Source organism: Acidovorax sp. M14 (genome assembly GCF_049331375.1).
Classification (GTDB): domain Bacteria; phylum Pseudomonadota; class Gammaproteobacteria; order Burkholderiales; family Burkholderiaceae_C; genus Acidovorax.
This window is the reverse complement of record NZ_CP186263.1, coordinates 282,536-338,147: the sequence shown is the minus strand read 5'-3', so window position 1 is coordinate 338,147 and position 55,612 is coordinate 282,536. Positions and strand designations below refer to the sequence as shown.

Here is a 55,612-nt window from a genome sequence, read left to right as displayed (position 1 = left end):
CTCCCTATGGCACTGACCCCCCAGGACATCGGCCGCATTGCCAACTTGGCGCGGCTTGAGCTGACACCTTCCGAAAGTGAGCGCATGCTCACCCAGCTCAACGGCTTCTTTGACATCGTGGAACAGATGCGGGCTGTGGATACTTCGGGCGTCACGCCCCTGGCCCACCCCGTGGCCGCCATCCAGGACGTGCAGCTGCGCCTGCGCGACGACGTAGCCAGCGAGCCCAACCAGCGCGAAGCCAACCAACAAAGCGCCCCCGCCGTCGAACGAGGCCTGTTCCTCGTGCCCAAAGTGATCGAGTAAGAACCCCGCCGCATGACTTCCACCGCATTGCATGACCTGGGCGTGGCCCAGCTGGCCACCGAACTGCGCGAGCGCCGCGTCTCGGCCGTCGAGGCCGCCCAGCATTTCCTCGCCCGCGCACAAGCCCACCAGAACCTGGGCGCCTACGTGGCCGTAAACCCTGACATCACCCTGGCCCAGGCCCGCGCCCAGGATGCCGCCATTGTCGCAGGCACGGCAGGCCCCCTGGCGGGCGTGCCGATTGCGCACAAGGACATCTTCGTCACCAAGGGCTTCCCCAGCACCGCCGGCTCCAAGATGCTCGCGGGCTACCAGTCGCCGTTTGACGCCACCGTGGTCACCAGGCTGGCCGATGCGGGCGCCGTGACGCTGGGCAAGCTCAACTGCGACGAGTTCGCCATGGGCTCGGCCAACGAAAACTCGGCCGTCGCCCCCGTGGGCTTTGATGCCCCGGCCCCCGTGCGCAACCCCTGGGCCACCGACCGCATTCCGGGCGGCTCGTCCGGCGGCAGCGCAGTGGCCGTGGCTGCGCGCCTGGCCCCGGCCGTCACCGGCACGGACACGGGCGGCTCCATCCGCCAGCCCGCCTCGTTCTGCGGCATCACCGGCATCAAGCCCACCTATGGCCGCGCCAGCCGCTACGGCATGATTGCTTTCGCCTCCAGCCTCGACCAGGCGGGCCCCATGGCCCGCTCGGCCGAAGACTGCGCGCTGCTGCTGTCCGCCATGTGCGGCCCCGACCCGGACCGCGACTCCACCAGTCTGGACGTGCCGGCCGAAAACTTCAGCGCCAAGCTCAATGACAGCATCGACGGCCTGCGCATCGGCATCCCCGCCGAGTTCTTTGGCGAAGGCCTGGCACCCGATGTGCGTGCCGCCGTGGATGGCGCACTCAAGGAATACGAAAAGCTCGGCGCCAAGCTCGTGCCCATCAGCCTGCCGCGCACGCAGCTGTCCATCCCGGTCTACTACATCATTGCCCCGGCCGAGGCGTCGTCCAACCTCTCCCGCTTTGACGGTGTGAAGTTCGGCCACCGCGCGAAGGACTACACCGACCTGGTAGACATGTACAAGAAGACCCGCGCCGAAGGCTTTGGCGATGAGGTCAAGCGCCGCATCATGATCGGCGCCTATGTGCTGAGCCACGGCTACTACGACGCCTACTACCTGCAGGCGCAGAAGATCCGCCGCATGATCGCCGACGACTTCCAGAACGCGTTCAAGGAGTGCGACATCATCGCCGGCCCCGTGGCACCCACCGTGGCCTGGAAGCTGGGCGACCACGGCAACGACCCGCTGGCCGACTACCTGGCCGACATCTTCACGCTGCCCGGCTCGCTGGCCGGCCTGCCCGGCATGAGCGTGCCCTGTGGTTTTAGCGATGGCGGCATGCAAGGCTCAGGAGCGGAAGTCGGCAAGCCGCTTCCGGTGGGCCTGCAGCTGATTGGCAACTACTTCCAGGAAGCCCGCCTTCTGAATGCTGCGCACCGCCTGCAGCAAGCCACCGACTTCCACCTCCGCCGTCCGGAGGGCTTCTGACATGACCGCCAAACTGATCCATGGCTACGAAGTCGTCATCGGCTTCGAAACCCACACCCAGCTCGCCACCCAGAGCAAGATCTTCAGCCGCGCCGCCACCGCCTTTGGCGCCGAGCCCAACACCCAGGCCTGCGCCGTGGACCTGGCCCTGCCCGGTACCCTGCCCGTGATGAACCGCGAGGCCGTGGCCTGCGCTATCAAATTAGGACTGGCCCTCGGCTCCCACATTGCGCCCGTGAGCATTTTCGCGCGCAAGAACTACTTCTACCCTGACCTGCCCAAGGGCTACCAGATCAGCCAGTTCGAGATCCCAGTGGTGCAGGGCGGCGAGGTGTCGTTCTTCCTGGGTGACGAAAAGAAAACCGTGCGTCTGGTACGCGCCCACCTGGAAGAAGACGCCGGCAAGTCGCTGCACGAAGACTTCATCGGCCAGTCGGGCATCGACCTGAACCGTGCCGGCACGCCCCTGCTGGAGATCGTGACCGAGCCCGATATCCGCAGCAGCGAAGAAGCCGTGGCCTATGCCAAGGAACTGCACAAGATCGTGACCTGGATCGGCATCTGCGACGGCAACATGCAGGAAGGCAGCTTCCGCTGCGACGCCAACGTGTCGGTGCGCAAGCCCGGCCAGCCGCTGGGCACCCGCCGCGAGATCAAGAACCTGAACTCGTTCAAGTTCATGCAGCAGGCCATCGACTATGAGATCCGCTGGCAGATCGAGCAGATCGAAGACGGCCACGCCATCCAGCAGGCCACCGTGCTGTTCGACCCTGACACGGGCGAAACGCGTGCGATGCGCACCAAGGAAGATGCTGCGGACTACCGCTACTTCCCCGATCCCGATCTGCCTCCGCTCCACATTTCAGAGCAGTGGGTGCTGGAAGAACGGGCGCAGATGGCTGAATTGCCCCGCACCATGGCGGCACGTTTTGTGGCGGACTATGGCCTGCCCGAGTACGACGCCACCACGCTCACGCAGAGCAAGGCGATGGCAGCGTACTTTGAGGCGGCGGCCAAGGCCTGCGGCCAGCCCAAGTTGGCCAGCAACTGGATCATGGGCGAGGTGTCGCGCCGCCTGAACATGGCGGAGACCGGTATCGAGCAGGCTCCTGTGACTGCAGCGCAGCTGGCCACATTGATCGGCCGCATTGCCGACGGCACCATCTCCAACAACGCCGCCAAGCAGGTGTTTGATGCGCTGTGGACCGGGGAGTCGAACGACGTGGACGCCGTCATCGAATCCAAGGGGCTCAAGCAGATGAACGACTCCGGCGCGCTGGAGAAGATCATCGACGAGGTGATTGCCGCCAACCCCGACAACGTGGCGCAGTTCCGTGCGGGCAAGGACAAGGCGTTCAACGCACTGGTCGGCCAGATCATGAAAGCCAGCAAGGGCAAGGCCAACCCGACGCAGGTCAACGAGCTGCTGCGCGCCAAGCTGGCGGGCTGACGCACGCCGATCGGCGGCAACACCAACAACAAAGGGCCGCGAGGCCCTTTGTTGTTTGGATCTACTGGTGAACGGCGCAGGCGACGGGAGCGCTCTCAGCGCATGGCCCTATCGCGTGGCGGCGGGTGCAGCGGCATCGCTGGCGGGCGTTGCGCCCGGCAGGGGCATGCGCTGCGCCTCCCACAGCTTGCGGAGTTGGGCCAGCTCCACGTCAAACCGCTGGTGCACGCGGCGCTTTTCCTGGTCTTGCCCGGCAATGAACCGCTGCTGCTCGGCAATGCTCTCTTCGTTCTCGGCAATCTTGCGGCGCAGCGACATCGGCGCCTTGCTGGGGTCCTTCTTGTAGAACTCCATCTCGACGTCAAAGGCCTTGCGCTGCTGTGTCAGCTCGACCAGGCGCTTTTCGGCAGTGGCGGTCACATCGTCCACCAGTTGGATGGCCGCAGCGCGCTCCACATCGTGTGCTGCCTTGTCCGGGTAACGGGCGGTCAGTGCGCGTTCGCGGCGGCGCTCCTCCAGCTCGCGGGCACGGGCTTCGGCCTCCTTGCGGCGCTGGGCCTCTTGCGCGGCGCGCTCCTGCTCGGTCAGCGAAGGGCCAATTTGCCGCCGCACAATGCCCGAGGGCCCGAGTTCGCGCTGCTCGCGGTCCAGGCATTCAGCAATCGGACGGTCGGCCGTCAGGCGCCGGCCATTGCGGTCCACGCACGTGTAGATGCCACCCGACGGACTGGGGGCTTGCGCCCACGCCAAATCAGCGCCCAGGGTGGCCAACAGAACCCCGCCCACGATCCACGCCGATTTGCTCAATCCGTCTACCCCTCGTTGACGCCGTATCGCTGGCGGTAGGCCAGCACCTTTTCGTGATGGGAACGCATCCCCTCTTCCCCGTTTTGCTCCAGGAAGAGCAATAAGTCTGCCAGCCGTGCAATGGCACACACCTGCATGCCCAGCTGGTTGCGCACGTACTGCACCGCGCTGTGGTCCACGTCCTGGCCATTCTCGGTGGCTTTTTCCTGGCGGTCCAGCGCAATGGCCACGGCATGGGGCGTGGCGCCTGCCGCCTTGATGATGGCGATGGACTCCCGGGCGGCGGTGCCGGCCGACATCACATCGTCCACGATGAGTACCCGGCCCTTGAGGGGCGCGCCCACCAGGGTGCCGCCTTCGCCATGGTCCTTGGCCTCCTTGCGGTTGTAGGCAAAGGGCACGTTGCGCCCCAGGCGCGCCAGCTCCACGGCCACGGTGGCAGCCAGCGGAATGCCCTTGTAGGCGGGCCCAAACACCATGTCGAATTCGATGCCGCTGGCCAGCAGGGCTTTTGCATAGAATTCCGCGAGCCGGCCAATCTTGCGGCCATCGTCAAACAGTCCGGCGTTGAAAAAATAGGGGCTCAGGCGCCCGGCTTTGGTCTTGAATTCGCCAAACCGCAGCACGCCCGACTCCACCGCAAAACGCACGAAATCCTGCGCCAGCTGGCCCTGTTCGGGGGTTTGCACGCCAACATCCACCATGGGGAAATCCTTGTTCAAGTTAACCAGCCTCAATCTCAATGGCATCCGCTCGGCCACCAGCAAAGGCGTGGAAAGCTGGATGGCAGCCACGCGGCCGGATTGTATTTGCGTGCAGGAAGTGAAGGCCCAGGCGGCCGACATGGCCAACCGGTTCGAGCGCCTCGCGGACCTGCAGGGGCACTTTCACTTTGCCCAGAAAAAGGGCTATTCGGGCGTGGGCATCTACACGCGGCACGAGCCATCGGATGTAGTCGTTGGCTATGGGTCTACCGAGTTCGATGCAGAAGGCCGATATGTCGAGCTGCGTTTTGACACGCCCGCCCGCAAGCTGTCGATCATCAGTGCGTACTTTCCGAGCGGCTCGTCCGGCGAAGAGCGCCAGCAGGCCAAATTCCGCTTTCTGGCCGAATTCCACCCCCACCTCATGCGCCTGAAGGCCGAGCGCGACTTCATCCTGTGCGGCGACATCAACATTGCGCACCAGCAAATCGACCTCAAAAACTGGCGCAGCAACCAGAAGAACAGTGGTTTTTTGCCCGAAGAACGCGCCTGGATGACAAAGTTGTTGCACACAACTGATGAAGGCGGCGGCATCATAGACGTTTACCGTCAGTTACAACCTACCGCCACCGACACCGCCTACACCTGGTGGAGCAACCGCGGGCAGGCCTATGCCAACAACGTGGGTTGGCGGCTGGACTACCACCTGGCCACCCCTGCGATCGCGGCGCTGGCGCGCGCTGAACATATTTACAAGGGCGAAAAGTTCTCGGACCACGCACCCATCACGGTGGATTACGCACTGACCCTATAAGCCCCGCCCCAGCCCCTTTGCCCCGATGACCGACGCCAGCACCTCCGCCCCGCCTCCCGCCCACAGTTTCCGCCCCCAAAGCGCCGAGGCGCTGTGGCGCCAGATCTCCACCCCCCACCCCACGGTGGGCAAGGCGCGGCACCTGGGCGAGGCGCTGGTGCACGCGGGGCTGCTGTCCACACCGGACCTTGCAGAGGGCCTGCAGGCGCAGCAGGAGGAGCGCGGCAACGGCGTGCAGCGGCCCATCGGCCAGATACTGGTGGACCGGGGAGCGCTCACCCAAGACCAGCTGCGCAGCGTGATTGCCACCTGGCTGGGCGAATACACCGTGCACCCCGGCGACATCACACCCGAAGCGTCGGCCCTGGCCCTCATCCCCCGCGCCGTGGCGGAGCGGGAATCCGTGCTGCCCCTGATCGCGCGCGATGACGCCCTGGTGCTGCTGATGGCCGACCCCTGGGACCGGGTGCTGATCGACGAGATCCGCTTTCTGACCCAACGGCGTCTGATTCCGCTGCGGGCATCGCCCGGCACGCTGATGCCCGCCATCCACAAGGCCTACCGCACCCGCCCTGCCGACGCGGGCGGAGCGGCAGCCGGCGCACGTGCCACCTCGCAGGAGCTGCTGACCAACCTGGCCACCGCGTCGCCGGACGCCGATACCGAGCAGGCCGACGTGATCAGCGAGTCGGACAACACCCTGGTGCGGCTCATCAACTCGGTGATCGACGAGGCCATCAGCCACCGGGCGTCGGACATCCACATCGAGACCGAACCCGCCCCGCACAACGTGCGCGTGCGCCTGCGCATCGACGGCGACCTGGTGCCCTACCTGGAGCTGCCCGCGCGCTATCGCTTCGCGATGGTGGCGCGCATCAAGATCATGGCCAGCATGGACATCTCGGAGCACCGCAAACCGCAGGACGGCAAGATCGACTTTGCGCGTTTTGGTGGCCCGCCGGTGGAGCTGCGCGTGGTCACCGTGCCCACCTCGCGCGGGCTGGAGGACGTGGTGCTGCGCCTACTGGCGGGTGCCAAGCCGCTGCCGCTGGAGAACATCGGCCTGAGCCAGCCCAACCTGCTGGCGCTGCGCGCGGTGGTGCAAAAAAGCTATGGCCTGGTGCTGGTGTGTGGCCCCACGGGCTGCGGCAAGACGACCACGCTGCACTCGGTGGTGCGCGACATCAACACCGCAGGCCGCAAGATCTGGACGGCCGAAGACCCCATCGAGATCACCCAGGAGGGCCTGCGCCAGGTGCAGGTGAACCCGCGCATCGGCTGGACCTTTGCCGCCGCCATGCGCACCTTTTTACGCGCCGACCCGGACGTGATCATGATCGGCGAGATGCGCGATGAAGAGACGGCGCGCATCGCCATCGAGGCCTCGCTCACTGGGCACCTGGTGCTGTCCACCCTGCACACCAACTCCGCGCCCGAAAGCATTGCGCGCCTGCTCGAAATTGGCCTGGACCCGTTCAACTTTTCGGACTCATTGCTGGCCATCCTGGCGCAGCGCCTGGTGCGCCGCCTGTGCACCTCTTGTCGCGAGCCGCGCGTGGCCGACGACGAGATGCTGACGGGCCTGGCGTCGCAGTACCTGGACAGTGGCACCCACAACACCGCCGAAGCGCGCCAGGCGCAGATCGGGCGCTGGCGCCAGCAGTACGGCGGTGCCCAGGGCGAGCTACGGATGTGGCGCCCCGTAGGCTGCGCCAAATGTGAAGGCCACGGCTATCACGGCCGTCTGGGCATCCACGAGCTGATGATGAGTGACGAAACCATTCGCCAGCACATCCGCCACCGGGCCCCGGCCTCGGACATCCGGCACTCCGCCCTCACCGCCGGCATGCTCACCCTGCGCCAGGACGGCATCGAAAAGGTGTTGCAGGGCCTGACCGACATGAGCGAAGTGGTTGCGGCCACCAACCTGTAGCCCCGACAGCGGCATGTTGGCCGCCAACCCACCGGCAAATACCGTCAACAATTGTCAAAACTACCCATCTTGCGGCAATTTTCCATTGGACGGCGGCCGGTTTTCCTGCTTTCACGGGCATAGTCAAGCCGTACCAGCCGCCGTACCTGGAGCCATTCCGGGCCCTGCCGTGCTGGTGGGATGTGAAAGTGGTGACGATGTTGTTCCGATTTCTGGCTCTCCTGCGGGCCCGCACAGGCACTGCCCTGGTGACCCTACTGGGCCCGTTGAGCCTGTGCCTGCCGCTGTGGGCCCACCCCGCTCCGGTGTGCCCCGCCCCCCAGGGCCGCAGCGTTCTGCGACTGCAGCCTGCGGGCGACGGCCCGGCACAGGCCTGCGACCTGCAGGCCCTGGAGCGGCTGCCAGCGCGCGACATCACCACCGCCTTGCCCCCTGCGCTGGGCCTGGCGGGCGAACACCGCTGGACCGGTGTGCCGCTGCGCCACCTGGTCGAGCAGCTTGGCGGTAGCGAGCGCAGCCGCATCGTGCTGACGGCCCTGAACGACTATGCCGTCGAGATCCACTGGAGCGACCTGCTCCGCTACAACCCCGTGCTGGCCTACCGGCGCGACGGCCAGCGCATGGGCATCCGCGACAAGGGGCCGCTGATCCTGATCTACCCGTTCGATGCCCATCCTGCCCTGCAGCAAGGGCAGGACTACGTCAACCGCACCATCTGGCAGGTCCATGCCGTCTCCGTCCGCTAAGCCGCAGGCGCCCACCACCGGCAGCCCGCGCACGGCCTACCGGCTGCTCGCCCTGGTGGTGGCCATGGCCCTGGGTACGTCGGTGGCCCTGTGGTGGACGCTGCGCCAGGCACAGGACCTTGCGCAGCCCCACCAGCAAAACGACCTCTGGTACATCGCCAGCGTGCACAACGAGCTGGCGCGGGTGAGCCTGCTGGCACGCCAGCTGCGGGCCCGCGAGGCCAGCGCGCAAGACCTGATCGACCGGCTGGACGTGCTCTACAGCACGCTGGACACCACGGGCCGTGGACCGCATGTGAGCACCCAGCTGCGCGATGCGCTGCCGGACACCGCACAAGGCCTGGACAACTTGCGCACCCAGGTCGAGCGCTGGTCGGCACTGGCCAGCGCGAACACGAACACCAAGCCCCACGAATCCGGCAGCACCGCAGCGCGGCGCACAAACCCGACCGCCGCACCACCCCAAGCGCTGCGCGTGGCCGAGGACATCACCCGCCAGTCCGACGCATTGCTGGAGCGCCTGCGCCAGGCGGTGGCCACCGTGCACCTGTTCAGCACCCAGCAGACAGACCAGGCGCGCCGGCAGCTGCACCAGCGCTTCATCGTGCTCAGCGTGGTGCTCAGCGCCCTGCTGGTGGGCACCACGCTGCTGATTGCGCGGCTGGTGCAGGACGCACGCGCCGCCGCCGCCGCATCGCGGCAACTGGCGCAGACCAACCGGGAGCTGGAAGACCGCGTGGCCCGCCGCACACGCAAGCTCGAAGAAAGCCGTGCGCTGCTGGGCTTCATCCTGGACACCAGCCCCAGCGATGTGCTGCTGGCCGAGGTCGAGAGCGGCCGCGTGCATTTCATCAACCACCGGCTGACCGAGCGGCTGGGCCTCCCGGCCGCGCCCCAGACCCTGTTCCTGCCCGACCTGCTGCACGACCCTGATACCCGCCAGCGCTTTATGCAGACGCTGGACCAGTACGGCCAGGTCGATGCCATGGAGGCCCAGATCGGCACCCATGCTCCGCGCTGGAGCTCGCTGTCGGCACGCCTCATCGATGTCGAGGGCCGGCTGGCCCACCTGCTGTGGGGCTTTGACATCAGCACCCACAAGGCCCTGGAGGCCCAGCTGCGCGAGCTGGCCACACGCGATGCACTCAGCGGGCTGCTGAACCGCCGAGCGTTCATGGAGCGCAGCACGGCCTTGTTCGACCACTGCCGCCGCCACGGGCAACCGTGCACCGTGCTGATGATCGACATCGACCATTTCAAGCGCATCAACGACCAGCATGGGCACCAGATGGGCGACACCGCCATCCGCGCCTGCGCAGACGCCATCGGCCAGGCCCTGCGCGAGGCAGACCTGCTCGGCCGCCTGGGGGCGAGGAATTTGCCGCGCTCCTGCCCCACGCCAGTGCCGACAGCGCCCGCCAGGTGGCCGAGCGCATCCGGGGCGCCATCGCGCAGCTGGGGCTGGTGTCGCCATCCGGGCATCCGGTCACGTTCACCATCTCCATCGGCATGGCTGCCAGCGAGCGCCACCACACGGGCATCGAGCCGCTGCTGGCCGATGCCGACGCGGCGCTGTACCGCGCCAAGGCCACCGGCCGCAACCGGGTGCTGGCCCACGAGGCCGCACTTCCCGCCCATTGATCTCCACCCACGACACAACGGCCATGAGCCTTCGCCTTTTGATAGTGGATGACAGCCGCATGTCCCGCCTGATCCTGCAGGGTCTGGTGCTGCAGGCCCACCCCGACTGGACCATCGTGCACGCCAGCAGCGGCGAAGAAGCCCTGCAGCAGGTGCGCGAGAGCCCTGTGGACCTGGTTTCCATGGACTTCAACATGCACGGCATGAACGGCCTGGAAGCCGCCCTGGCGCTGCGCCAGCTGCTGCCCCAGGTGCCCATTGCCATCCTCACGGCCAATGTGCAGACTGCGGTGCAGGAGCGCATCGAAGAAGCCGGCATGGTGTTCATCGCCAAGCCCATCACCGCGCAAGCCGCCCAACAGCTCGCCGCCCTCGCAGGAGCCTGACATGCCCATTCAGCTAGACGCCGAACAGATCGATGCCCTGAGCGAGATCTTCAACATCGGCGTGGGCAAGGCCGCTGCCGCCATGGGCAGCCTGCTGCGCGACGAGGTGCTGCTGTCGGTGCCGCATGTGAGCGTGTTCACCGTGAGCGAGGCCGCGCAGCAGCTGGGCACCCAGGGCCAGCCTATGTATGGCGTGCGCCAGCCGTTTCGCGGCGTGCTCAATGGCGATGCCTTGCTGATCTTTCCGGGGCATCGCAGCCTGGAGATCGTGCGCATCGTCGCCGGGCAGAACGTGCCGCGCGAAGACCTGAGCGCCATCGAACAGGATGCGCTGACCGAGGTGGGCAATGTGATGCTCAATGCCTGCATCGCCGCCTTGTCCGACCTGCTGGGCCACGAGTTCGAGCTGAGCCCGCCACGGTTCGACATGGGCGACAGCCGCACCATCCTGGGCACCCGCATCCAGAACCACCTGGTGGTGTTCCTGCACATCCGCTTTGAGCTGCTCAGCAGCCAGATCGAGGGCTTCGTGGTGTTCGTGCTCAACACCACGTCGCTGGAAGGCCTGCGCACCGCCGTGAACCGGCTGCTGGGCCGGCCTGTGGACGCCGACTGAGGCCCGAAGCGGCCAAGCGGCCGCCAATGGGAGCCGCGCGCTGCACAGGCCCTGTGCGAAACTCGCGGCTGTTGCCTTCCGGCCCTGCCGCCACCCCGCCAGCCCGCTGTCACCCTGTGGGGGATAGCGGCACTGGCGTGACGGGCGCTGGGCTTACTGCCTCCATCCCATGCTCCGCTACCTCACCGTCCCAGTCACTCCTTTTCAGCAGAACGCCTCCATCGTCTGGTGCGACGCCACCCGGCAGGCCGCCGTGATCGACCCGGGGGGCGACCTGGACACCTTGCTGGCCGCAGTGGAAGAACACGGGCTGACGCTGTCGCAGATCTGGCTCACCCACGCGCACATCGACCACGCCGGCGGCACGGGCGAGCTGGCCCAGCGCCTGTCGCTGCCCATCGTCGGACCCCACCCTGGCGACCAGTTCTGGATCGACGGGCTGCCGCAGCAAAGCGCGATGTTCGGCTTTCCGCCCGCGCAGCACTTCACCCCCACACGCTGGCTGCAAGACGGCGACACGGTGCAGATTGGCAACGAGACCTTGAACGTGCGCCACTGCCCTGGCCACACGCCCGGCCACGTGGTGTTCCACGCGCCGCAGATCGACCGCGCGTTTGTGGGCGACGTGCTGTTTGCAGGTAGCATCGGCCGAACGGATTTCCCCCAGGGCAACCACCAGCAGCTCATCGACAGCATCACGCAGCGGCTGTGGCCCATGGGCAACCAGACGGTGTTCATCCCCGGCCACGGACCGGAGAGCACCTTCGGGCGCGAACGGCAAAGCAATCCCTACGTGGGCGGGACCTGAGCGTTGATCGCCAATGCTCCTGTATTCATAGCACCTCAGGCATATTGCACTAGCGCATCTGGCTGATTGGGCTTGAAATGGGTTGCAGGAGGCCGTCGCAGGCCTCTGGGGCGTGCTCCGCGCCGCTGGGGGCGCAGCGGCGATCAGGCCCCGGGATACCGGCCAGTTCGCCGCACCTCCGACACCGCCGGGGGGCTACGATGGTGTGGTTTGCCACCCCTGCGGGCCGCCCATACCCCTGTGCCATGACCCCATCCAACGCATCGCGCCCCCCGCTTGAACCCCAGCGCGGCTCCAGCCTCGCGGGCAAGGCTTACTGGGCGATGGTGCAGCGGGTGGCGCTGACCGCTGCCACCATCGACGCGGGCTACATCCTGCTGTTTCTCTGGCTGGGCTCGATGCCGCTGGCGGCCATCAATGTGCTGAGCATTGCCATGTACCTGGGCGCCTACCGGCTCATCCAGAAGCGCTACAACACCGCCGCGCTGGCCCTGATCTGGCTGGAGGTGATCGGGCACTCGGCCCTGGGTTCGCTGCTCATTGGCTGGGAGAGCGGCTTTCACTACTACCTGCTGATGTTCATCCCCGCCATCGTGATCGCCAACACGCGCGGCTATGCCACGCCCATGGTGCTGGCCCTGCTGGCCTACTACCTGGGCCTGCACATGCTGAGCGACGCCGTGGGGCCGCTAGACCCGCTGCCCGCGCGCAGCGTGAAGATCGTGAACTGGGTGCACATCTGCGTGGTGTTTGCCATGTCGGCAGCGCTGTCGGCGTTCTACCGCCGCACCATCCTGATCGCCGAGGCGCGCCTGCGCAAGCAGGCCACGCGCGACCCGCTGACCGGCCTGGCCAACCGCAGCCACTTTGACGCACAGGCCACCGAGGCGCTGGAGCGCAGCCAGCGCAGCGGCGCGCCCGTGACGCTGCTGCTGTGCGACGTGGACCACTTCAAGCGCGTGAACGACCAGTACGGCCACGCCGTGGGCGACCAGGTGCTGGTGGCCATGGGCCAGGTGCTGGCCGACAACCTGCGCGAGGGCGATGTGCTGGCGCGCTGGGGCGGCGAAGAGTTTCTGGCACTAATGCCCGCCAGTCCGCTGGACGCCGCCAGCGCCACGGCCGAGCGCATCCGTGCCGCTGTGGCCCAGGCACCGCTGCCCGTCGGCCCTGAGCCATTGGCCCTGACGCTGTCGTTTGGCGTGGCCCAGGTGCACGGGCCGGACGACCTGCAGGCCGCCATCGCCCGCGCAGACCAGGCGCTGTATGCCGCCAAACACGCGGGGCGCAACCGGGTGCAGCTGGCGGGTGAAAACGCCACCGACGCAGTGGCGGCCAGCGCTTAGGGCAACGCTGAATAAGTCCCCGCAGTGGCGCGCACCCTGATTTGGGATGGGATGCAAGGCGCAAACCACAGCGATAGCCGTAGCTATCGCGAGGATTTGCAACGCGGCAGACCGCCCAAAGCAGGGGTGCGCGGTGCGCGAGGGACTTGTTCAGCGTTGCCTTAGATACGCTGGCTCGGCGGTTCAACCGTTGCGGCGCGCGGCCTCGTACAGGCCCTGTACCTTGGGCACGTTCAGCTCCAGCTCGCGGATGCGCGCAGGGCCTGAAGGGTGGGTGGACAAAAATGCCAGCCCGCCTTGCTTGCTGCCGCTGGCGTTGCCCATCTTCTGCCACAGGCTCACGGCGGCCGATGGCTGGTAGCCCGCGCGCGCGGCCAGCTCCAGCCCCACCAGGTCGGCCTCGCTTTCGTCCGAGCGGCTGAACTGCAGCGTGAGCAACTGCCCGCCCAAGCCCGCTGCCGCCTGCCCCAGGTCGCCCAGCCCCAGCAGCTGCGAGCCCAGGCGCAGAGCCAGGTTGGTGCCCTGCGTCTTGGCGATGCGCTCGCGCGCATGTTCACGCAGCGCGTGGGCCATCTCGTGGCCCATGACCATCGCAGTCTCGTCGTCGGTGAGCTTGAGCTGGTCGAGGATGCCGGTGTAGAACGCAATCTTGCCGCCGGGCATGCAAAACGCATTGATCTGCGAGCTGCCAATCAGGTTGACCTCCCACCGCCACTGGCGGGCGCGGTCGTTCCAGGGCGTGGCGTACGGGATCAGCCGCTTGGCGATGGCATGCAGGCGCTGTAGCTGGGGGTGGCTGTCGGGCGCCAGCGCGCGCTTGGCACGGGCCTGCTCCAGCATTTGGCGGTACTGCTGCGCGGCAGACTGCTCCAGCGTCTCGGCGGGCACCAGCTTGCGCAGGCTGGAGGACGAGCCCACGTCCACCTGCGCCATCACCGGCGTGGCCGCTGCGGCACCCGCCGCCAGCAGGAACGCGCGGCGTGCGGACCAGGGGGACGACTGCGCGACGGAGGGAGCGGGGCAGAAAAGACACATACAAGGCAAATCCAGAAGGAATAATGAGCAGCGCTGGCACACAACACACCAGAGCCTGCCGCGCAGATGGAGGCTGACAGGATGGCTACAAGGGTGCGTCGGCGATGATAGACAAAACCCCCGCTCGCCCATGTCAGACACCTCCACATCTTCCACCCCCAACCTCGCTCCCGCTACCGCCCCGGACAAGCCCCCGCGTACCCCCTGGCTGCAAACCCTGCGCGTGTACCTGGAGCCCGCCAGCCTGCGCATGCTCACGCTGGGCTTCTCGGCCGGGCTGCCGCTGCTGCTGGTGCTGGGCACGCTGAGCTTTCGCCTGCGCGAGGCGGGCATCGACCGCAGCACCATCGGCTACCTGAGCTGGGTGGGCCTGGCCTACGGCTTCAAGTGGGTGTGGGCGCCGCTGGTGGACCGCATGCCCATCCCGGTGCTCACACGGCTGCTGGGGCGGCGGCGCAGCTGGCTGCTGCTGGCACAGCTGGTGGTGGTGGCGGGCCTGGTGGGTATGGCCCTGGCTGACCCGCGCCTGACTCTGGGGCCCATCGTGTGGTGCGCCCTGGCCGTGGCATTTGGGTCGGCCACGCAGGACATCGCGCTCGATGCCTTCCGCATCGAATCCGCCGACGCCAACCACCAGGCCGCGCTGGCGGCGTCGTACCAGACGGGTTACCGCTTGGCGATGATCTGGGCCGGAGCTGGCGTGCTGTGGATTGCCGCACGCTCCGAGGTCGCGCCCGCTGTTGGCCAGATCCTCGCGCAAGGTGCCGCCACGTACCAGAACGGCGCCTGGCAGGCCGCGTACCTGGCCATGGCCGCGTCGATGGTGGTGGGCATTGTCACCGTGCTGTTCTCGCGCGAGCCCGCGCCCGTGGCGCTGCCTCCCGCCAAGAACGCTGCCGAGTGGATCCAGGGCGCGCTGGTGGCCCCGTTTGTCGACTTCCTGCGCCGCTATGGCTGGCATGCGGCGCTGATCCTGGCGCTGATTGCCGTCTACCGCATCAGCGATGTGGTGATGGGCATCATGGCCAACCCGTTCTACGTGGACATGGGCTACACCAAGGACGAAGTGGCCGCCGTGACCAAGATCTACGGTGTGATCATGACTCTCGCTGGCGCCTTCGTGGGCGGCGTGTTGTCCATGCGGTTTGGCGTGATGCGCATCCTGATGCTGGGCGCCATCCTTAGCGCGGCCAGCAACCTGCTGTTCGCCTGGCTGGCCGGCCACGGGCACGACGTGACGGCGTTGATCGCCGTGGTCTCGGCCGACAACCTGGCCAGCGGCATCGCCTCGGCCGCGTTCATTGCCTACCTGTCGAGCCTGACCAACGTGAGCTACTCAGCCACGCAGTACGCGCTGTTCAGCTCCATGATGCTGCTGCTGCCGAAGTTTGTGGCGGGCTTCTCGGGCGACTATGTGGATGCGTTTGGCTACGCCCAGTTCTTCACCTCCACGGCGCTGCTGGGGCTGCCGGTGCTGGTGCTGGTGTGGCTGGCATCGCGCATCCAGAAGGTCGGTGGCGCCTGATTCATATGCCCAGACAGCTACTCAATCAATAGCAAATCCTGAAGCCTCTCGCCACCCGGTTTACCGGAACTTTACGGGGGCTTCAACACGGGGAGACGGCTCTACCGGACCATGAAGACCGTTTCAAAGCCTCGCTACTACACTGCCCCCATGAGCTCCCAACTGCTGATGATCGAAGACGACGCCCGCCTTGCGCAGATGGTGGGCGAGTACCTGGGCCAGTCGGGCCTGCAGGTCACGCACCGCGCCGATGGCAAAAGTGGCCTGGCGCAGCTGCAGGGCCCTGATGCGGGCCCACTGCCCGACCTGGTGATCCTGGATTTGATGCTGCCCGACATGGATGGACTAGAAGTGTGCCGCCGCATCCGCTCGCTGCAAGGCAACGCGGCGCAGGTGCCGGTGCTCATGCTCACCGCCAAGGGCGACCCCATGGACCGCATCATCGGGCTGGAGCTTGGCGCTGATGACTACCTGCCCAAGCCCTTTGAGCCCCGCGAGCTGCTGGCCCGTATCCGCGCCATCCTGCGCCGGCGCACGGACGGCGGCGGTGCGGCCGCTGCCACCCAGGTGCTGCGCTTTGGCACGCTGGAGATTGACCGCGACGCGCGCACCGTGACTGTGGCGGGGCAGGCAGCGGACCTCACCTCGTACCAGTTCGACCTGCTGGTGGCATTGGCCGAGCGCGCGGGCCGGGTGCTCACCCGCGACCAGATCATGGAGGCGGTGCGCGGCCGCGAGCTGGAGGCGTTTGACCGCAGCATCGACGTGCACATGGGCCGTATTCGAGCGGCCATCGAGCAAGACGCCAAGAACCCGCGCCGCATCCTCACGGTGCGCGGCGTGGGCTATGTGTTTGCCAAACAGCAGGATTGATCGCTGACGCAGGCACCCGCTGCCTGCGCTGCCGCCCCACGCACCACGCATGTCCCTGTCCAACCCCTTCTCCCGCCGCCTTTATCTGCGCATCTGGCTCGCCGTGGTCGGCGGCATGGCGGTGCTGACGCTCACCGTGGGCTGGGCCTGGCGCATCGCCGAGGAGCAAAAGGCCCAGAACAACCAGCCGTTTGTGCCGCCCTCGCGCGAGATGGCGGTGCGCGACCCGTCGGGCAACCTGGTGCTGCGCGGTATGGCCACACGCCAGCCGTCCGAGCCGGGCGAGGTGGTGGAATTCCACATCGAGGCAGAAAACGGCCAGATCTTCACCCTGCAGATGGCGCCGCGCCAGCCGCGCATGGGCCGCAACGGCGGCCGACCCGGTGGCCCCGGCCAGGACGAGGCCGCGTTCTGGACCCGGCCGCCCTTCGGCTTCTTGTGGCTGCTGGGCATCGTGGGCCTGGCAGTGGCGGTGGGGGTGTACCCCATCATCCGCCGCCTCACGCAGCGGCTGGAGGCCTTGCAGCGCAGCGTGAAGAAGTTTGGCGAGGGCGACCTGTCGGTGCGCGTGCCCGAGCAAGGCCAGGACGAGGTGGCCGACCTCGCACGGCAGTTCAACGCAGCGGCCGAGCGGGTGGAAACCCTGGTCAAGTCGCACAAGTCGCTGCTGGCCAATGCCTCGCACGAGCTGCGCTCGCCCCTGACCCGCATCCGCATGGGGCTGGAGCTGATGGGCGGCCAGCAGCCCTCGCCTGCGTTCCGCGAAGAGATCCTGCGCAACATCGCCGAGTTGGACCAGCTGGTGGACGAGATCCTGCTGGCCAGCCGCCTGGATGCGCGCGAGGCCGACGTGGGCACGGTGGAACTGGTGGACCTGATTGGCCTGGCCGCCGAGGAATGCGCGCGCGTGGACGCAGACCTGGATGTGAGCGCCAGCCCCGACTCGCTGGAAGTGCGTGGCGTGGCCAAGCTGCTGCGCCGGGCCATCCGCAACCTGCTGGAGAACGCACGCCGCTACAGCACGGGCGAGATCACGGTGGTGGTGCACCGCCGCCAGGGCCGCGCCGAGGTGCATGTGTGCGACCACGGCCCGGGCGTGCCGCCCAGCCAGCGCGAGCGCATCTTCGAGCCCTTCTACCGCCTGCCGGGCGCCAGCGAGCGCGCGGGCGGTGTGGGCCTGGGACTGGCGCTGGTGCGGTCGATTGCCGGGCGCCATAACGGCACCGTGCATTGCCAAGACCGGGCTGACGGCGACAGCGGCGCGTGTTTTGTGCTGGCGCTGCCGCTGGCACCGTCCACGCACTGATCGAGACGGGAACCGGCGTGCGAATCAGCGCGCCGCCGAGCGGGGCGCCAGGGGCCAGCGCCAGGCCATGGCGGCGAAGAGCACCGCCCCCACTCCAAGTGCTGCGGCCGCCACGGCCAGCCCGTAGACAAAGCCCTGCCCCTGCGTGGCCGCGTGGTGCAGCATCCACGCCACCATGGGCGGGCCCACGATTTGACCGATGCCGTAGGCCGCAGTGAGCAGCCCCGGAAAACTGTCGCCCGCCGCAGGCCACACCCGCCGCGCCTCCTGCAGCGCATAGAAGGTGATGGCCGTGAAAGGCAAGCCCAGCAGCAGGCTGCCCAGCGCAAACCCCACAGGCCCCGGCCACACCAGGCTCAGCGCGATGGCCCCGGCCTGCACCACGTAGGCCGCCATCAGCAGCCAGCGCCGGTCCCACGCGGCTGGGGTGCGGGTGGACAACGCTGCGCCCAGCGCCACCCCGGCACCAAACAGCGGCCAGAACAGGTCGGGCCAGGGCGATCCGGCAGGCAGCGCCGCACGCGCAATCACCGGCAAAAACGTGGCGGTGACGATGTACCCCAGCCCCGCAAGCCCATAGGCGAGTGTGAGCCCTGCGCGCGCCCAGAATCCGTGGCCGGGGGTGGAGCCGTCCACCACCAGGCCGGATGCCGCGGCCGACCCGGGCATCGCCACACCCCGCAGCACGGGCCAGATGGCGGTGCACAGCCCCACACTCAGCAGCCCGAACACCGCCCAGCCCGCTGCGGCGGGCCACTGCAGCGCCACCATGGCACTGGCCGACAGGCCGGTGAGCACGATGCCCAGCCCCGGGCCACAAAAGATCAACCCGCCCAGCGCGGGTTGGCCCAGCGCCACCAGCCGCAGCATGCACCACACCGAGACGTTCAAGAACACCAGCGCACTGGCCACCCCGGCCGCAAACCGCAGCGCGGGCCAGGTGCCCGGCAGCGGCAGCGCCATGCCCAAGGTGAGCAGCACCGTGGCCGCGAGCCCCCAGCGCGCCAGCCGCGCCGCATGCCACCGCTGCCGCGCACGGGGCGCTACCCAGGGCAGCGCCATGCAGGCCAGCGCCCCGATCAGGTACCCGAGGTAGTTGGCTGTGGCCAGCCAGCTGCCGCCGGCCAGCGTGACCACGCCGTCGTGCAGCATCATGGGCAGCAGCGGCGTGAAGGCAAACCGGCCCACGCCCATCGCCACGGCCAACGCGGCCATGCCCGCCAGCGCTACGGACAGGGGGCGGTCTTGGGGGGCGGTGCGCGGTTCCATGCGGGCGGTTTCCAGTCTATGATTCTGTTTTGAGATTTATTTTTTACTAATCATCTCATAACAAGAATCATGATGGATTTTGCAGCCCTCGAAATTTTCCGGGCCGTGGCGCAGGAAGGCAGCGTCACCCGCGCGGCCGAGCGGCTGGGCCGCGTCCAGTCCAACGTGACCACGCGCGTGCAACAGCTGGAAGAGCAACTGGGCGCCACGCTGTTCCTGCGCGAGGGCAAACGCATGGTGCTGACGCCTGCCGGGGAGGCGCTGCGCGGCTATGCCGACCGCCTGCTGGCGCTGGCCGAAGAGGCGCGCCAGTCGGTGCACCCCGGCCAGCCCGGCGGCCGGTTGCGCCTGGGCGCCATGGAAAGCACGGCCGCCGCACGCCTGCCGCAGCCGCTGGCCCGGCTGCATGCGCAATGGCCGGGGCTGGTGCTGGAACTGTCCACCGCCCCCTCGCGCCAGTTGGTGGAGCAGGTGCTGGCCCACACCATCGACTGCGCACTGGTGGCCTGGCCGCCGCCGGGCATCGACGCCGAGGCGCCGGTGGAGCGCACCGCCGTGTTTGCCGAGGCCCTGCTGCTGGCCCTGCCCGCCGACCACCCGCCCGTGCACACGCCCCAGGACCTGCAGCTGGACACCCTGGCCGCCTTCAGCCCCGGCTGCACCTACCGCCGCATGGGCGAGGCCTTCCTGCAGCAAAAGGACGGCAGCCCGCCGCGCGTGCTGGAGCTGGCCTCATACCACGCCATCCTGGCCTGCGTGGCTGCCGGGCGCTGCGCGGGGGTGGTGCCCCAGGCCGTGATCGACCTGATGCGCGAACCGCCTGCCCTGCGCCTGGTGCCCCTGGCCACCTGCGATACGGTGCTGGTGCGCCGGCGCGGTTACCAGTCGCCCGCGCTGGACGCGCTACACGCCGCACTGACCACCAGCGAAGCGCCCCGTCCCACTGCATACAACTGACCCCCTTTCCACAGATCGCACAAGGAGCCCCATGCCCGCCGCCTTCACCACCCACCTGGGCCTTGCGCTGCCCATCATCCAGGGCCCGATGACCGGGTCGGACACGCCCGCACTGGCCGCCGCCGTGTCCGAGGCCGGTGGCCTGGGCATGCTGGGCTGCGGCATGCGCTCGCCCGCCGCCATGGCCGAGGCCGCCGCCGAAGTGCGCCGCCGCACCGACCGGCCCTTTGGCATGAACCTGTTTGTGCAGGCTACGCCCACGCCCGACGACGCCACGGTGCAGGCCGCGCTGCAGCGCCTAGCGCCGCTCTATGCCGAGTTCGGCCTGGTGCCCGAGCGGCCCGCCCAGTGGTGCGAAGACTTTGCCGCGCAGTTCGACGCCCTCGTCGCTGCACGCCCGGCGGTGGCGAGCTTCACCTTCGGCATCCTCACGGCGGCGCAGGTGGCCAGGCTGCAGGCGGTGGGCAGCTACGTGATCGGCACCGCCACCACGCTGGCCGAGGCGCAGGCCTGGGCCGCCGTGGGCGCGGATGCGGTTTGCGCATCGGGCATGGAAGCCGGGGGACACCGGGGCACGTTCCTCACGCCCACCCAGCCCGGCGCCACCGGCGCGGCGCCGTCATTGGCCGACTTTGCGGCCAGCATGGTGGGCACGCTGCCGCTGGTGGCGCAATGCGTGCAGGCCTTGTCCATCCCGGTGATTGCTGCGGGCGGCATCATGGACGGGCGCGGCATTGCGGGCGCCCTGGCGCTGGGCGCCCAGGCGGTACAGATGGGCACGGCATTCCTCACCTGCCCCGAGTCGGCCATTGGCACCGCTTACCGCGAGGCCCTGACACGCGCCCAGGCCACCGACACGCGCACCACCCGCATCTTCTCGGGCCGGCCGGCGCGCGGCATCGTCAACCGCATGATGCAAGCCCTGCAATCCGACGAAGCGACCGTGCCGCCCTACCCCGTGCAGAACGCGCTGACCGGCGCGCTGCGCCGCGCGGCCGCCCAGGCGGGCCAGGCCGACTGCCTGTCGCTGTGGGCAGGCCAGGGGGTGGCCCAGGTGCGGCCCATGCCAGCGGCGCAGCTGGTGGCGTTGTTGGCCCAGGAGTGGCAGCAGGCTACCGCGCCGCGTGGCAACTCCACTATCGGCCACCAATAACTATCATTTTTATAGCATCAGGAGCATATTGAACTAGCGCTTGCGGCCAAAAACTCCATAGAAGCCGCGCAGTAGCCTCCCCGATATGAGCAGGGCGCTAAAAACTGGCGCGCTGTAAAGCACGTGCGTAAGCGACCGACCAACACATGTTGACCCATACGTGAGCCAATCCACCGAACTTAAGCCCCACTACCCCTTGTAAGCCATATGCGGATGCAGCTTCAAATGCCGCGCAGGCCTTGGCTGAGATCGACCCGCCACGCGGCGCACCAAGTACTTACCCAGCAGGCCCACAGCATGGGCATTCGACTCCTGCAAGCCTTTCAGACAGCCCCGCAGGACAAGCAGCAACACACGCGACAACCAGCGCTGCATCACCGCCGCCGCATAGGCCCCATGTAAGCAACCAGCGCTTCCATCTTGACCAAGTGATAGCGCCTCGTTCGGCCGACTAGAATCGCCTGACTCGGGCATGCATACGCATGTGCCGACCACTCCCAGAACCCCATGTACGCAGCCGCCTGGCCTCCGCTGGCCAACCGTTGATCACTCGCAGAGACGCAGCCGCTCACGCGGCTGCTCGCTGCATCAAGCCTACCAACAGTCGCCGTTGTGTAGGCAGATGGGTCTCGACCGCCAAAAGTGCGATCGTCCTTGCGTCCACCCGGTCATGACCCCATGGTTCGTTCACGGAGTTCTCATGTCTTTTTTCAATGCGATGGCCGTTCGCGCCATCCCCTGGATTCCCCGCGCCCTGGTGCGCAAGATCTCGCGCCGCTATATCGCAGGCGCAACGCTCGACGAAGCCCTCGCGCGCGTTCGACTCCTCAATACCAACGGCTTTATTGCGACGCTCGATGTGCTCGGCGAGGCTGCCTCGTCGTTGGCACAGGCGCGGCGCGCGACCGACGACAGCCTGCAGGTGCTTGAAGCTGTGCACGCCAGCGGGGTGCGATCGACACTGTCGGTCAAACCGAGTGCCTTTGGTCTCTTGCTCGATGTCGAGCGCTGCCAAGCACTACTCGACGAGGTGCTCTCTACAGCTGGCCGACTCGGTAATGCCGTTTGCCTCGACATGGAGGACGCGACCTGCACGCAGCGCGAGATCGATCTGTTCTTGGCTCTAAAGCTACGTCACCCGCACGTTGAGCTCGCGCTTCAGGCCTACCTACGCCGCACACCTGGCGATCTTGACCGCCTGTTGCCCACTGGCAGCAGCGTGCGGATTTGCAAGGGCATCTACCGCGAGGCGCCAGAGCACCTCGTCGATGGATCGGACGATGATCGCGCGGCAATCAACCCGCATTTCCTCGCTCACGTCGCACGCTGCTTCACGGCTGGCGTTTTCGTTGCAGTCGCGACGCACGATACCGTGCTTATAGACCAAGTGATCGCGCTGGCACGCAAGACCGACACCGACCCATCAGCTTTCGAATTCCAGATGCTGCTGGGTGTTTGCGAGCCGTTGCGCGACTCACTACGCCAGCAGGGGTTTGCGGTGCGCATTTACGTCCCCTTTGGCGCAGCCTGGTACGGCTACAGCACACGGCGCCTGAGGGAGAACCCGCGTATTGCGGGGTACGTCGCACGAGCGCTGCTGGGCCTTTGATCGCAGGCACATAGGCATGGTACGAGCACGCTGCGCCGAAGACCGAAACCACACGCGCCAGCGCCGTCTCGGTGCCCGCTCGCATGCCCAGCGGCTCGGTCGCCAGCCACAGGGCATCCATCCGGATCACTTGAGCAGATCTTGCATCCACATGGCGCACTGCTCGGCTACGGCCAGAGGCCAGGTCACTGAGACGCTGGTGAGGCCACGGTGCAGCTCGATGCGGATGTCTGGTGCAAGGGCAAACACCCCGGGGCGGCAGCGGCACCGGAACAAATGCAGGCGCCTGCAGTGACGGCAGCGGGCCACCAGTTTGACGGCGCCATGTGTGCACGACGTTGGCGTTGATGCCGTGCGACAGGGCAATACTGACCACCGATGCACCCGGCTCGATGCACTGAGCGAGGATCTGCTGCTTGAGTTCGGCGTCGTACCTCCGACGGGTCTTCTTCGTGGCTTCATTCATGGTGTCCATCTAAATCACTTGGTGGACACCATCGTTGCCGCTTAGGCCAATCCCTTCAAGGGTGGGATGGCCGCGCGCTTACGCGCGTGCCACCGTGGAGCTGGCTCTGCCAGGCCACGGGTGGCATCCCCCTCCCGCAGAAGAGGGGGAAGGCGCGAAGCACCTCAGAGAATGCCTCACTGCCGCCAGGGCAGCTCGCGCGCGGGGCCCTGAATCATGGGTGGCTGGGCATTGAGGGTTTCGCCCGCCAGCACCCGCTCGTACATGCGCAGGTAGTTGCGCGCCATGCGCTCGGCGCCAAAGTGCTCCACCACATGCTGGTGGCAGGCGCGCGGGTCAAAGCGGTTGCCCCGCACCGCCTCGGCCAGCACCGACGCCTGGTCTGACAGTACGCCGCAGTGCACGGGCACCAGCTCGGGCAAGGCGCCGTAGGGGGTGGAAAACACGGGGCAGCCGAAGTACAGGCTCTCGATCACCGCCAGCCCGAACGGCTCGTGCCAGCGCACCGGAAAGATCAGCCCGCGCGAGGCGTTGAGCAGGCTGGTCTTCTGCGTGCCGCCCACCATGCCGTGGAAGTGGATCTTGCGCGACAGCGTCCAGCGGAAACCGCGCTTGAAGTTGATGCGGTTGCCGCCCAGCACGTCCAGCTCCACCCCGGCCATCTTGGCCACCTTGATGGCGCCGCGCACGTTCTTCACGCCCCAGGCCGCCTTGCCCAGGAAGTGGTAGTGCGAGCGCGGGCGGTCAAAGTCCACCGGGCCATAACCGGCCCAGTCCAGCCCGTTGTAGACGAACTCGCTGGAGCCATAACGCGCCGCGTGGTCGCGCGACAGGAACACCGTGTTGCGCGGCAGCGGCTTGGGCTTGCGGGCGTTGCCGTGCTCAGTCACCAGGTAGGGCTTGGACAGCTCGGAGCGCGGGTTGAACTGAAAGTGCGTGATGTCCACGTCGGCCGGGATCTGCCCCTCCCAGGGTTCGTCCGGCCGGATGGGCAGCACCTGGCCGAAGTCGCAGGTCGAGCCCTCGGGCACCAGATAGCTCACGCGGTGGCCCTGCTGCACCAACGTCTTGCCCAGGTCCCAGATCACGCGCTCGGTACCGCCGTAGCCGTACACCGGGATGGGGGAGTTGTTGACCAGCAGGATGTGCATGGCAGAGGTCCTTCAGGAAAGGGAGGCGGCTTGCCCGGGCGTTTGCAGCCGCAGGCGCTCGCGGCCTTGCAGGATGGCCAGCACCAGCATGCCCATGAACAGGTAGAACATGGTGCCGCTGTTGTGCCCCAAAAACACCTGTGTGGTGCCAAAGCCCATATACGACACGGGCAGCAGCACGCCGATCATGCGCAGGCACAGTCCTTCAGCATCGAGCACGCCCGCAGCCCCCGGGAACACGCGGCGCCGCGTGGGCCAGAACAGCACCAGCGGCACCCCATAAAAAATCAGCAAGACCACCACGCCCGGGATGCCGCGCTTGGCAAAGATGTCCAGCAACTCGTTGTGGGCGTGGCTGAACTGCAAAACAATCGGATGCGCCTCGCCCGCAGCCACCCGCCGCTGTTTCTCGGCCTCGTACCCGTAACGGCCCCAGCCGGTCCAGGGGCGATCCAGGCCCATGCGCCAGGCCAGGCCCCAGTGCGCCAGACGCTGGCCGACCGAACTGGCCGCGTCGCCCCGCGACTCGTACTGCGTGATCTCCTGCCGCGCCTCATCCACGCGCAGGCGCACCTCGTTGGCCTTGAAGGCCATCAGGCCCACCGCCCCCAACACAACCAGCACGGCACCGACGATGGCCCTGCGGGGTTGGCCGGTGCGCCCCTGTAGCCAGACGCACAGCAGCAGCGCCATGGGCAACACCACCCAGCCCCCGCGCGACTCGGACAGCAGCGACCCCTCCAGGCCCAGCAGAATGCCCACCGCCCAGCCCGCACGTTGCCAAGGCTTCCAGCGGTCCCACAGCGCCAGCAGCGCCACCGAGCACATCAACCCCAGCAGCAGGCTGAGCCCGCCGTACTGGATCGCATTGGTAAAGCCGTTGGCGCGTGGCAGGTGAAGTACCAGGGCCTGGTACAGGCCGATCAGGCCCGCCCCGCAGGCGCCCACGGCAATACCGGCCCAGAGCCAACGCACCCGCGGGGGATAGGCCAGCACGTACAGCAGGCACGGCAGCGCCAGCAGGTATTTGGCGGGCCGGTCCAGGTTGGACCAGCTGCCCTGGGCCGGGTCAAAATCCAGCGCCCAGACCGTGCCCATCGCCACGATGGATCCAAAAAGCAGCCAGGCATCGCGCCCTGGCCGGCGCCGCAGCCACACTCCGGCGGTGGCCAGGCTGCACAACAGCAACACCACCGCGCCCCACGAATAGCCCGAGCGCACCCACAGCGCCAGGCCCGGCACCATGAACGCCGCCACACCCGACAGGCGCACAAAAAGATCGTCAGTTTTGGTCAACGGCGCACGCTCTCACTCAGTTGCTGGTGGTCGTACTCCAGGGCGGCGTACCGGAAGAACGCCTCCAGCGCCACAAACAGGCAATACAAAAAACCGGCCCCGCCACACAGAAAACCCAGGCGGAACACATACAGGCGCAGGAACATGCTGGTGCCCGAGGCCAGGCCGCGCACCACCCCGCCCTTCTTGCCAGTCGCGGCCCGCTTGGCAGCGCCGAGCATCGCGTACTGCGTGAGCTTTTCCAGGCTGCCGCGCACGGTGGTGCGCGAGTAGTGCAGCAGCCGCGCTTCGATCAGGCGGCGCGGCACGGCGCCACCGCCCGGTGGTGGCAACAGTTCGGCCTGCTCGTGCACCACGCCCGTGAACTCGCGGACCATGGCGCGCACGAACAAGCGCTCGATCTGCGATTGCGAGCGAAAGTACTTGAGTTCGTGCCCGTAGGCCACCATGCGCCAGCGGATGGTCCACACGGCCTGCGCGCCCGAGCGCACGATGGCCTGCAGTTCCTGGGCGAACGCCGGTGTCATCACCTCGTCGGCATCCAGGAAGAATATGTAGTCACCCCGCGCATGGGCCAGCAGCCGGTTGCGCTGCACGGCAAAGCCCTTCCAGTCGGGGTAGCTGTGGACCTCCGCGCCCAGGCGCTGGGCAATGGCCACGGTGTCGTCGGTGCTGCCGCTGTCCACCACCAGCAACTGGTCGGCAAACGCGGCGCTTTGCAGGCAGGCTTCGATGCGGTGCGCCTCGTTGAGGGTCAGCACCGCCACGGTCAACGTGGGCGGCGCCGCTGCGCCGCCGGTTGCAACTGGCATCAACCCATCAACCGGTCAGTGGCCAGCGTGCACATGCTCTCCGGCCTTCAGCCGGTACACCGTGCCGCAGTACGGGCACTTGGCTTCACCCGTGCGGGCCACGTCCAGGTACACCTTGGGGTGGCTGTTCCACAGCTTCATGTCGGCCTTGGGGCTGGGGCAGAAGACGCCGCCTTGGGCATTCAGGTCTTTGGCCAGGAGTTCTACGGTAGCTTGTGACATAGGGTTGGGTTCTCTTTGGCGCACTCTGGGGTGCGGTGCTTGAAATTGGCCACGTCCTCGGCCAGCGGACGCCGTGGAAGGGCTTTGCCCGGCCACTGGCGCCGTCTCCCGTCCCGGCGCAGCCGAGAGAAGGGGGAAGCCGCGCAGCGGCTCAGGGGGTTGTCACACTTTCGTCAGCCAGTGGGCATATTTGGGATTGCGGCCGTTCACGATGTCGAAGAAGGCGCTTTGGATTTTTTCGGTGATCGGGCCGCGCGATCCGCTGCCCAGCTCGATCCGGTCAAGTTCGCGGATGGGCGTGACTTCAGCGGCCGTGCCAGTAAAGAAGGCCTCGTCGGCGATGTACACCTCGTCGCGCGTGATGCGCTTTTGCACAATCTCCAGGCCCAGGTCCTTGGCGATGTGGAGCACCGTGTTGCGGGTGATGCCATTCAGGGCACCGGCCGACAGGTCGGGTGTGTAGATCACGCCGTTCTTGACCACAAAGATGTTTTCGCCAGCGCCTTCAGACACAAAGCCCGAGCTGTCCAGCAGCAGGGCCTCGTCATAGCCGTCGTCCGTGGCTTCCATGTTGGCCAGGATGGAGTTGGTGTAGTTGCTCACCGCCTTGGCCTGCGTCATGGTGATGTTGACGTGGTGGCGGGTGTAGCTGCTGGTCTTGACGCGGATGCCACGCTTGAGGCCTTCCTCACCCAGGTAAGCGCCCCAGGCCCAGGCAGCGACCATCAGGTGAATCTGATTGCCCTTGGGCGAGACACCCAGCTTTTGCGAGCCGATCCAGGTCAATGGGCGCAGATAGCAGGATTCGAGCTTGTTTTCGCGCACCACGGCCTTCTGGGCCTCGTTCACTTCTTCCTTGGTGAACGGGATCTTCATGCGCAGGATCTTGGCGCTGTTGAAGAGGCGGTCGGTGTGCTCTTCCAGGCGGAAGATCGCCGTACCGTTGGCGGTGTTGTAGGCGCGCACGCCTTCGAAGGCGCCGCAGCCGTAATGCAGTGTGTGGGTCAGCACATGGATCTTGGCGTCGCGCCAATCGACCATCTGGCCGTCCATCCAGATCTTGCCGTCACGGTCGGCCATCGAGGGAACTACGGGGCTCATGGGTGTCCTTTGGTTGCTGTGGGTCGCAAAAGCAGGATTTTACGGGCCCCCAGCCCGCCAGGAACGGCAGCCCGCCCGTGCAGCGCAGCAAACCCGCCGGAACCCGGTCGAGGCCTACGCCCCCTGGGCGGGGGTGTCAGCGTCTGCCGGTGGGCGCTCCAGCGTCCACTTCACCAGCTTGCCCTGGCGAAATTCACAGGTCACGTGCGAACGGGTGCCGTCGGTCCAGCGGTAGATCTCCGGGTCGGCACCTTCGGCCGACAGCAGCTCGCCCAGCGCCTGCGTCATGGCCACCACATGCATCAGGTTGACGCCCTCGGCCAGCCGCGCATTGAGCATCACGGCGCTGCCGACGTAGCCAATGGGGCGCTTGGCGGCCTTCTTCATCACATTGACCAGCCGCGTGAAGTGCAGCAGCGCCCACATGACCAGCCCGCCCACGACCGCCGCCACGCCCGCCCAGCCATAGGCCGAGAAACCAAAACCGATCAGGGCCACCGCCCCCAGGGGCACCAGGATATTGCGCAAATTCATAGGCTGAGATTGTCTTACGGCCTCAACGGTGTGCGGCTGTGGGCATTGCTTACAGCCCGCGCACGACGTCCATGGCCTCTTCCACCCGCTCCACAGCGTGGATGGTCAGGCCCTCGATGGGCTTTTTGGGCGCGTTGGCCTTGGGCACCACGGCCACGCTGAAGCCCAGCTTGGCAGCCTCCTTCAATCGCTCCTGCCCCCGGGGCGCAGGCCGCACCTCGCCCGCCAGCCCCACCTCACCAAAGGCCAGGAAGCCCCTGGGCAGCGCCTTGCCGCGCAGGCTGGAGGTGATGGACAACATCACCGCCAAATCGGCCGCAGGCTCGCTGATGCGCACACCGCCCACCGCGTTCACGAACACGTCCTGGTCCATGCAGGCCACGCCCGCATGGCGGTGCAGCACGGCCAGCAGCATGGCCAGGCGGTCCTTGTCCAAGCCCACGGACAGGCGCCGGGGGCTGGGGCCGCCGCTGTCCACCAGCGCCTGGATCTCGACCAGCAGGGGGCGTGTGCCCTCCAGCGTCACCATCACGCAACTGCCGGGCACGGGCTCGGAGTGCTGGCTCAAAAAGATGGCGCTGGGGTTGCTCACGCCCTTGAGGCCCTTTTCGGTCATGGCGAACACGCCAATCTCGTTGACGGCGCCAAAGCGGTTCTTGATGGCGCGCACCAGGCGGAACTGACTGTGGGTATCGCCTTCGAAGTACAGCACCGTGTCCACCATGTGCTCCAGCACGCGCGGCCCGGCCAGAGCGCCCTCTTTGGTCACATGGCCCACCAGAATCACGGCGATGCCCGTGCCCTTGGCCATGCGCGTGAGGTGCGCTGCGCATTCGCGCACCTGGGCCACTGACCCCGGCGCGCTGGTGAGCTGGTCAGAGTACGTGGTCTGGATGGAGTCGATGACCACCACGGCGGGTTGCGTGGCGTCCACCGTCGCCAGGATCTTTTCGAGCTGGATCTCGGCCAGCAGCTGCACTTGGCTGCCCTCGATGCCCAGGCGGCGTGAACGCAGCGCCACCTGCGCGCCGCTTTCCTCACCCGTCACATACAGCGTGGGCAGGCCCGCGCGTTGCAGCGCGTCCATGGCCTGCAGCAGCAGGGTGGATTTGCCAATGCCCGGGTCGCCGCCGATCAGCACCACGCCGCCCTCCACAATGCCGCCGCCCAGCACGCGGTCCAGCTCGTCGATGCCGCTGGGGGTGCGGGCCACGTCCTGCGCTTCAATGGCCGCCAGCGGCAGCACGGGTTGCGCGTTGGCCAGGCCCGCGTAGCCTTGGGGCGTGCTCAGACGGTTTTTGCCTGGCCCGGCCTCGGCCACCTGCTCGATCAGGGTGTTCCAGGCGCCGCAGGACGGGCATTTGCCCAGCCAGCGCGGGCTGGTGCCGCCGCATTCGGTGCAGGTGAACGTGGTTTTTTCTTTGGCCATGGCAGGTGTCGGTGGGCGAACGCAAAAGCAGGGGCAGCCGACTATAGCGACCCGCCCCGCACACAAAGACATCAGCCCGTACGATGGAGGGCTTGGCACCGCACGGAGTTGACATTGCAGACACCCACCAACCGCTTCAAACAGGCCATGGCGCAAAGCCAGGCGCAAATCGGCCTCTGGCTCGGGCTGGCCAATAGCTACAGCGCCGAAATCCTCGCGGGCACCGGTTACGACTGGCTGCTGGTCGATGGCGAACACGCGCCCAACGACCTGCGCTCCATCCTGCACCAGCTGCAGGCCATCGCCAGCGCCACCAGCGCCCTGCCCCCCGGAATGCAGGCGCCCCACCCCATCGCCCGGGTGCCGGTGGGTGACACGGCCCTCATCAAACAGTACCTGGACATCGGCGCACAAACCTTGCTGGTGCCCATGGTCGATACACCCGAGCAGGCCCAACAACTGGTGCGCGCCACACGCTACGCGCCCGAAGGCGTGCGCGGCATGGGCAGCGCGCTGGCCCGCTCGTCGCGCTGGCAGGCCTACCCGCAGTATGTGCACGAGGCCAACCAGCAGATCTGCCTGCTGGTGCAGGCCGAGACCGTGGAAGCCATGGCCAACCTCGACGCGATTGCCGCCACGCCCGGTGTGGACGGCGTGTTCATCGGCCCGGCCGACCTGTCGGCCTCGATGGGCCACCCGGGCAACCCGGGGCACCCGGATGTGCAAGTCGCCATCCACGACGGCATCACCCGCATCCTGCGCGCGGGCAAGGCGCCGGGCATCCTGGCCACCGCCGAATCACAGGCGCGCCAATGGCTGGCGGCCGGGGCGCTGTTTGTGGCCGTGGGCGTGGACACCATGCTGCTGGTGAGCGCTGCGCAGGAGCTGCTGGCACGCTACCGCAGCGCGCCAGACGCCGCCCCCAACCGGCCCGCAGGCTACTGAACGAACTTTTCTTCTTCCAGACCCAAGGACAGACATCCATGAAAGCATGTATTTACGGCGCGGGCGCCATCGGCGGCTGGCTGGGCGTGGCCCTGGCGCAAGCGGGCCACACCCTCAGCATGGTAGCGCGGGGCGACACGCTGCGCGCCCTGCAAGCCGAAGGGCTGCGCCTGCGCCGCCCCGACGGCACGCTGGCGCAGGTGGCCGTCACGGCCCACAGCGACCCGGCAGCCCTGGGCGTGCAAGACCTGGTAGTGGTCGCCGTCAAGGCGCCGGGCCTGCCTGACGTGGCGCGTACCATGGCCCCGCTGATCGGCCCCGACACCATCGTGCTCACCGCCATGAACGGCGTGCCGTGGTGGTTCCTCGATGGCTTTGGCGGCGCGGCGCAGGGGCGTGCCGTGGAATCCGTGGACGCGGGCGGCGTGATCGCCAGCGCTATCCCGACGAGCCATGTGCTGGGCAGCGTGGTGCACACCAGCTGCTCGCTGGAGGCGCCGGGCTTCGTCAAACAACATTTCGGCAATCGCCTCATCGTGGGCGAGCCCGATGGCAGCCGCAGCGAGCGCTTGCAAGCACTGGCCGACACGCTGCAGCGCGGCGGCATCGATGTAGAGGTGAGCACCACCATCCAGAAAGATATCTGGTTCAAGCTGTGGGGCAACCTCACGGTCAACCCCATCAGTGCCCTGACGGGTGCCACCACCGACCGCATCTTGGACGATGACCTGGTGCGCGGCTATGTGAGCGCCGTGATGCTGGAAGCCAAGGCCATTGGCGAAAAGCTGGGGCTGCCGATCGACCAGCAGCCCGAGGACCGCCACGCCGTCACGCGCAAGCTGGGCGCGTTCAAGACCTCGATGCTGCAGGATGTGGAAGCGAGCAAGCCCCTGGAGATCGACGCCCTGGTGGGCGCCGTGCGCGAGCTGGGGCAGATCACCCACACGCCCACGCCCCACACCGACGCTTTGCTGGGCCTGGTGCGGCTGATGGCGCGCACACGCGGCCTGTACTGATTCATTTCAAGCAATATCGGCTGCAGGCGCTAGTGAAATATGCGCAGGCAGCTATCTAATTAATAGCAATTTAATCATGACCCAACTCACGCTGTACTACACCCCCGGCACCTGCGCGCAGGCCGTTCGCATCGCTTTGGAAGAGGCGGGCGCCCCCTACGACCTGGTGCGCGTGGACTTCGCCGCTGGCCAGCAACGCACACCCGAGTACCTGGCGGTGAACCCCAAGGGCCGCGTGCCCGCGCTGGCCACGCCGCAAGGCACGCTGACGGAGACCCCTGCCCTGCTGGCCTATGTGGCACAGAGTTTTCCCGAAGCACGCCTGGCGCCCGCCGACGCCTACGGCTTTGCGCGCCTGCAAGAGTTCCACAGCTACCTCGCGTCCACCGTACACATCGCCCATGCCCACCGCCCCCGCGCCAGCCGCTGGGCCGACGAGCCCGAGGCGCAGACGGCCATGCAGCGCAAGGTGCCGCAGAACATGACGGAGTGTTTCAACCTCATCGAAAGCCACTACCTGCCGCAGGCGGAACAGGGCCCCTGGGTGATGGGCGAGCAATACACCGTGGCCGACGGCTACCTGTTCACCATCGGCACCTGGCTGAAGAGCGACGGCGTGGACATCGCCCAGTTCCCGAAGGTGTTCGCGCACACGCAGCGCATGCTGCAGCGCCCCGCCGTGCAGCGCGCAATGGCCTGATACGCCGCCTGCGGACGCAAAAAAGCCCCGGTGCTTCGGGTCAGAAGCGCCGGGGCTTTTTTGTTGGCAAATTGAATCAGTTCACCTTGAGATACCGCCAGTCGATGCGGTTGTCCGCGCGGTGGATGATCTCCACCTTCTTGGTGCCCGCCCACGGGATCACCTGGTTGTACAGCGGGATGTGCGACACCAGCTCATGCTCCTTGATCAGCGCCTGCTCGATCAGGCCATTGCGCGTCGCAGTGTCCGTTTCCTTCTTCACGCGCTCGATCAGCGCGTCCATCTGCGGGTCGGAGAAGCGGCCCAGGTTGAAGTTGCCATCGCCCCCCGCGCCGGGCGAACGCACCAGCGACTGCAGGCTGTAGAACGCATCGAACGTGGGCACGCCCCAGCCCAGCAGGTAGATGCTGGCTTCGTTGCGCTGGATCATCGGGAAGTAGGTGGCAAACGGCAGCGAGCGCAGCTTGGCCTTCACGCCCACCTTGGCCCAGTGCGAGGTGATGGCCTGGCACAGCTGCTCGTCGTTGATGTAGCGGCCTGCACTGCAGGCAAAGTCCACCTCAAACCCATTGGGGTAGCCCGCATCGGCCAGCAGCTTTTGCGCGGCCTTGGGGTCGTAGGGGTAGCGCACATCGGCCTTCTTGGTCCAGCCGTTCACCTGGTTGGCGATCAGCGTGCCCGTGGGCTGGGCCAGGCCACGCAGCACCACGCGCTGGATGGACTGGATGTCGATGGCCTGGTACAGCGCCTTGCGCACGCGCAGGTCCTTGAGCGGGTTCTTGCCCTTCACGTCCGAGCCGGGCAGTTCGTCGCGAAACTGGTCCAGGCCCAGGAAGATGGTGCGGTACTCCGGCCCCTCCAGCACCTGCAGGGTGGGCGTCTGCTTGATGCGCGCCAGGTCTTGCAGGCTGGGGTCGATCACAAAGTCCACCTCCCCCGACAGCAGCGCCGCTGTGCGCGTTGCGTCGGCCTTGATGGGGGTGTAGACGATCTCGGTCAGGTTGGTGGGGTACTTGCCCTTGCCCCACCAATGCGGGTTGGGCTCCAGCACCACACGCTGGTCGGGCGTCCACTGCTTGAGCTGGTAGGGGCCAGTGCCCAGCGCATTGCGGTGGGCAAAATTCTCATCCTTGGTCTTGATGTCCTTGGGCTCGACCGACTTGTTCTTTTCGGCCCAGGCCTTGCTCATGATGCGCAGCTCGGTGAGCTGGTTCACCAGCACCGGGTTGGGCAGATCGGAATGGATGTCGATGGTGTAGGCATCGACCTTTTCCACGCGGTCAATGCCTTGGGTGTAGACGGCGAAGTTGGAGCTTTTGGCCTTGGCCCGCTCCAGCGAGAACTTGGCGTCGTCCGCGGTGAACTCGCTGCCATCGCTGAACTTCACGCCCTTGCGCAGCGTCAGGCGCAGCTGCGTGGGCTTGATCAGCTTCCACTCGGTGGCCAGCGACGGCTCGGGCTTAAAGGTCTTGCTGTTGTATTCGACCAGCGTGTCGTACACCGCGCCGTGCATGGTGTTGTTCACACCCACGTTCTGGGTGTGGATGTCCCAGGTGGAAATGTCCACCGAGCGGGACCAGCGGAAGGTCTTGGCCTGTGCGGCCAGGGGCAGGGCCGCAACAACGGCGGCGGCCAGGAGAAGGTGTTTGAAGCGCATGGACGGGAGGATAGGCAAAAACGCCAAAAAATGCTGAATGACCGCACTATCCCCCAAGCAACGCTGCATGGGAACGAACTTATCGTTCTTAGCTTAGAGCCATCACCCCCGCCAGCACCAGCATGGTGGTCGCCGTCACCCCATCCAGCACCCGCCACGCCGCCGGGGTGGCAAACAGCGGCGCCAGCCAACGGGCGCCCAGGCCGATCAACAAGAACCACAGCGCGCTGGCCAGCGAGCCGCCTGCGGCAAACAGCGCACGCCCCCAGGCCGGGTACGGCGTGGCCATGGTGCCCAGCAGCACCACGGTGTCCAGGTACACATGCGGGTTGAGCCAGGTGAGTGCCACCACGGTGGCCAGGGTGGTGCGCAGGCTGGTACCGGGGCCGCTGGTGGCGACCAGCAACTGGCCGGGGCGCAAAGCGCGCGCTGCGGTCTGTGCGGCGTAGACCAGCAAAAACAAGGCGCCCGCCCAGCGCATGAGCTGCGCCCATTCGGGCCGGGCCAGCAACACGCCGCCCATGCCCCACACGCCTACCTGCAGCAGCACCGCGTCCGACAGCGCGCACACTAGCACCACGGGCATCACATGCTCGCGCCGCAGGCCCTGGCGCAGCACAAACGCGTTTTGCGCGCCGATGGCCATGATGAGCATGGCGGTGGAAGTGAAACCGTGGACGAAGGCAGTGGAAACCATGGGCACGGATTCTGGTGAAGGCATGGCGTTGACGCCAGCTATACTTTTTAACGATCCGTCAAAATGGCTAACCACCCATGCAACTCGACTCCGCCCAGCTCAACGCCTTTGCCACGGTGATCGATGAGGGCAGCTTCGAACGCGCGGCGGCGGTGCTGCATGTCACGCGCTCGGCGGTGTCGCAGCGCATCAAGCTGCTGGAAGAGCGCGTGGGCCAGGTGCTGGTGCGCCGCGCCACGCCCTGCACGCCGACCGAAGCCGGGCAGGCCCTGTACCGCCACGCGCGTGAGGTGGCGCTGAGCGAGGCCGACGCGCTCGCCACCATTGGCGGCGGACAGCACAGCGCCACGCGGCTGGCGATTGGCGTGAATGCCGACTCGCTGGCCACCTGGTTCCCCCACGCCATGGCGCAGGCGGCCGAGGGGCAGGCCATCACCTTCGACATCCATGTGGAAGACCAGGACCATTCCGCCAACCTGCTGCGCGAGGGCCGCGTGATGGCCGCCGTGACGGCCGACCCGCAGCCCGTGCAGGGCTGCCAGGTGCTGCCCCTGGGCACGCTGCGCTACCGCGCGCTGGCCAGTCCGGCCTTCATGCAGCGCCACTTTGCCCAAGGGGTGAACGCCACCACGCTGGCGCAAGCGCCCATGCTGGTGTTCAACCGCAAGGATGCGCTGCAGGCGCGTTTTGTGAGCCGCATCACGCGCCGCAAGCTCGCACCGCCCGTGCACTGGCTCCCCGAGGCGCACGCCTTCGTCAAAGCCACCCGCGCCAGCCTGGGCTGGGGCATGACGCCCGACCCGCTGGTGGAGGACGACTTGAAGACCGGCACCCTGGTCGAGCTGATTGCGAACAAGCCGGTGGATGTGCCGCTGTACTGGCAGTGCTGGCGCCTGAACGTGCAGGCGCTGCAGCACGTCACCCAGGCTGTGCAGCGGGCGGCGGCGCTTACCCTGCTGCGCTGACCAGGTCCTCGTGGTGGTCCGCCGCCCCACGTTTCCAGTAGGCGGAGATGCGCATGCGCTTCGGGTCCACGCCCGGCTTGGCGAGCACGGCGCGGCGCACGGCGGCCATGTCGCTGTGTTCGCCCGCGGCCCAGACAAAGCCCGCGCCGGGCGGCAGCGACAGCGCCTCCACGGCGGCAGGCAGTGCGTTCACCCACTGCAGGTCCACCTGCGCCGCACTCGCCAACACCCGCTGGTCGGCCGGGTTGCTCAGCTGGATGCGCACTGTGGCCACCGCGCTGACGGGCAGCTCGGCCAGGCGGCGGGCGATGGCGGGCAGCGCGGTTTCGTCGCCTAGCAGCCAGTGCCAGTCGAAGCCCGTGGGCACCACCATGCTGCCGCGCGGCCCGGCAATGCCCACCCACTGGCCCACGGCGGCGCTGGCGGCCCAGTCGGTGGCGGGGCCGGCGTCGTGCAGGGCCACTTCAATGTCCAGCTCGCCCGCAGCGGCGTCAAAGCGCGCGGGGGTGTAGTCGCGCAGCACGGGGCGGGGGCCGTCAAACACGGGGCGGCCGTCCTGCAGCGTGGGCAAGGTGGGGCGATCCTGCCCGGGTGAGGGAAGGATGAGCTTGAGGTGGTCGTCAAACCCGGCGGTCACAAACCCCGCCAGCTCGGGGCCGGCCAGGGTCAGCCGCACAAAGCCGGGGCTGACCTGGGTGCGGCGCACCACCTGGAGGTGGCGGCCCTGCAAGGGGTGGCGGATGCGCTCGATGGCGAGGGAGGGGGCCGTGGCGGCCAGGGGCAGAGGTGCGTTCATGGCGTAAAATGTTGATTTAATCAACGAAATCATCCGCCATTCAGTTGACTTTGTCAACCGATAGCCACGCCATGCCCCCACGTGCCCGCCCTGATGTGTTTGAAGCCCTGCACGACCTGATGCACGCCTACCGGGCGCGCATGGTGCGCGCGATGACCTCCGTGCACCCGGACCTGACCTTCAACGAGGTGCGCGCGCTGAACTTCATTGGCCGCCACCCCGGCGCCACGCAAAAAGAACTGGTGCGCCACAGCGGCGCAGACAAGGCCCAGGTGGCGCGCATGCTGGGCCTGTTGCAGGACAAGGGCTGGCTGGAGCGCCAGCCCCACGCCGAGGACCGGCGCAGCCTGTGCCTCACGCTGAGCGCCGAGGGCCAGGCGCTATACCAGGCGCTGCAGGCCGCGCGGCAAACCCTGTCGGCCCAGGTCCTGGCGGGCTGCGACGACGCCACCCAGGCACAACTGCTGGCCCTGCTGGCGCGGGTGCGGACCAACCTGGATGCGCTGCCGCCGCTGGAGACTGGCGAGGACTGCGGCCACGGCAGGGGCCGGTCCTCGCGCTAGGGGCCCCTCGGAGGCGCTTCCGACGCTCTTTGAAGGGATTTTTGCCTCAAGCGCTAGTGCAATATGCCCTGACAGCTATCAAATAAGGAGCAAATCAGCGCCCCTGGATCACCCGCAACGCCTCGGGCAGCGAATGCACATGGGGCAGGAAGTGGTCGATGGTGGCGCCCAGCAGCACGGCGCAGACCAGCGCGCCCAGCAGGGGCTTCCAGGTCAGGCGCACAGCGGCGCTGAGCCAGCCCTCGCGCTCCACCCCCACGGCGGCGCGGGCCGTGGCCACCGAGAAGGCGATCTCCACCGCCACCGTGAGCAGCACATCCCAGCCAAAGAACAGCATGGCGAGCGAGCCCGCGCCCAGGATCAGCGCCGCGCCGATGAGAAAGATGGCCACCACGGGCACGACCACCACTGCGCCCTCGTCGGCGCTGCCCAGCGCATCGGCCGCGCCCCCGGCAATGTCGCCCAGCACGCTGGAGTCGCTGCTGGAGCCCCCGCTGGACAGGCCTTGCGCCCACCCGCCCCCAAAGTCCCCCGATGCACCACCGCCGCCAAAGTCGCCCCCACCGGTGCGCGGCAGGGGCACCTGGCCGCCCCCGGAGGGGCCATTGCCGCTGGGCCAGGAGATGTCGGGCACATCCAGACTGCCATCGCCCGATGGCCCGTCCCTCCGCACCAGCCGTGCCGCCCAGGCGCGCAGCACCAGCAGATAGCCGATGTAGCCCACCGACAACGTGATCAAGTACCGCAGCGCCAGCGAATCCACGCCCAGCACCATCTGCAGGTGCGAGGTGGCCCACATCAGCAGCAGCGTGAAGCTGCCGATCAGCAACCCGTGCCAGCGCAGGCTGTAGCGCTGTTGCAGGGTGCGCGCGACCGCACCGTGGTGCGGCATGCGCACCGAGCGCCAAGTGGAGCTGCCTTTTTTCTTGGAACTGGAGGAGTTGCTGCGGGGTGTGGCCATGGAAGGAGCGCGCTGCGCGCGGCGGCAAACAGACGGCCCCATTTCACACCAGTTTCAGGCCGCGCCCCACACCGGCGGGCCCTGCGGCGTGAACTTGTGCGCGAACCGCGCCCTGCCGCACGCCAATGAGGGGGCTTCAGGCCCCGCCGTCCACCACCACCGGCACGCGCTGCGCCAGGGCACACATCAGCTCATAGCCCACGGTGCCTGCGGCCTGCGCCACTTCGTCGATGGACAACACCACGCCATTGCTGGCGCGGCCCCAGAGCGTGACCTCGCTGCCAAAGCCCACGTCCACACCGGCCTGCTGCAGCGGCGTGAGGTCCACGGTCACCATGTCCATGCTCACCCGCCCCACCAGGCGCGTGCGCACGCCATTCACCAGCACCGGCGTGCCGGTGTCGCAGTGGCGGGGGTAGCCATCCGCGTAGCCACAGGCGGCGATGCCGATGGTGAGCGGGCCATCGGCCGTGAAGCGCGAGCCATAGCCCACGGTGTCGCCCGCCTGCAGCTGCTGCGTGGCGATGAGGCGGGTGGACAGCGTCATGGTGGGCTGGAGCCCCCAGTGGCTGGCGTTGTGCTCGGGGAAGTCCGGCGCGCTGCCGTACACCACGATGCCCGCACGCACCCAGTCGGCACGCACACCCGCATCCTGCGCGTGGCGCAGCGTGGCGGCACTGTTGCTCAGGCTGCGCTCGCCGGGCAAGTCCTGCGCGGCGGCGTTGAAGGCCGCCATCTGGTGCGCGATGCCGCGCGGGCCATCGGCGTCGCTGAAGTGGGTCATGAACGAAATCTCGTCCACCTGCGGCAGCGCATTCAGTCGGGCCCACGCGGCGCGGTAGCGCTCGGGCGTGAAGCCCAGGCGGTTCATGCCCGAATTCATCTTGAGGAACACCCGGTGCGGCACCTGCGTCTTGTGCGCGGCCAGCATGTCGATCTGCTCGTCGCAGTGCACCGCGTGCCACAGGCCCAGGCGCGAGCACAGCTCCAGGTCGCGCGGCTCGAACACGCCTTCGAGCAGCAGGATGGGCCCGCGCCAGCCCAGGTGGCGCACGCGCTCGGCCTCGGCCAGGTCCAGCAGCGCAAAGCCGTCGGCGCCGCGCAGGCCTTCGTACACCCGCTCGATGCCATGGCCGTAGGCATTGGCCTTGACCACCGCCCAGACCTTGGCGTCGGGCACCGACCGGCGCACGCGCTCCAGGTTGTGGTGCAGGGCCGTGGTGTGGATGGTGGCAGCAATGGGACGGGGCATGGGACAGACCTGATGAAGCGAGGGATTTACCGGGGGACCAGCGCCGGATTCTGGCACTGTGGCCGTTTATCCGCGTGATATAACCGCCTGTCCCTCGCTACGATTCCTCACATTTACCAGGGCATCAGCCCAACTGATGCTCTCACCAGCCATTCGATGAAGCGCGGTTTTTACACCATCATGTCGGCGCAGTTTTTCAGCTCGCTGGCCGACAACGCACTCTTCGTAGCCGCTGTGGAACTCTTGCGCACCGGAGGCGCCCCCGAGTGGCAGCGCGCGGCCCTGGTGCCCATGTTCGCATTGTTCTATGTGGTGCTGGCCCCCTTCGTCGGCGCCTTTGCCGATGCGCTGCCCAAGGGCAAGGTCATGTTCGTCAGCAACGCCATCAAGGTGGCGGGCTGCCTGATGATGCTGTTCGGCTCTCACCCGCTGATCGCCTACGCCGTCGTCGGCCTGGGGGCTGCGGCCTACTCGCCCGCCAAGTACGGCATCCTGACCGAGCTGCTGCCCGCCTCCCAACTTGTGAAGGCCAACGGCTGGATCGAGGGCCTGACGATTGCATCGATCATCCTGGGCGTGCTGTTTGGCGGCCAGCTGGTGGGGCAGCAGCTGTCGGGCCTGCTGCTGGGCTTTGACTTTCCGCTGATCGACACCGGTGTGGACACGCCCGCCGAGGCCGCCATTGCCGCGCTGATCGCCGTGTATGCCCTGGCCGCGTGGTTCAACACCCGCATCCCGCACACGGGCGTCGAGATGCGCCCCCTGCGCACCGACCCTTCGCGCAGCGTGCTGGCCAACACCCTCAACCTGCTGCCGGACTTCTGGGCCTGCAACAGCCGCCTGTGGCGCGACAAGCTGGGCCAGATCTCGCTGGCCACCACCACCCTGTTCTGGGGCGCGGGCGGCAACCTCAAGTTCATCGTGCTGGCCTGGGCGGCCGTGGCCCTGGGCTACAACACCACGCAGGCCTCCGCCCTCACGGGTGTGGTGGCCATCGGCACGGCCGTGGGTGCCGTGGTGGCCTCCATGCGCATGCGCCTGGACATGGCCACCCGCGTGATTCCGCTGGGCATTGCGATGGGGCTGCTGCTGATCCTGATGGTGTTCATCAGCAACATCTGGCTGGCCATCCCCTTCCTCATCGTGCTGGGCGGCCTGGGCGGCTACCTGGTGGTGCCCATGAACGCACTGCTGCAGCACCGGGGCCACAACCTGATGGGCGCGGGCCGGTCGATTGCCGTGCAGAACTTCAACGAGCAGGCCTGCATCCTGGGGCTGGGGGCGTTCTACAGCCTGTCGCTCAAGCTGGGTCTGTCGGTGTTCGGTGCCATCACCACCTTCGGGCTCGTGGTGGCGGGCATCATGTGGGTCATACGCCGCTGGCACCAGCGCAACTGCGTGAACCACCGCGACGAGGTGAACCACTTGCTGGACATCGCGCGGCACGATACGCATCACTGAGAAGCCCCCCTGAGCGGCTGCGCCGCTTCCCCCGAGGGGGACGCACCCGGTAGCCTGGAGCTATGGAAGGCTCCCCCTGAGCCGCTGCGCGTCTTCCCCCTCTCTCGCTGCGCGGGAGGGGGACGCACCCAGTGGCCTGGCAAAGCCAGCTCCACGGGTGCACGGGCCTTGAAGCGTGCCAGTTTTAACTGGCTGTGCAGCATGCAACCGTTTGCTACATAATTTATAGCTATCAGCTCATATTCCACCAGCGCTACCGCCTGTTTTTTCCCTTCAATGCACTCTCCCCTCCCCTTCGCTGCCCTGCTGTTCAACGCCTTTGTCTGGGGCCTGGCGTGGTGGCCTTTCCAGCACATGCACCAGGCGGGGCTGCACCCCTTGTGGGCCACGGCCTGCATGTATGCGGTGGTGCTGCTGGCGCTGCTGGCCTGGCGCCCCGGCATCTTGCAGCAGGTGCGCGCGCATCCGCAGCTGTGGCTGCTGGCGCTGGCCTCGGGCCTGAACAACGTGGCCTTCAACTGGGCCGTGACGATTGGTGACGTGGTGCGCGTGATCCTGCTGTTCTATCTGATGCCCGCCTGGGCCGTGCTGCTGGCCTGGAAGGTGCTGGGCGAGCGCCCTACCCCTGCGGCGCTGCTGCGCCTGGCGCTGGCTTTCTGCGGCGTGGTGCTGGTGCTGCTGCCCGAGGGCGCGCCTGCTTCGCGCCTGCTGCAGAACCTGTCGCTGGCCGACGCTCTGGCGCTGCTGGGCGGTTTCATGTTCGCGCTGACCAACGTCACGCTGCGCCGCCTGCACACCGTGCCGGGGCCCGCGCGCATGTTTGCGATGTTTGGCGGCTGCATGCTCATGGCGCTGGCGGTTGCCTGCATCGGCCTGCAAGTGGGTGTGGTGGAGCCCTTCCCTGCCGCCAACGCCACCTGGATCGTTACCGGCCTGCTGCTGGCCGGGGTGCTGATGCTGGGCAACTGGGCGTTGCAGTTTGGCGCTGCGCGGCTCGCGGCAGGCACCACGGCGCTGGTGATGTTGTCGGAGGTGATGTTCGCCAGCGTGTCATCGGCCCTGCTGGGTGCTGCCACGCTGAACACGCGCACCGTGCTGGGCGGGGCGCTGATCCTGCTGGCATCGCTGCTGGCCGCACTGCAATTCCGCCGGCCGGGTGCTGCGGGCCCTCATTGATGGATTGACCCGCAGGCACACAGGCCTCTGCAGCTGGGGCTACGATGGCCCGTCATCCCCACCCGGAGAACCCGCATGCCCACCAGCATCTACGACTTTGAAGCCCTTCAGATGAACGGCCAGTCCGTGCCCCTGTCCCAATACCGGGGCAAGGTACTGCTCATCGTGAACACCGCCAGCGCCTGCGGCTTCACGCCCCAGTTCGGCGGACTGGAAGAACTGCACAAAGAATACGCGGACCAAGGCCTCGTCGTGCTGGGCTTCCCCTGCAACCAGTTTGGCGCCCAGGACCCCGGCAGCAACGACGAGATCGCCAGCTTCTGCCAGCTCAACTACGGCGTGAGCTTTCCGATGATGGCCAAGATCGACGTGAACGGCACCAACGCCTCGCCCCTGTACCAGTGGCTTACCGCCGAAGCCCCGGGCCTGCTGGGCAGCAAGGCCATCAAGTGGAACTTCACCAAGTTCCTCGTCGGCAAGGACGGCCAGGTGATCCGTCGCTATGCGCCGCAGGATGCACCGAAGAAGCTGGCGGGGGATATTGAGGCGGCGCTGGCCGCAGGGTGATCGCCTTCATCGGCACCCATCAGCGCTGTCTGCAGCGCCCTAGCGCCCTTTCACTTTTAACGCTCGTACCCCTGTTGAGTGCGAATGTTGGTATTTGTGAAACCTGAATCAAGCGGTTGCCAAACCCCCCGCTGCGGCGTCAATCGGCCTTTTCTGCAGCGACACTCTGGCCCGTTCGCGGAGAAGCAGCGCCCATCGCGCTGACCCCGAGTGAGGCAGGGTGGCATCAGACCGCCCACTCCAACGAACGCATACGCCATCTGTTCGCTACTGGAGGGAGCCCCTTTGCCTGCTTTCGCTGCCGCATGGCAGCGCGCCGCCATGGCCGCTGCATCGCTGACCTGCAAGTTCCGATTCCTGGAAATCGCAGGCGTCAGCAGCACCTTGCTCAGTGCGAAGCCTGCACCCAGTGATCCGGCGGGCCTCGGCTCAAGCGGCCTTCGTGCCCGCTACTGCGACGACGCTGATAGCCAATCCGGCACTCGCCCAAAGCCGTCGGGCTGCCCGCCCCCTTTGAAGGCTTACTCAGTTCACCAAAGCGCAGCATGCAGCACGCCCATGCAGGAGCGTGAGTGCCTGATCACCGCTGCCCCGGCAAGGACCGCACTTAAAAGAGCACACGCGCTCGGCAGCTCATGGCCGCGTGCTGCCTTCCAGTACCGCAAGTACCGCACCCGAACCATCGCCGCCAGGCCACACACATCGTTATCTTGAAGGAGCTTTTCTGATGTCATTCATTTGCCACGCCACGGGACCCCATATCGCACTCGATTGCCCTATCGCCTCGGTGCCCGGACCAGCCAGAGCCATGGCTTGCGCAGCACTGGCGCTAGCGCTGGCATCGGGTTTGGCGGGTTGCGCTGACACCCCTCAAGCGCCAACAGAGCCAGTCGCCACCGCCGCGCCTGCGACCGAGACTGTCGCCGCCCCTGTCGAGCAGCCAGCGCCTGAGCCCATCGCCCAACCCGCACGCCTGCCAGAGGACGGCATCGTCGCCGAGTTCAAAGCCACGCAGGTCAAACTCTCGCCAGAAACCCTGGCGCTTCTGGCCAAGTTCGCAGAGAGCCGCGACCCCAACGAACGCCTGGAAATCACCGGCTACTGCAACAAGCGCGAGGCCCCCATCGATGCGCGCGACATCGCCACGATGCGCGCCAATGCGGTACGCCGCGAACTCATCAAGCTGGGCGTGCCCGCTAAATCCATCCGCGTGAAGTACAACACCACGCAGCCCATGCACGCGGTCAAGATGGAGGTGAAAGAGGGCACTGCTACGGCCTCTACACCGCACACGGGCCGCATTGAACTCGCGGAAAAGGCAAGCCCCACAGGCCCCATCAGCACCGCAGCCAGCACCCAAACCGGTTGCGCATGCGCTGCACCCGGCGCAGCCACTCGGTGAACTGGTTTTGCTGGCCCTGCGTTCGGGGCCAGCTCTTCCTTGCCGTTGCTTCCACGTAGCACTGCGGCAGGACACCTGCTTGGCAGCCCGTGCGGGAGGCGTGCTCGGCTGGTTACTTTACGGCCAGCGCGGGCGCGCGGCGCTGCATCAGGGCGTCAATGATTAGGATATTTAGAGCACCGCGTCTCGCCCGCTTGCTTCGTCGTAGATCGCAGTAGTAGCGGCGGCCCCGCCAAAACTCTCTGCCGGATGATCTGGCTGCGAGCGATGCTGAGCTCTTCGTGCAGGCCGACCTGGTCGGCGTGGAAGTAGTACACCTCGCACAGCTTGGCATTCCCGCTGAGACCATCTGTGCCGGTGTTTTGCACTGTGCCCTTGAAGTTGAGTGCTTGCCAGTAGCGGGCTTCCAGTGTGTCGTTGGCTGGTTGCTGGGAATAGTCTTGGTGTTTTTGGCCGCTTGCGATTCACTGGCCTTGGCTAACAGCTATGGTTTTTTGATGTTTTTGGCTGCTGCGCGTCTAGGGTGGTGCCCAGCCCGCACTGCTCGGATCTTTCGCCATCTGCGTCCAGGCGCGCCAGCGGTACATAGCTGCACGGCTCGTAAACGTAGATGCTCGTGTGCCCGCCACGGCTTTACTGCAGCAGCTGCATTCCGTCCCAGGCGAAGTGCGTGGTGCCAAAGCTGTCGCTCTTGGCGATGCGCCTGCCCAGTGCGTCGTACTGGTAGCTGAAGACCTGGCTTTGTGGCTGGCCGTCTTTGCCCGCCAGATCATAGTGGAAGTATTCGCTGCGCACGGGCTAAGTCGCATGGGTGTGGACGATCCGTCTAATGCCGACTAATTCGTGTCTAAGATTTTTATCAAACTTTCTCAATCAAAGCCTGGGCGAGAGAAAGTAAAAATCATATTATCCATATTAATACCCATCTCAGGCTCCAGCAAATTAATATCTTGCAATAAATTCACAAACTGTCGAAAAATCATCCAATCAGTATTTATATATTCAAAAACACCGTTATGCTGATGACTCTCTTCGATTTTTGAAAGAATAAATATCAGTCCTTCTTTATTCTTCACCAAAGTTATCGCACCAACAGCAATCAAATCTTTAATTGCAGCCATTTCATCTTCGTAGTCCATGATAGTTGGCAAGGCCGCATATTTTTTCACTAGATCACTCACGACTGCCTCCAATTAAAACGGGGAGCCATCCAAAGGAATATGTGCGCCATTTTAGTCGGCGCCAAATGGACCCCACGTTCCATCAGTTCTATAGTTATTGCCAGCGGGGCCTTTAATGCTAGCGATTGGGCCAGCGCCAGCGTTCGACCCCGGAAAGTTCGCAGCAGCAACAGGGTTTGCGCCATGACCATGAATAGTCCGCGCTGATCAATCCGCAAGCCGTTGATCCGACACGTAGTTCTGCTCATTGATGGGCACAGGATTTGCAAGGTATGGTTTTGCCCGTATCTGTTTTCTTGCAAATTCCTCTGGGGTAGTCCATGGGTCCAAAGCCTTCGCAGCCGCACTCCGGTGAGTTGTTTCGCCCAAGGCTGGACGAGCAGCTCAACATGCAGCACCCACTGCTCAGGCTGGCCGCGCTGATCGACTGGGCCGAGATTGAGCGCACGTTCGCGGTGTCGTTCACTTCCGGGCGGGGCCGTCCTGCCTTGCCTGCGCGCCTGATCGCCGGGCTGCTGTATCTGCAGCACACCTTCGACGCCTCCGACGAAGCGGTGGTCAACACCTGGGTGGAGAACCCGTACTGGCAATTCTTCTGCGGCGAGACCTACCTGCAGACAGAGTTGCCCATCGATCCGAGCAGCCTCACGCGATGGAGAAAGCGCATTGGCGAAGAAGGCGTGGAGACACTGCTGGCCGCCAGCATCGACGCCGCCCGGCGCGGTGGTGTCATCCAGAAGTCCAGCACACAGCGGGTGATCGTAGACACCACCGTCATGCCCAAGGCCATTGCCCACCCCACCGATAGCCGACTGCTGGACAAGAGTCGCCAGCACTTGGTCAAGGCGGCCGAGGACAACGGGCTCAAGCTGCGCCAGAACTACAACCGCGTGGCACCGCGGCTGGCCGCGCAGATTGGACGCTATGCGCACGCCAAGCAGTTCAAGCGCATGAAGAAGGCCGTGCGCACACTGCGCACCCGTGTGGGACGGGTGCATCGTGAAGTTACCCGCCAACTGCACCTGCTGCCTGAGGTAGCCAAGGCCAAAGTTCAGGACCTATTGCAGCGCACGGGCCGCATCCTGACCCAACGGACGAAAGACAAGAACAAGCTGTACGCCCTGCACGCGCCTGAGGTCGAGTGCATCAGCAAAGGCAAAGTCCGCACCCCTTACGAGTTCGGCGTGAAGGTCAGCATCGCCACCACATTGAAGGAAGGCCTGGTGGTGGGCATGAGGAGCATGCCGGGCAATCCGTATGACGGCCACACGCTGGCCGAGACACTGGAGCAGGTGGGCATCCTCACCGGCACGGACAAGCCGCCGGCCACGGCTATCGTGGACAAGGGCTACCGTGGCGTGAAGGTTGAGGGCGTGAGCATTCTGATGTCAGGGCAAAAGCGTGGCATCACCAAGACCCTAAATGCCATGATCAAGCGAAGAAGCGCCATTGAGCCTGCTATCGGGCACATGAAGATGGACGGGCGGCTGGGGCGCAACCCGCTCAAGGGTGCGCTGGGCGATGCGCTGCACGCGGTGATGTGCGGTGCCGGGCACAACCTGCGCTTGATCCTGGCCGCGCTGCGGCTTCTATGCGCCCGATTCGGGCTGTCGTTGCAGGCGGTCATCGCAGCACTGCTCGTCGCTCCCGGTAACCACCGCCCCGTCTGTTGCTGAGAACGGAATTGTTCAGGACGGACTGAATACTATAAGGCGCACTTTCGTGCTTGAAACCACCGGAGGGGAATTTCGCTGGATTTGGATGAAATACGTTAGGCAGTCCACCTTGTCGCGCCCAAACCTGGATATCAGGATAATTCATCCGTCCATTTCTCACCAAATCAGCAGGACTACTCGGACGTTGAGAAAAACGACCCGTTTCATTATTTCTCCACCGGTTAGCTTTTGAATCAAAAGAACAGCTCCACCCCCAAGGATCAATCCAGCTAATCGGGTTGGGCGCATACTGGTGCAGGTTCAATCCGCCCAACAGCCCAATCGGATCCGGCGTCGCAAACGCCCCCAGATCCGCGTCGTAGTACCGGAACGTGTTGTAGTGCAGCCCCGTTTCCCTGTCCAGGTACTGCCCCTGCATCCGCAGGTTCTGCTGCAGCGATATCGCCTGGCCTACGGGTTGAAATTGCGACGCACCTGCTGTGTTAGAACTTTGCCATTGCTCGCTGACCGTGCAGCCATAGGTAGGGTACCGCGCCGTCCACAATAAGTTGCCGTTGTTATCGCTGAACTCTTCCGAGGGGTATTTGGCTGGGTGTGGAGGTAGTACCCCTGTGCGCCCGGCGACTTCGGTACCGGCGGTCTCGCTTCGCGGCTATCTTGCGCACGTTCACTTCGCACTCTGATTGGGTCGTCGTTAGCGACTGCATTCACAGAGTGATAAGTTGAACTAATCTGCCTACTGTGCGTTCTTGTTGGGTACTACTTTTTGTCTGCCCTCTCCATGTCACAAGGCCAGCGACTCAAGACAAGCCTTTTAAATTGACATGACTACATGCCAAATAGCAGATATTAACAGCACATTTTCACCCTACATTTATCGGCTTTCTGGTGCAAATGTGATATACGTAATCCGAATCATCGAGCGGTTCGTCCCTCAAAGAGGCACGAACGTGAATAAACCAATCAAAACTCCCTGCCACCACATACAACACATCGCTGCTGTAACAAGCCATTGAACGCTCTTCTCGCAGGAAGGCACTGGCTTGTTTTGGATTTGTGCAATAAAACTTAGGAGGAGTTTTTCTATTAAATCTGCCCCCTTCGAACAAGAATACCTGCTTTTCCTTTTGAAAAAAGTTTTGATCGAGCACTGTGCGATCTCCGACCAGCCGCATCGAGCTGTCATAAAGATACGGCCCAGAAAAATTAAAACTCCAGGTCTCTTTGCCTGAATGACTCATAGTAGCCCTGTCGAAACACTTCTTCTTAGTCACATAAGATCCTCTAAAATATTTATAGAGAAATACTTTATGCAATCTGACTGACTGTCCTATCTCGATTAATTCTCCAGGCAACTGCATATCAGTCATCAAAAAATATGTGGCCTTGATCTCGCCCACTTTGATCTTTCCACTTTATGTGAGGTCGATCGTTCCCTACACCACCGTCAACCTCACCCTTATTCCAACGCTGTTTCGCAGGCAGTCGATTTCCGCCACGATCAGCTCTTGGCTGAGGTTTATGAACTTGGTAGCCCTTGCTGTAATCTCCATCATTAGAATACATTTTTCTTCGATCCATGTTGCCTCGTGCCTGCGTAAGCAATGCTTTCGCATCTGCTGCATTCGCGACTCGAATATCCCCCTTGCCGCCATTTTTTAGCGATTGCACCGCAGCATCCCATTGCTTCGTTCCAGGCCGAACAACAGGCAAATCGCTTGCTTTGCTGTGGCCTACCCCAGTCATTCGACAGACGGGACTTAAACCCCAAGGATCAATCCACGCGATCGGATTGGGTGCATATTGATGCAGGTTGATGCCACCACCGAGCCCAATCGGATCCGGCGTCGTAAACGCCCCCAGGTCCGCGTCGTAGTACCGGAACGTGTTGTAGTGCAGCCCAGTTTCCCTGTCCAGGTACTGCCCCTGCATCCGCAGGTTCTGCTGAAGCTGCACTGTCTGGCTCGCTGACTGCTGTTGCAGCCGCTGAACAGGTCTTCCCGCTTCGTCGTAGCTTTGCCATTCCGCCCGGACCGTACTGCCCCACGTGCTGTACTGCGCTGTCCACACCAAATGGCCGCTGGTGTCGCTCAGCTCTTCCGGCAGGCCGTTGGGCTGGGTGTGGAAGTAGCACACCTCGCAAAACGAGGTCTAGGCTGAAGTCCCTTGTGTGCCAGTTCAAGGGATGGCTTGTCGTTACGACTGGGTTTCCAGTGTGGCCCAGTATTGCGCTTTCGCCGTTGATGATTTGGAGAGTTTTTGGTTTTCAGCGCACGTGGGTAGAGCACTGGCCGCTATCGTTTTGATTCCTGGATCTGCTGCGTCGGCTCTTGGGTGGCTCCAGCCCCCCCTTGCTCCGTGCCGGCCCCGCTAGCATGACGGCGCGCCAGCGGTGGATAACCTTGTAAAACCACCAGTTGCCACAGTCAGCACTGGACGGCAAGACACCTATCCTGGCTATCAAGCAGTGGTATCAAGAGGGGCCGGATGTGTATCCCAACCGACCATATGATCGTCCGTGATACGACAGCTAGCCACTCTAGTCCGTAGGCGTATCGATATATACATCGCAACCTTGAAAAATCAAATATTCAAGCGAAAGATTTATCTCGAAATTTCTATCGGCTTGGCAAATTTCAAGAATTTGATCTTTCATTTTCACAAAAAAAGGTGCATAGCTTAAAAAATGATGATTTTTCACGATGACGTCACCTGCTGTCTTTCCAAGAAGACTTATGACCACGACATTATAATCATCACCCCACAACCCCCACTTTTCAACTTCAATGACTGGCTTTGTTTTTATATGAACCCCCAACAGAATTCTGCCATTTACATCCAGGGAAATTTGACCGAAAAAAATCTCATCACCGAATCCATTCGGAAATATTTTTCTTAAAAATTGATTTTTTTGAATTAATTCAATTAAATCAATACTCGAGTTTTTAGAAGTTGTAATGTCCATGAGTTCCTTTGACATCTCCAGTTCTAGTGTTCGCTATCGGCCGCACATTAAAATGTGGCTCAGCACCGTGACCCTTTGTGGCTTTTGTATGCCCAAGGCCGTGCTCTTGAATAACAACTGATTTTCCGTCTTTAGTGGTGTAGTGATACTCTCGCGCTGTAACAGGCTGTCCCTTTGAATTAAAATCGTGTTTCCTCTGCCGTCATCGAGTTGATCTCTAGAAATTTTGATCGGCTGCTGACTATTAGGGATGCCAGCATCTCTCTTTGCTTGGCGCAGTGCATCTCTTCGACTAACGCCGTCATAACTCGTCTTCTTAGTCCGTCCTGAACAATTCCGTTCTCAGCAACAGACGGGGCGGTGGTTACCGGGAGCGACGAGCAGTGCTGCGATGACCGCCTGCAACGACAGCCCGAATCGGGCGCATAGAAGCCGCAGCGCGGCCAGGATCAAGCGCAGGTTGTGCCCGGCACCGCACATCACCGCGTGCAGCGCATCGCCCAGCGCACCCTTGAGCGGGTTGCGCCCCAGCCGCCCGTCCATCTTCATGTGCCCGATAGCAGGCTCAATGGCGCTTCTTCGCTTGATCATGGCATTTAGGGTCTTGGTGATGCCACGCTTTTGCCCTGACATCAGAATGCTCACGCCCTCAACCTTCACGCCACGGTAGCCCTTGTCCACGATAGCCGTGGCCGGCGGCTTGTCCGTGCCGGTGAGGATGCCCACCTGCTCCAGTGTCTCGGCCAGCGTGTGGCCGTCATACGGATTGCCCGGCATGCTCCTCATGCCCACCACCAGCCCCTCCATCAACGTGGTGGCGATGCTGACCTTCACGCCGAACTCGTAGGGTGTCCTGGCCTTGCCCTTGGAGATGCACTCCACCTCGGGCGCGTGCAGGGCGTACAGCTTGTTCTTGTCCTTCGTGCGCTGGCTCAGGATGCGGCCTGTGCGTTGCAGCAGGTCCTGGACCTTGGCTTTGGCCACTTCAGGCAGCATGTGCAGTTGGCGCTGCACTTCGCGGTGTACCCGGCCCACACGGGTGCGCAGCGTCCTCACAGCTTTCTTCATGCGCTTGAACTGTTTGGCGTGCGCGTAGCGCCCGATCTGCGCGACCAGGCGAGGGGCCACTCGGTTGTAGTTCTGGCGCAGTTGCAGACCTTGCTCCTGGGCCACCTTCACCAGGTGCTGGCGGCTCCTGTCCAGCAGGCGGCTGTCGGTGGGGTGGGCAATGGCCTTGGGCATGACGGTGGTGTCTACGATCACCCGCTGTGTGCTGGACTTCTGGATGACACCACCGCGCCGGGCGGCGTCGATGCTGGCGGCCAGCAGTGTCTCCACGCCTTCTTCGCCAATGCGCTTTCTCCATCGCGTGAGGCTGCTCGGATCGATGGGCAACTCTGTCTGCAGGTAGGTCTCGCCGCAGAAGAATTGCCAGTACGGGTTCTCCACCCAGGTGTTGACCACCGCTTCGTCGGAGGCGTCGAAGGTGTGCTGCAGATACAGCAGCCCGGCGATCAGGCGCGCAGGCAAGGCAGGACGGCCCCGCCCGGAAGTGAACGACACCGCGAACGTGCGCTCAATCTCGGCCCAGTCGATCAGCGCGGCCAGCCTGAGCAGTGGGTGCTGCATGTTGAGCTGCTCGTCCAGCCTTGGGCGAAACAACTCACCGGAGTGCGGCTGCGAAGGCTTTGGACCCATGGACTACCCCAGAGGAATTTGCAAGAAAACAGATACGGGCAAAACCATACCTTGCAAATCCTGTGCCCATCAATGAGCAGAACTACGTGTCGGATCAACGGCTTGCGGATTGATCAGCGCGGACTTCTTATTTGGCGTGGTTCCAGCGCCGCATTCCCTTGACCACCCCCAAGGATCAATCCACCCAACAGGGTTGGGCGCATACTGGTGCAGGTTCAATCCGCCCGACAGCCCAATCAGATCAGGCGTCGTAAACGCCCCCAGGTCCGCGTCGTAGTACCGGAACGTGTTGTAGTGCAGCCCCGTTTCCCTGTCCAGGTACTGCCCCTGCATCCGCAGGTTCTGCTGGAGCTGAACTGTCTGGTTCGCTGACTGCTGTTGCAGCCGCTGAACAGGTCTTCCCGCTTCGTCGTAGCTTTGCCATTCCTCCCGGACCGTACTGCCCCATGTGCTGTACTGCGCTGTCCACACCAGGTGGCCGTTGTTGTCGCTCAACTCTTCCGGCAGGCCGTTGGGCTGGGTGTGGAAGTAATACACCTGCGCTGCCTGCGCCGTTGGAGTTGCGGTTGCGGCTGCGGTCTTTGCGTCCGCTCTGGTCAAGCCATCGGTGGGCCCGTCGTTCGCCGCCCCCACGTTGAACCGGTCGCTCCAGCCCGGGTTGATCGTGGGCACGCTGGCCTGCTTGCCTTGTGCATTGTCTGATCCTCCGCCCAGCGCATGCGCCGCCGCAGCGTGTGGCTCTATGCCGCCACTTCCGTCGATGCGCGCCAGGGGCACGTAGCCACCCGGCTCGTAGACGTAGGTGCTCGTCTGCCCGCCACGGCTTTCCTGCAGCAGCCGCATTCCGTCCCAGGTGAAGTGCGTGGTGCCAAAGCTGTCGGTCTTGGCGATGCGCCTGCCAAGTGCGTCGTACTGGTAGCTGAAGACCTGGCTTTGTGGCTGGCCGTCTTTGCCCGCCCGCACCACCGCCACCTGGGTCAGCATGTGCTGGTGGTCGTAGCGGTAGTGCTATCTTGTGGTTGTCTATTTATTAATGAAAAGGTATCAAAATCGACTGAACAGTATTTCCAGAATCGGCGAAATTTTAAATCTCCTATTAATAGCAACTCCATCGATTCATGCCATCCTGCATCACCACATCAGCCCCCACGACTCTCAGACACCTTGTCAAAACTGATGGATTCGCTTTCCACAAGTTCTCCATGAGCGGGCAAGAAGTCTTTTACCCCAACCACCAGATCCAAATATCCAGCCTCATATATATTCGACAAAGAGGCTGGTGAGATGCTATCACTTTTAAATTTTATCGCCTTAGCACACACCCCAAAATCGCCGAAGCTTCGCCAGAAACAGCCGGCTGGTACCGAATAGAAATAGATTCTTTCATCGAAAAATTCGGGGATTTTACAAAAAATCCCTATCTCGGCTCCGCCTCCGCTCTTAAAAAAATAAAAAGCACGCTTTTTATTTATGCCAACAGAGTGATCCGCAGTCACATATATATATTTTGATTGATTATTTTCAGCGTCATATGCACTAATCAAATCAACGGATTCCGCAAGACCATGCCCGCATATTTCCGCCAATTGCGCAGATCGAAAATTTATTGACCTCGACATAGGAATGAATTTATTCCTTTCAAAGTCACTTATTGACAAAGCGAAAGAATCATATTCGTCACAATAAACACAAACCCCTTCTCCTGCCAGTTTTGGCGCAATTACAAAAGCGAGACCATCGCTGCGTCTTTCTACGTGATTGGAATCTTGATGTATAAAGTGGACTTTTTCCATAACAATTAAAGAACAGGATATGAGGTAACAATCTGATTAGAATTTGGCTTGGTAATAATCAATACATTGTTCAGAATTTTTCCATGATCGGGGTGAGCAGGATTTCCACCCTGTATGCCTGCATTGCGCATTGGAATTGTGTAAGCCAGATTGCCGTTTGGCTGCACCACTGGTTGAACCCCTTGTTCCTTCGCAATTTTCCATGCTTGCGCAGTCTGATTTATTGGATTTCCTGAAAAAACCCCATGGGGCACATTTCTGCCAGGAATATCCGCCCCATGTCGTCTGACATGATCTTTACGAGTGAGCCCTTCTCTATCGCGTGAACCATTCCATTTCAACGGATGGCTTGTCCCGCATCTCTCCCATCCCCAAGGATCAATCCAGCTAATCGGGTTGGGCGCATACTGGTGCAGGTTCAATCCGCCCGACAGCCCAATCGGATCCGGCGTCGTAAACGCCCCCAGGTCCGCGTCGTAGTACCGGAACGTGTTGTAGTGCAGCCCTGTTTCCCTGTCCAGGTACTGCCCCTGCATCCGCAGGTTCTGCTGAAGCTGGACTGTCTGGTTCGCTGACTGCTGTTGCTGCCGCTGAACAGGTCTTCCCGCTTCGTCGTAGCTTTGCCATTCCTCCCGGACCGTACTGCCCCACGTGCTGTACTGCGCTGTCCACACCAAGTGGCCGCTGTTGTCGCTCAGTTCTTCCGGCAGGCCGTTGGGCTGGGTGTGGAAGTAATACACCTGCGCTGCCTGCACCGTTGGAGTTGCGGCTGCGGCTGTGGTCTTTGCATCCGCTCTGGCAAAGCCATTGGTGGGCCCGTCGTTCGCCGCCGCCCCCACGTTGAACCGGTCGCTCCAGCCCGGGTTGGTCGTGGGCACGCTGGCTTGCTTGCCTTGTGCATTGTCTGATCCTCCGCCCAGCGCATGCGCCGCCGCAGCGTGTGGCTCTATGCCGCCACTTCCGTCGATGCGCGCCAGGGGTACGTAACTGCCCGGCTCGTAGACGTAGGTGCTCGTCTGCCCGCCCCGGCTTTCCTGCAGCAGCCGCATTCCGTCCCAGGTGAAGTGCGTGGTGCCAAAGCTGTCAGTCTTGGCGATGCGCCTGCCCAGTGCGTCGTACTGGTAGCTGAAGACTTGGCTTTGTGGCTGGCCGTCTTTGCCCGCCCGCACCACCGCCACCTGGGTCAGCCTGTGCTGGTGGTCGTAGCGGTAGTGCTGCTCCGTGTGGCTGCCGATGCGCTTTCACAAGCAACGCTATTATGGCGTCGTTTTATTTGCATTAACTGTTAATTAATTCCAGAAATTAACCATTTATACACCCCCATCAGCAGCGCCATGTTTTAGCTTATTTTCAATATAAAGAATCCATTCGTTGAACTCTTTTTTTACAAAATCATCGGTCGATTCCAATATTTTCTTATTGATATAATTTATTGTATCCGAATTTCCTCTATCAGTTACATATAATGGTATAGAGTCCCTTATTTCATGGTCAACCAATGAAGACTCATATATATCTATTAAGCGATTAACAAGCTCCAGATCGCCATCTCCACTGTTGATTTTTTTTGTGATTTCGTCATAAATCTTAAGATAGTCCATGATATTAGTTAAAAGGCGGTCTCCCAGGACGCATTGGAATATGCACATCAGCATTGTGATTCGGATTACTGCCCCGCGAAGAAGCTCCGCCTGTATCGGTATGGGTCGACGCCCCCCGCGAATAATTCCCTCCAGTCACCTGAGAGGAAGGAACAGTTTCCTTATGCACATGCGGGCGGGCATCGGCATAGTGAGGCGGTGACCGCATGTTTCTTGGATCGATGCGAACGCTAGCAGTATTTCCATCTGGGAGGGATTTTGTCCACACTTCTCCTCCACTGCGAGCGGGCGTCATTGTGTATCCGCGCGTTCGCAAGATCTTTCGAATCTCTCCTGGACTTCGTCCAGCCATACGTGGTAAGCCACTCATTTCCTCGGAAGCTGTCTGCGCACGCCTAAAACGCCCTGCCTGATCTCGGCATGGACTGAGCCCCCATGGATCAATCCAATTGACAGGGTTTGGGGCGTATCGGTGCAAATTCAGGCCACCGGCCAGCCCAATCGGATCCGGCGTCGTAAACGCCCCCAGGTCCGCGTCGTAGTACCGGAACGTGTTGTAGTGCAGCCCCGTTTCCCTGTCCAGGTACTGCCCCTGCATCCGCAGGTTCTGCTGAAGCTGGACTGTCTGGTTCGCTGACTGCTGTTGCAGCCGCTGAACAGGTCTTCCCGCTTCGTCGTAGCTTTGCCATTCCTCCCGGACCGTACT

Annotated in this window: 54 protein-coding genes and 5 pseudogenes (1 of these 59 only partly in view); 28 read left to right on the top strand and 31 right to left on the bottom strand. The window is 64.5% G+C overall.

What is annotated here, in order from left to right; translation table 11 throughout:
• Positions 1–6: 6 nt before the first annotated feature.
• From gatC to gatB, 3 genes are read left to right on the top strand one after another with little or no spacing between them, the layout of a single operon-like run.
• A complete protein-coding gene (gene gatC / locus ACOYR4_RS01585; protein WP_015012145.1) occupies positions 7–306 on the top strand; it encodes an Asp-tRNA(Asn)/Glu-tRNA(Gln) amidotransferase subunit GatC in 300 nt (99 codons plus the stop codon).
• Positions 307–318: 12 nt separating this feature from the next.
• Positions 319–1,845: an Asp-tRNA(Asn)/Glu-tRNA(Gln) amidotransferase subunit GatA gene (gatA, locus tag ACOYR4_RS01580; RefSeq protein ID WP_422848425.1), complete on the top strand. Its 1,527-nt coding sequence runs from the start codon at positions 319–321 to the stop codon at positions 1,843–1,845.
• A 1-nt stretch (position 1,846) separates the two neighbouring features.
• Positions 1,847–3,295, top strand: a complete 1,449-nt coding sequence (gene gatB, locus ACOYR4_RS01575) for an Asp-tRNA(Asn)/Glu-tRNA(Gln) amidotransferase subunit GatB (RefSeq protein ID WP_422848424.1) — start codon at positions 1,847–1,849, stop codon at positions 3,293–3,295.
• 108 nt (positions 3,296–3,403) lie between these two features.
• Here gatB and ACOYR4_RS01570 read toward each other — a convergent pair whose 3' ends face one another.
• Both ACOYR4_RS01570 and pyrE read right to left on the bottom strand, forming a co-directional pair.
• Positions 3,404–4,102, bottom strand: a complete 699-nt coding sequence (locus ACOYR4_RS01570) for a DUF4124 domain-containing protein (RefSeq protein ID WP_209816519.1) — start codon at positions 4,100–4,102, stop codon at positions 3,404–3,406.
• Positions 4,103–4,107: 5 nt separating this feature from the next.
• Positions 4,108–4,806, bottom strand: a complete 699-nt coding sequence (pyrE, locus tag ACOYR4_RS01565; protein ID WP_060986588.1) for an orotate phosphoribosyltransferase — start codon at positions 4,804–4,806, stop codon at positions 4,108–4,110.
• A gap of 10 nt (positions 4,807–4,816) precedes the next feature.
• On the opposite strand from pyrE, the gene ACOYR4_RS01560 reads away from it, so the two are divergent.
• The 8 genes and pseudogenes from ACOYR4_RS01560 to ACOYR4_RS01525 all read left to right on the top strand — a co-directional run bounded on the left by ACOYR4_RS01560 (position 4,817) and on the right by ACOYR4_RS01525 (position 13,096).
• The gene (locus ACOYR4_RS01560; RefSeq protein WP_291446488.1) at positions 4,817–5,620 is read left to right on the top strand and encodes an exodeoxyribonuclease III; all 804 of its coding nucleotides are present in this window, start codon (positions 4,817–4,819) and stop codon (positions 5,618–5,620) included.
• Between the two features lie 25 nt (positions 5,621–5,645).
• Entirely contained in the window at positions 5,646–7,553 is a 1,908-nt protein-coding gene (locus ACOYR4_RS01555; RefSeq protein ID WP_015012139.1) for a GspE/PulE family protein, read from the top strand.
• 248 nt (positions 7,554–7,801) lie between these two features.
• Positions 7,802–8,299 carry a molybdopterin-dependent oxidoreductase gene (locus ACOYR4_RS01550; protein ID WP_422848423.1) on the top strand — a complete coding sequence of 166 codons (498 nt, stop codon included), beginning with the start codon at positions 7,802–7,804 and terminating at the stop codon, positions 8,297–8,299.
• Positions 8,220–9,940: pseudogene (locus tag ACOYR4_RS01545) on the top strand (GGDEF domain-containing protein). Before ACOYR4_RS01550 ends, ACOYR4_RS01545 begins: the two are co-directional and overlap by 80 nt.
• A 23-nt stretch (positions 9,941–9,963) precedes the next feature.
• On the top strand, positions 9,964–10,326 hold the full coding sequence (locus ACOYR4_RS01540) for a response regulator (RefSeq protein ID WP_422848422.1): 363 nt from the start codon (positions 9,964–9,966) through the stop codon (positions 10,324–10,326).
• A 1-nt stretch (position 10,327) separates the two neighbouring features.
• Positions 10,328–10,942: a chemotaxis protein CheC gene (locus tag ACOYR4_RS01535; protein WP_422848421.1), complete on the top strand. Its 615-nt coding sequence runs from the start codon at positions 10,328–10,330 to the stop codon at positions 10,940–10,942.
• A gap of 169 nt (positions 10,943–11,111) precedes the next feature.
• A complete protein-coding gene (locus ACOYR4_RS01530) occupies positions 11,112–11,750 on the top strand; it encodes an MBL fold metallo-hydrolase (protein WP_110960447.1) in 639 nt (212 codons plus the stop codon).
• Between the two features lie 245 nt (positions 11,751–11,995).
• A complete protein-coding gene (locus tag ACOYR4_RS01525) occupies positions 11,996–13,096 on the top strand; it encodes a GGDEF domain-containing protein (RefSeq protein ID WP_422848420.1) in 1,101 nt (366 codons plus the stop codon).
• A 183-nt stretch (positions 13,097–13,279) separates the two neighbouring features.
• Here the strand turns inward: ACOYR4_RS01525 and ACOYR4_RS01520 are convergent, their stop codons facing one another.
• A complete protein-coding gene (locus ACOYR4_RS01520) occupies positions 13,280–14,131 on the bottom strand; it encodes a M48 family metallopeptidase (RefSeq protein WP_422848419.1) in 852 nt (283 codons plus the stop codon).
• A gap of 130 nt (positions 14,132–14,261) precedes the next feature.
• Between ACOYR4_RS01520 and ACOYR4_RS01515 the strand changes: the two genes are divergently transcribed.
• From ACOYR4_RS01515 to ACOYR4_RS01505, 3 genes are all read left to right on the top strand, one after another.
• Complete coding sequence (locus tag ACOYR4_RS01515; protein WP_422848418.1) at positions 14,262–15,656, top strand: AmpG family muropeptide MFS transporter; 1,395 nt, start codon at positions 14,262–14,264, stop codon at positions 15,654–15,656.
• Between the two features lie 150 nt (positions 15,657–15,806).
• Positions 15,807–16,529 (top strand): response regulator transcription factor, encoded by a 723-nt coding sequence (locus tag ACOYR4_RS01510; RefSeq protein WP_043565051.1) that lies wholly within the window; start codon positions 15,807–15,809, stop codon positions 16,527–16,529.
• 49 nt (positions 16,530–16,578) lie between these two features.
• Positions 16,579–17,835 (top strand): HAMP domain-containing sensor histidine kinase, encoded by a 1,257-nt coding sequence (locus tag ACOYR4_RS01505; RefSeq protein ID WP_015012130.1) that lies wholly within the window; start codon positions 16,579–16,581, stop codon positions 17,833–17,835.
• A gap of 24 nt (positions 17,836–17,859) precedes the next feature.
• Here the strand turns inward: ACOYR4_RS01505 and ACOYR4_RS01500 are convergent, their stop codons facing one another.
• Complete coding sequence (locus ACOYR4_RS01500; protein ID WP_422848417.1) at positions 17,860–19,104, bottom strand: YbfB/YjiJ family MFS transporter; 1,245 nt, start codon at positions 19,102–19,104, stop codon at positions 17,860–17,862.
• A gap of 72 nt (positions 19,105–19,176) precedes the next feature.
• Between ACOYR4_RS01500 and ACOYR4_RS01495 the strand changes: the two genes are divergently transcribed.
• From ACOYR4_RS01495 to ACOYR4_RS01485, 3 genes are all read left to right on the top strand, one after another.
• On the top strand, positions 19,177–20,061 hold the full coding sequence (locus ACOYR4_RS01495; protein ID WP_422849613.1) for a LysR substrate-binding domain-containing protein: 885 nt from the start codon (positions 19,177–19,179) through the stop codon (positions 20,059–20,061).
• A 31-nt stretch (positions 20,062–20,092) separates the two neighbouring features.
• On the top strand, positions 20,093–21,214 hold the full coding sequence (locus ACOYR4_RS01490; RefSeq protein ID WP_422848416.1) for an NAD(P)H-dependent flavin oxidoreductase: 1,122 nt from the start codon (positions 20,093–20,095) through the stop codon (positions 21,212–21,214).
• Positions 21,215–21,914: 700 nt separating this feature from the next.
• On the top strand, positions 21,915–22,823 hold the full coding sequence (locus tag ACOYR4_RS01485) for a proline dehydrogenase family protein (protein WP_422848415.1): 909 nt from the start codon (positions 21,915–21,917) through the stop codon (positions 22,821–22,823).
• A gap of 126 nt (positions 22,824–22,949) precedes the next feature.
• On the opposite strand, the gene ACOYR4_RS01480 is transcribed toward ACOYR4_RS01485, so the two are convergent.
• The 9 genes and pseudogenes from ACOYR4_RS01480 to radA all read right to left on the bottom strand — a co-directional run bounded on the left by ACOYR4_RS01480 (position 22,950) and on the right by radA (position 29,834).
• On the bottom strand, positions 22,950–23,072 hold the full coding sequence (locus ACOYR4_RS01480) for a hypothetical protein (RefSeq protein WP_422849708.1): 123 nt from the start codon (positions 23,070–23,072) through the stop codon (positions 22,950–22,952).
• Positions 23,041–23,289 (bottom strand): annotated as a pseudogene (gene tnpA / locus ACOYR4_RS01475) (IS66-like element accessory protein TnpA); the annotation flags it as partial. The gene ACOYR4_RS01480 and the pseudogene tnpA, both read right to left, overlap by 32 nt.
• Positions 23,290–23,465: 176 nt before the next feature.
• Positions 23,466–24,440, bottom strand: coding sequence for a glycosyltransferase (locus ACOYR4_RS01470; protein WP_422848414.1), 975 nt, complete (start codon positions 24,438–24,440; stop codon positions 23,466–23,468).
• Between the two features lie 12 nt (positions 24,441–24,452).
• Complete coding sequence (locus ACOYR4_RS01465) at positions 24,453–25,736, bottom strand: O-antigen ligase family protein (RefSeq protein ID WP_422848413.1); 1,284 nt, start codon at positions 25,734–25,736, stop codon at positions 24,453–24,455.
• Positions 25,733–26,548 carry a glycosyltransferase family 2 protein gene (locus ACOYR4_RS01460; protein WP_309827386.1) on the bottom strand — a complete coding sequence of 272 codons (816 nt, stop codon included), beginning with the start codon at positions 26,546–26,548 and terminating at the stop codon, positions 25,733–25,735. Before ACOYR4_RS01460 ends, ACOYR4_RS01465 begins: the two co-directional genes overlap by 4 nt.
• A gap of 15 nt (positions 26,549–26,563) precedes the next feature.
• Entirely contained in the window at positions 26,564–26,770 is a 207-nt protein-coding gene (locus ACOYR4_RS01455) for a zinc-finger domain-containing protein (protein ID WP_056057299.1), read from the bottom strand.
• Positions 26,771–26,932: 162 nt separating this feature from the next.
• The gene (locus ACOYR4_RS01450; protein WP_422848412.1) at positions 26,933–27,871 is read right to left on the bottom strand and encodes a branched-chain amino acid transaminase; all 939 of its coding nucleotides are present in this window, start codon (positions 27,869–27,871) and stop codon (positions 26,933–26,935) included.
• Positions 27,872–27,985: 114 nt separating this feature from the next.
• Entirely contained in the window at positions 27,986–28,405 is a 420-nt protein-coding gene (locus ACOYR4_RS01445; RefSeq protein WP_060985908.1) for a hypothetical protein, read from the bottom strand.
• 49 nt (positions 28,406–28,454) lie between these two features.
• A complete protein-coding gene (gene radA, locus ACOYR4_RS01440) occupies positions 28,455–29,834 on the bottom strand; it encodes a DNA repair protein RadA (RefSeq protein WP_209816535.1) in 1,380 nt (459 codons plus the stop codon).
• A 114-nt stretch (positions 29,835–29,948) separates the two neighbouring features.
• Between radA and hpaI the strand changes: the two genes are divergently transcribed.
• From hpaI to ACOYR4_RS01425, 3 genes are all read left to right on the top strand, one after another.
• The gene (gene hpaI / locus ACOYR4_RS01435) at positions 29,949–30,779 is read left to right on the top strand and encodes a 4-hydroxy-2-oxoheptanedioate aldolase (protein ID WP_422848411.1); all 831 of its coding nucleotides are present in this window, start codon (positions 29,949–29,951) and stop codon (positions 30,777–30,779) included.
• Between the two features lie 38 nt (positions 30,780–30,817).
• Positions 30,818–31,795, top strand: a complete 978-nt coding sequence (locus ACOYR4_RS01430; protein WP_422848410.1) for a 2-dehydropantoate 2-reductase — start codon at positions 30,818–30,820, stop codon at positions 31,793–31,795.
• A 76-nt stretch (positions 31,796–31,871) separates the two neighbouring features.
• Positions 31,872–32,495, top strand: coding sequence for a glutathione S-transferase family protein (locus ACOYR4_RS01425; protein WP_422848409.1), 624 nt, complete (start codon positions 31,872–31,874; stop codon positions 32,493–32,495).
• A gap of 76 nt (positions 32,496–32,571) precedes the next feature.
• Here ACOYR4_RS01425 and ACOYR4_RS01420 read toward each other — a convergent pair whose 3' ends face one another.
• On the bottom strand, positions 32,572–34,152 hold the full coding sequence (locus ACOYR4_RS01420) for an ABC transporter substrate-binding protein (protein ID WP_422848408.1): 1,581 nt from the start codon (positions 34,150–34,152) through the stop codon (positions 32,572–32,574).
• 88 nt (positions 34,153–34,240) lie between these two features.
• On the bottom strand, positions 34,241–34,849 hold the full coding sequence (locus ACOYR4_RS01415) for a LysE/ArgO family amino acid transporter (protein ID WP_295942621.1): 609 nt from the start codon (positions 34,847–34,849) through the stop codon (positions 34,241–34,243).
• 77 nt (positions 34,850–34,926) lie between these two features.
• Between ACOYR4_RS01415 and ACOYR4_RS01410 the strand changes: the two genes are divergently transcribed.
• Positions 34,927–35,814, top strand: a complete 888-nt coding sequence (locus ACOYR4_RS01410; protein ID WP_295942622.1) for a LysR family transcriptional regulator ArgP — start codon at positions 34,927–34,929, stop codon at positions 35,812–35,814.
• On the opposite strand, the gene ACOYR4_RS01405 is transcribed toward ACOYR4_RS01410, so the two are convergent.
• Positions 35,798–36,610 carry a siderophore-interacting protein gene (locus ACOYR4_RS01405; RefSeq protein ID WP_422848407.1) on the bottom strand — a complete coding sequence of 271 codons (813 nt, stop codon included), beginning with the start codon at positions 36,608–36,610 and terminating at the stop codon, positions 35,798–35,800. The genes ACOYR4_RS01410 and ACOYR4_RS01405 overlap by 17 nt on opposite strands.
• Positions 36,611–36,681: 71 nt before the next feature.
• Here ACOYR4_RS01405 and ACOYR4_RS01400 point away from each other — a divergent pair, with 71 nt between their 5' ends.
• Positions 36,682–37,173, top strand: coding sequence for a MarR family winged helix-turn-helix transcriptional regulator (locus ACOYR4_RS01400; protein WP_422848406.1), 492 nt, complete (start codon positions 36,682–36,684; stop codon positions 37,171–37,173).
• A 94-nt stretch (positions 37,174–37,267) separates the two neighbouring features.
• Here ACOYR4_RS01400 and ACOYR4_RS01395 read toward each other — a convergent pair whose 3' ends face one another.
• Complete coding sequence (locus tag ACOYR4_RS01395) at positions 37,268–38,134, bottom strand: hypothetical protein (RefSeq protein ID WP_422848405.1); 867 nt, start codon at positions 38,132–38,134, stop codon at positions 37,268–37,270.
• A 136-nt stretch (positions 38,135–38,270) separates the two neighbouring features.
• A complete protein-coding gene (gene alr, locus ACOYR4_RS01390; protein WP_422848404.1) occupies positions 38,271–39,386 on the bottom strand; it encodes an alanine racemase in 1,116 nt (371 codons plus the stop codon).
• Between the two features lie 156 nt (positions 39,387–39,542).
• Between alr and lplT the strand changes: the two genes are divergently transcribed.
• From lplT to ACOYR4_RS01370, 4 genes are all read left to right on the top strand, one after another.
• Entirely contained in the window at positions 39,543–40,847 is a 1,305-nt protein-coding gene (gene lplT / locus ACOYR4_RS01385; RefSeq protein WP_291446516.1) for a lysophospholipid transporter LplT, read from the top strand.
• Between the two features lie 276 nt (positions 40,848–41,123).
• Complete coding sequence (locus tag ACOYR4_RS01380; RefSeq protein ID WP_422848403.1) at positions 41,124–42,023, top strand: DMT family transporter; 900 nt, start codon at positions 41,124–41,126, stop codon at positions 42,021–42,023.
• 75 nt (positions 42,024–42,098) lie between these two features.
• Positions 42,099–42,590, top strand: a complete 492-nt coding sequence (locus tag ACOYR4_RS01375) for a glutathione peroxidase (RefSeq protein WP_422848402.1) — start codon at positions 42,099–42,101, stop codon at positions 42,588–42,590.
• An 808-nt stretch (positions 42,591–43,398) separates the two neighbouring features.
• The gene (locus ACOYR4_RS01370) at positions 43,399–43,992 is read left to right on the top strand and encodes an OmpA family protein (protein WP_422848401.1); all 594 of its coding nucleotides are present in this window, start codon (positions 43,399–43,401) and stop codon (positions 43,990–43,992) included.
• A 633-nt stretch (positions 43,993–44,625) separates the two neighbouring features.
• Here ACOYR4_RS01370 and ACOYR4_RS01365 read toward each other — a convergent pair.
• Positions 44,626–44,787 (bottom strand): hypothetical protein, encoded by a 162-nt coding sequence (locus tag ACOYR4_RS01365; RefSeq protein WP_422848400.1) that lies wholly within the window; start codon positions 44,785–44,787, stop codon positions 44,626–44,628.
• Positions 44,788–44,861: 74 nt separating this feature from the next.
• On the bottom strand, positions 44,862–45,173 hold the full coding sequence (locus tag ACOYR4_RS01360; protein ID WP_422848399.1) for a hypothetical protein: 312 nt from the start codon (positions 45,171–45,173) through the stop codon (positions 44,862–44,864).
• A gap of 320 nt (positions 45,174–45,493) precedes the next feature.
• Here ACOYR4_RS01360 and ACOYR4_RS01355 point away from each other — a divergent pair, with 320 nt between their 5' ends.
• Positions 45,494–46,849: an IS5 family transposase gene (locus tag ACOYR4_RS01355; protein ID WP_422848398.1), complete on the top strand. Its 1,356-nt coding sequence runs from the start codon at positions 45,494–45,496 to the stop codon at positions 46,847–46,849.
• Here ACOYR4_RS01355 and ACOYR4_RS01350 read toward each other — a convergent pair.
• The 3 genes and pseudogenes from ACOYR4_RS01350 to ACOYR4_RS01340 form a co-directional block, all read right to left on the bottom strand.
• Positions 46,797–47,267, bottom strand: a complete 471-nt coding sequence (locus tag ACOYR4_RS01350; RefSeq protein WP_422848397.1) for an RHS repeat-associated core domain-containing protein — start codon at positions 47,265–47,267, stop codon at positions 46,797–46,799. The genes ACOYR4_RS01355 and ACOYR4_RS01350 overlap by 53 nt on opposite strands.
• Before the next feature lie 445 nt (positions 47,268–47,712).
• Complete coding sequence (locus tag ACOYR4_RS01345; RefSeq protein ID WP_422848396.1) at positions 47,713–48,249, bottom strand: hypothetical protein; 537 nt, start codon at positions 48,247–48,249, stop codon at positions 47,713–47,715.
• Positions 48,250–48,613: 364 nt separating this feature from the next.
• Positions 48,614–48,982: pseudogene (locus tag ACOYR4_RS01340) on the bottom strand (RHS repeat-associated core domain-containing protein); the annotation flags it as partial.
• A 275-nt stretch (positions 48,983–49,257) separates the two neighbouring features.
• Between ACOYR4_RS01340 and ACOYR4_RS01335 the strand changes: the two are divergent.
• Positions 49,258–49,371: pseudogene (locus ACOYR4_RS01335) on the top strand (IS481 family transposase); the annotation flags it as partial.
• A 17-nt stretch (positions 49,372–49,388) separates the two neighbouring features.
• On the opposite strand, the gene ACOYR4_RS01330 reads toward ACOYR4_RS01335, so the two are convergent.
• From ACOYR4_RS01330 to ACOYR4_RS01295, 8 genes and pseudogenes are all read right to left on the bottom strand, one after another.
• The gene (locus tag ACOYR4_RS01330; protein ID WP_422848395.1) at positions 49,389–49,814 is read right to left on the bottom strand and encodes a hypothetical protein; all 426 of its coding nucleotides are present in this window, start codon (positions 49,812–49,814) and stop codon (positions 49,389–49,391) included.
• A pseudogene (locus tag ACOYR4_RS01325) lies at positions 49,795–49,938 on the bottom strand (HNH/endonuclease VII fold putative polymorphic toxin); the annotation flags it as partial. The pseudogene ACOYR4_RS01325 and the gene ACOYR4_RS01330, both read right to left, overlap by 20 nt.
• A gap of 218 nt (positions 49,939–50,156) precedes the next feature.
• On the bottom strand, positions 50,157–51,512 hold the full coding sequence (locus ACOYR4_RS01320; protein ID WP_422848394.1) for an IS5 family transposase: 1,356 nt from the start codon (positions 51,510–51,512) through the stop codon (positions 50,157–50,159).
• A gap of 69 nt (positions 51,513–51,581) precedes the next feature.
• On the bottom strand, positions 51,582–52,496 hold the full coding sequence (locus ACOYR4_RS01315) for an RHS repeat-associated core domain-containing protein (RefSeq protein WP_422848393.1): 915 nt from the start codon (positions 52,494–52,496) through the stop codon (positions 51,582–51,584).
• Between the two features lie 155 nt (positions 52,497–52,651).
• Complete coding sequence (locus ACOYR4_RS01310; protein ID WP_422848392.1) at positions 52,652–53,305, bottom strand: hypothetical protein; 654 nt, start codon at positions 53,303–53,305, stop codon at positions 52,652–52,654.
• Between the two features lie 5 nt (positions 53,306–53,310).
• Complete coding sequence (locus ACOYR4_RS01305; RefSeq protein WP_422848391.1) at positions 53,311–54,483, bottom strand: RHS repeat-associated core domain-containing protein; 1,173 nt, start codon at positions 54,481–54,483, stop codon at positions 53,311–53,313.
• A 132-nt stretch (positions 54,484–54,615) separates the two neighbouring features.
• The gene (locus tag ACOYR4_RS01300) at positions 54,616–54,906 is read right to left on the bottom strand and encodes a hypothetical protein (RefSeq protein WP_422848390.1); all 291 of its coding nucleotides are present in this window, start codon (positions 54,904–54,906) and stop codon (positions 54,616–54,618) included.
• A 4-nt stretch (positions 54,907–54,910) separates the two neighbouring features.
• A protein-coding gene (locus ACOYR4_RS01295) for an RHS repeat-associated core domain-containing protein (protein WP_422848389.1) crosses the window boundary here: on the bottom strand, positions 54,911–55,612 show its 3' end. The gene runs 4,140 nt beyond the window's last position; the window shows 702 of its 4,842 coding nt (coding positions 4,141–4,842); its start codon lies beyond the right edge, outside the window — the gene reads right to left on this strand; its stop codon occupies positions 54,911–54,913.

Bases quoted from the DNA above. Each gene is read 5' to 3' on its own strand.
- gatC (WP_015012145.1), top strand. From the start codon at position 7: ATGGCACTGACCCCCCAGGACATCGGCCGCATTGCCAACTTGGCGCGG.
- ACOYR4_RS01430 (WP_422848410.1), top strand. From the start codon at position 30,818: ATGAAAGCATGTATTTACGGCGCGGGCGCCATCGGCGGCTGGCTGGGC.
- ACOYR4_RS01505 (WP_015012130.1), top strand. From the start codon at position 16,579: ATGTCCCTGTCCAACCCCTTCTCCCGCCGCCTTTATCTGCGCATCTGG.
- ACOYR4_RS01310 (WP_422848392.1), bottom strand. From the start codon at position 53,305: ATGGAAAAAGTCCACTTTATACATCAAGATTCCAATCACGTAGAAAGA.
- ACOYR4_RS01500 (WP_422848417.1), bottom strand. From the start codon at position 19,104: ATGGAACCGCGCACCGCCCCCCAAGACCGCCCCCTGTCCGTAGCGCTG.
- ACOYR4_RS01530 (WP_110960447.1), top strand. From the start codon at position 11,112: ATGCTCCGCTACCTCACCGTCCCAGTCACTCCTTTTCAGCAGAACGCC.
- ACOYR4_RS01460 (WP_309827386.1), bottom strand. From the start codon at position 26,548: ATGCCAGTTGCAACCGGCGGCGCAGCGGCGCCGCCCACGTTGACCGTG.
- ACOYR4_RS01515 (WP_422848418.1), top strand. From the start codon at position 14,262: ATGTCAGACACCTCCACATCTTCCACCCCCAACCTCGCTCCCGCTACC.
- ACOYR4_RS01525 (WP_422848420.1), top strand. From the start codon at position 11,996: ATGACCCCATCCAACGCATCGCGCCCCCCGCTTGAACCCCAGCGCGGC.
- ACOYR4_RS01540 (WP_422848422.1), top strand. From the start codon at position 9,964: ATGAGCCTTCGCCTTTTGATAGTGGATGACAGCCGCATGTCCCGCCTG.
- ACOYR4_RS01420 (WP_422848408.1), bottom strand. From the start codon at position 34,152: ATGCGCTTCAAACACCTTCTCCTGGCCGCCGCCGTTGTTGCGGCCCTG.
- ACOYR4_RS01520 (WP_422848419.1), bottom strand. From the start codon at position 14,131: ATGTGTCTTTTCTGCCCCGCTCCCTCCGTCGCGCAGTCGTCCCCCTGG.
- ACOYR4_RS01300 (WP_422848390.1), bottom strand. From the start codon at position 54,906: ATGGACTATCTTAAGATTTATGACGAAATCACAAAAAAAATCAACAGT.
- ACOYR4_RS01490 (WP_422848416.1), top strand. From the start codon at position 20,093: ATGCCCGCCGCCTTCACCACCCACCTGGGCCTTGCGCTGCCCATCATC.
- ACOYR4_RS01485 (WP_422848415.1), top strand. From the start codon at position 21,915: ATGTCTTTTTTCAATGCGATGGCCGTTCGCGCCATCCCCTGGATTCCC.
- pyrE (WP_060986588.1), bottom strand. From the start codon at position 4,806: ATGGTGGATGTTGGCGTGCAAACCCCCGAACAGGGCCAGCTGGCGCAG.
- ACOYR4_RS01350 (WP_422848397.1), bottom strand. From the start codon at position 47,267: ATGCAGGGGCAGTACCTGGACAGGGAAACGGGGCTGCACTACAACACG.
- ACOYR4_RS01355 (WP_422848398.1), top strand. From the start codon at position 45,494: ATGGGTCCAAAGCCTTCGCAGCCGCACTCCGGTGAGTTGTTTCGCCCA.
- ACOYR4_RS01470 (WP_422848414.1), bottom strand. From the start codon at position 24,440: ATGCACATCCTGCTGGTCAACAACTCCCCCATCCCGGTGTACGGCTAC.
- ACOYR4_RS01315 (WP_422848393.1), bottom strand. From the start codon at position 52,496: ATGCTGACCCAGGTGGCGGTGGTGCGGGCGGGCAAAGACGGCCAGCCA.
- ACOYR4_RS01535 (WP_422848421.1), top strand. From the start codon at position 10,328: ATGCCCATTCAGCTAGACGCCGAACAGATCGATGCCCTGAGCGAGATC.
- ACOYR4_RS01400 (WP_422848406.1), top strand. From the start codon at position 36,682: ATGCCCCCACGTGCCCGCCCTGATGTGTTTGAAGCCCTGCACGACCTG.
- ACOYR4_RS01410 (WP_295942622.1), top strand. From the start codon at position 34,927: ATGCAACTCGACTCCGCCCAGCTCAACGCCTTTGCCACGGTGATCGAT.
- ACOYR4_RS01425 (WP_422848409.1), top strand. From the start codon at position 31,872: ATGACCCAACTCACGCTGTACTACACCCCCGGCACCTGCGCGCAGGCC.
- ACOYR4_RS01395 (WP_422848405.1), bottom strand. From the start codon at position 38,134: ATGGCCACACCCCGCAGCAACTCCTCCAGTTCCAAGAAAAAAGGCAGC.
- ACOYR4_RS01555 (WP_015012139.1), top strand. From the start codon at position 5,646: ATGACCGACGCCAGCACCTCCGCCCCGCCTCCCGCCCACAGTTTCCGC.
- ACOYR4_RS01380 (WP_422848403.1), top strand. From the start codon at position 41,124: ATGCACTCTCCCCTCCCCTTCGCTGCCCTGCTGTTCAACGCCTTTGTC.
- ACOYR4_RS01495 (WP_422849613.1), top strand. From the start codon at position 19,177: ATGGATTTTGCAGCCCTCGAAATTTTCCGGGCCGTGGCGCAGGAAGGC.
- ACOYR4_RS01510 (WP_043565051.1), top strand. From the start codon at position 15,807: ATGAGCTCCCAACTGCTGATGATCGAAGACGACGCCCGCCTTGCGCAG.
- ACOYR4_RS01375 (WP_422848402.1), top strand. From the start codon at position 42,099: ATGCCCACCAGCATCTACGACTTTGAAGCCCTTCAGATGAACGGCCAG.
- ACOYR4_RS01405 (WP_422848407.1), bottom strand. From the start codon at position 36,610: ATGAACGCACCTCTGCCCCTGGCCGCCACGGCCCCCTCCCTCGCCATC.
- radA (WP_209816535.1), bottom strand. From the start codon at position 29,834: ATGGCCAAAGAAAAAACCACGTTCACCTGCACCGAATGCGGCGGCACC.
- ACOYR4_RS01450 (WP_422848412.1), bottom strand. From the start codon at position 27,871: ATGAGCCCCGTAGTTCCCTCGATGGCCGACCGTGACGGCAAGATCTGG.
- ACOYR4_RS01330 (WP_422848395.1), bottom strand. From the start codon at position 49,814: ATGGACATTACAACTTCTAAAAACTCGAGTATTGATTTAATTGAATTA.
- gatA (WP_422848425.1), top strand. From the start codon at position 319: ATGACTTCCACCGCATTGCATGACCTGGGCGTGGCCCAGCTGGCCACC.
- ACOYR4_RS01455 (WP_056057299.1), bottom strand. From the start codon at position 26,770: ATGTCACAAGCTACCGTAGAACTCCTGGCCAAAGACCTGAATGCCCAA.
- lplT (WP_291446516.1), top strand. From the start codon at position 39,543: ATGAAGCGCGGTTTTTACACCATCATGTCGGCGCAGTTTTTCAGCTCG.
- ACOYR4_RS01320 (WP_422848394.1), bottom strand. From the start codon at position 51,512: ATGGGTCCAAAGCCTTCGCAGCCGCACTCCGGTGAGTTGTTTCGCCCA.
- ACOYR4_RS01370 (WP_422848401.1), top strand. From the start codon at position 43,399: ATGGCTTGCGCAGCACTGGCGCTAGCGCTGGCATCGGGTTTGGCGGGT.
- ACOYR4_RS01445 (WP_060985908.1), bottom strand. From the start codon at position 28,405: ATGAATTTGCGCAATATCCTGGTGCCCCTGGGGGCGGTGGCCCTGATC.
- gatB (WP_422848424.1), top strand. From the start codon at position 1,847: ATGACCGCCAAACTGATCCATGGCTACGAAGTCGTCATCGGCTTCGAA.
- alr (WP_422848404.1), bottom strand. From the start codon at position 39,386: ATGCCCCGTCCCATTGCTGCCACCATCCACACCACGGCCCTGCACCAC.
- ACOYR4_RS01415 (WP_295942621.1), bottom strand. From the start codon at position 34,849: ATGGTTTCCACTGCCTTCGTCCACGGTTTCACTTCCACCGCCATGCTC.